This is a genomic window from Blastococcus sp. SYSU D00820 (assembly GCF_054050695.1).
Genome location: NZ_JBJGZW010000001.1, coordinates 1 through 57671, shown reverse-complemented (window position 1 = coordinate 57671; position 57671 = coordinate 1). Strand labels below are relative to the sequence as shown.

Below are 57671 nucleotides of genomic sequence, written 5' to 3'. Positions count from 1 at the left end.
TCGCCGGGGCCGGGGTCCGGGGCGTCCAGCGGCACCTCCTCCAGCCGGATCTCCTCCCGGCGGATCGGCACGGTGATCTGCACCTCCTCGGTGACCACGTACTTGACCACCCGGGTGCGGGTGACGGCGACCCGCTCGGTGCCGACGGCCAGCCGCTCCTCGCTGCGGGTCATCGCGCCGTCGCCAGCGGGCTGAGCGGGCTGCGCCGGCTGGCCGGACTGGGCCGCCGGAGGCGGCGGGGCCGGCGGCGCCACGACCGGGATCGGCCCGGTCGACGGACCCTGGGCGGCGGGCTCCGCAGGGGCTGCCGCCGGGGGAGCCGGCTGGGCGGGCGCCGGCGGCCGTGCGGAGGTCTCCGCGGTGGCCGGCGCGGCGGTGTCCAGGCCGTAGTGCCGGCGCAGCGCCGCCTCGTCCCCCGGGTCCAGGTGCTCGCCGGACAGCTGCGGCGCCGCGCGGACCGCGTCCTTGCCCACGCGCACCCGCAGGCCGCCGTCGGAGAAGGTCGCGTCCACCGCCGGGACGATCGAGTGGCGGGTGCCGAACAGGCCGGTGGTGACCGCGGCCCACGTCGGCGCGCCCGTGCGGTCGTCGACGTAGAAGTGCTCGACGGTGCCGATCTTCTCGCCGTCGGGCCCGTAGGCCGGGGCCCCGATCGCGGCGGACACCTCGCGCTGACTCAACATGGGTGGTCTCCCCTCCGCTGACCGCCCCGTCGTCGGGGTGGTTCGACCCGCAGGCGTGCCCAGCGACCCCGTTCCGCGAACATCGCGGTCAGGCGGCCGTGCCGGGAGGCTCCGCGGAGGCCCCCCGCGACCGGCGAGCGGCTGCGGGCTCCCCTACGGTCGGGGACGACGCGGCGGCGAGACCGCACCGCCCAGCGAGGAGGAGCCCGTGGTCCCCGGCCACCTGGAGGTCGAGCGCAAGTACGTACCCGGTCCCGAGTACTCGCTGCCGGACCTGCGCGGCGTCGGGGGCGTCGCGGGCGTCGACGAGCCGGTCGAGCACCGGCTCGAGGCGACCTACCTGGACACCACCGACCTGCGCCTGGCCCGGGCCCGCGTCACCCTCCGGCGGCGCACCGGCGGCACCGACGCCGGCTGGCACCTCAAGCTGCCGGCCGCCGCCGGGGCCCGGCAGGAGGTGCACGCCCCGCTGGTGGCCCGTCGCACCACCCCGCCGAAGGCCGTCACCGATCCGGTGCGCGGCCTGCTGCGCGGCGCGCCCCTCCTCCCGGTGGCCACGCTGCGCACCACCCGCGTGGTCACCCTGCTGCGCGACGACGCCGGGCGGGTGCTGGCCGAGGTCGCCGACGACCGGGTCACCGGCACGACGACGGGGGAGGACGGCGCCACCACCGTGCTCACCTGGCGCGAGCTGGAGGTCGAGCTCGTCGACGGGGACGAGGAGCTGCTCACCGCCGTGGGCGCGGCGCTCACCGAGGCGGGCGCGGTGCCGTCCGACTCGCCGTCCAAGCTGGCCCGGGTGCTGGCCGACCGGCTGCCCACACCGTCGGGGGCCGGCGGGGAGAGCGGGGGGAAGAAGAAGCGCAGGAAGAAGGGGAAGGGCGCCCCGGGGCCGTCCGCCGGCGAGGTGGTCGTCGCCGCGGTGGCCGCCCAGCTCGACGCGCTGCAGCAGGCCGACGTCGCGCTGCGCACCGGCGCCCCCGAGGGCGTGCACGACGTGCGGGTCGCCTGCCGCCGGCTGCGCAGCATCCTGGCCGCGTTCCGGCCGGTGCTCGACCGGGAGGCGACCGAGCCGGTCCGCGAGGAGCTGCGCTGGGTGGGCGCCCAGCTGTCGGCCGCCCGCGACGGCGAGGTCGCGCTGACCCACCTGCGGGCGCTGGTCGACGCCCAGCCGCCCGAGCTGGTGCGCGGTCCGGTGGTGGCCCGGCTGCAGACGGCCGTGGTCCGCGACGCCGAGACCGGGCGCCGGCGGGCGCTGCGCACCCTGGCCGACCGCCGGTACCTGGCCGTGCTCGACGCGCTGGCCGCACTGGTGGCCGACCCCCCGCTCACCGGCCGTGCGGAGGAGCCGGCCCGGCCGGTGCTGGCCGCCGCGGTCCGCCGGACCGGCCGGCGGCTCGCCGAGCGGATCGAGGCCGCCCGCGCCGCCGAGGGCGACGGCGGAGCGGCGCTGCACGACGTGCGCAAGGCGGCCAAGCGGGTGCGCTACACCGCCGAGGTCGCCACGCCGCACCTGGGCGAGCCCGCCGCGGCGCTGGTCGCCGCGATGCAGGAGGTGCAGGACGCCCTGGGCGCGGTGCAGGACACCGTGGCGACCCGGGAGGAGTGCCTGCGGCTGGCCCGGGCGGCGGTCGGCGCCGGGGAGGACACCTGGACGTGGGGGCGGCTGCACGCGCTGGAGGAGGCCCGGTGCGCGGAGGCCGCGGCGGCGTTCTGGAGGATGGAGCCGCGGCTGCGTCCGGCGGTGCGAGCCGTCGCGAAGTCCGCCTGACGTCCCCGCTTCCGGAACGAGGCTCCCCCTGTCCCTCATCGGCCTGCTCGGTTTCGGCACGGTCGTCGCCCTGGCGATGGTCCTGCTGCACGCCTACCTGTGGTGGCGGCTGGTGCGCAGCACCACCCGCCCCGGCCGCGCCCGCCGGCTCGGCACCCTGCTGGTCGTGCTCCTCGGGCTGCTGCCCGTGTCGGCGATCCTGCTGCGGCGCACGCTGGCCCCCGACGCCGCCGCCCCGCTGGACTGGGTGGCCTACACCTGGCTGGGCATCGCCTTCTACGCCTTCCTCGCGCTGCTGGTGCTGGAGCCGGTGCGGTGGGTGCTGGGCAGGGTCGTCGCGCCGAGGGCGGCCGAGAGGGCTCCGCGCAGGGACGGACCAGCGGCCGAACCCCAGCCGGACACGGCACCGGGCCCCGGGAGCGGTCCGGAGGACGGCGAGGTCGCGGCCCCGGTCCTCCCCCGGCGGCTCCTCCTCTCCCGCGGCCTCGCCCTGACCGCCGGCGCGGTCGCCCTCGGCACCGCCGGCACCGGGCTGTACCTGGCCAACTCGACCCCCGCGGTCCGCCGGGTGCCGATCACGATCGCCGGCCTGGACCCGGCGCTGCACGGCCTGCGGATCGTCACCTTCTCCGACGGCCACCTCTCGGCCACCTACGGCGGCCGCCGCTTCGAGCGGCTGGTGGAGCTGGTCAACGAGCAGCAGCCGGACGTCGTCGCGATCGTCGGCGACCTGGTGGACGGCGACGTCGCCGAGCTGCGCGAGGAGGTGGCCCCGCTGGCCGACCTGGTCAGCGACCAGGGGGTCTACTTCGTCACCGGCAACCACGAGTACTTCGTCGACACCGAGGCCTGGCTGCGGCACCTGCCCACCCTCGGCGTCGACGTGCTGCGCAACGAGCGGGTGCCGATCCGGCGAGGCGGGGCGTCGTTCGACCTCGCCGGCATCGACGACCGGACGGCGATCGGCTCGGGCGTCCCCGGGCACGGTGCGGACCTCGACGCCGCGCTCGACGGGCGCGACGACGCCGTGCCCGTGGTGCTGCTGGCCCACCAGCCGGTGATGGTCGAGCAGGCCCGGGCCGCGGGCGTGGACCTGCAGCTGTCCGGCCACACCCACGGCGGGCAGCTGTGGCCCTTCGACTACGCCATCCGGCTGGACCAGCCGGTGGTCGAGGGGCACGCGCGGTTCGGGGACACCCAGCTGTACGTGACCACCGGCGCCGGCTACTGGGGCCCGCCGATGCGGATCGGGGCGCGGCCGGAGGTCGCCGTGGTGGAGCTGCGGTCCCCGGGCGCCTGAGCGCGCCTCACAGCCGGCGCAGCGTCGCGAGCACGTCCTCGGTGACCTCCTCCAGCTCCCTGCGCCCGTCGGACTCCGCCCAGTGCACGAGGATCTGGGTGTAGGCCGACAGCAGCAGGGTCACCGCCAGCTGGGCGGCGAGCTCGGTGCCCTGCTCGGGCAGCGCGTCGACGACCAGCCCGGCGGTCGCCCGCTCGTACTCGGCGGCGCGGTTGCGCAGGCCCGGCGTGGACACCACGATCCGCCACCGGTCCAGCAGCTCCTCGCGCTCCGGCCCCTGGAACGCGGACAGCCACGCGCGCATGGCACCGCGGATGCGGTCGACGACCGGCTGCTCGGCGGGCTGCCCGGCCAGCACCGCGTCGATCTCCTCGCGCCGCGGCAGCGGCAGCACGATCTGCTCCTTGCTCGGGAAGTGCGCGTAGAACGTCGGCACCGAGATCCCCGCGGCGGTGGCGATGTCGCCGACGCTGACGTGCTCGTAGCCGCGCTGCCGGAACAGGTCCATGGCCTGGAGGTAGATCCGCCGGCGGGTGTCCGCGCGGCGGCGGTTCGATGGCTCCCGCGACACGGGGCTCAAGATGTCACGTCCGCAGGTCAGGTGGCAGGCGGACCTCCCCCGGGGTTGCACCCGCCAACCGACCGGTGAGACGACATGACGTCGAGACGTCTACCTGTCCAGTACCTTCGGGTGGTGAGCAGCGCCGTGTCGGGACCGAAGTACCTGTCGGTCCGGGAGCACCTGCGCCGCCGCGTCTCCGCCCTCCCGGAGCACACGCTCCTGCCGCCCGAGCCGGTGCTCTGCGCCGAGTACGGCGTCAGCCGGATCACCCTGCGGCGGGCGGTCGACGGGCTGGTCGCCGACGGGCACCTCGTGCGGGAGCAGGGCCGGGGCACCTACGTCACCCGGCCGGCGATCCGGCACGAGTACCGCGAGAGCTTCGTGCACCGGATTGCCGGCTGGAGCTCGGTGATGTCCGAGCAGGGGGCCCAGGTCGGGGTCACCGTGCTCAGCCAGCGGGTCGGGCCGGCGCCGGTGCCCGTGGCCACCGAGCTCGGCGTGGAGGTCGCCTCCGACGTCGTCGAGCTGGTCCGGCTGCGCAGCGTGGACGGCGTCCCCAACCACGTGGCGCACAGCTTCCTGCCGGCCGACCGGTACCCGCGGGCCGCGGAGGCGGACTTCAGCTCCGGCTCGCTGTACGACTTCCTCCGCCGCGAGTACGCCGCCGACCTGGCGCACGCCCGGATCGTCGTCGACGTCGGCACGGCCGGCGCCGACGAGGCCGAGCTGCTCGACGTGGTCGCCGGCTCCCCGCTGCTCGTCGTCCGCACGACGGTGCGCGACACCGGTGGCCGGCCGCTGGTGCACAGCTTCTCCCGGCTGCGCCCGGACGTCAGCCAGGTGGAGTTCGAGGTCTCCGTGGGCGGCGGCCAGTGACCGCCGGCGCGCTCCCGGAGGGCACCACGGCGACCGGCAGCCGGGTGGTCGCCGAGCCGCGCGCCCGGGTGTGGCAGGCCCTGGCCGTGCTCGCGCCGTACTGCGCGGTCTGCGACGTCTCCTACGTCGTCGAGGGCGGCCGGGCGCCGGGTCGCGGCACCCGCTTCGTCTGCGTCCCCGGCCGGCTGGACGGGACGCCGCCCGCGGGGGCGCCGCAGGGCGAGATCACGGAGTGGCAGCCACGCCGGAGCGTGACCACGCGCCTGGACCTCACCCCCGAGGTGTGGACGACGCGCGTCGACCTCGCCGACGACGACGGCGGCACACGGGTGACCGTCACCGTCACCCAGCAGCCGCGCACGTCGCCGCGGCTGATCGCCCGGTTGCAGCGCGGGAGCATGAAGCGGCTGGTCCAGCGCATGGTCGACGGCGAGCTCGACAAGCTCCCCGAGCACCTCGCCCAGCTCGACCAGGGCTGACCGGTTCCCCTGGTCGGGCGACCCGGTGCATCACCGAGGGCCGACACGGGTAGTGACCGTCCACCAGGCGCCCGAGCGGGGGTGAGGGCGCCGACGGTGCACCCGACGCGGTGCCCCCGGCTCCCGCCGGACCGGGCCCCCGTCGACCTGACGAAGGAGAACGCTGTGTTCCAGATCATCGGTCTGATCGTGGTCGGCCTCATCATCGGCGCTCTCGCCCGGCTCATCCTCCCGGGCAAGCAGAACATCAGCATCGTGATGACGCTGGTCCTCGGTGTCGTCGGCGCCATCATCGGCGGCCTGATCGCCCAATGGCTGGGCATCGGCGAGATCACCGAGCTCAACGTCGGTGGCTTCCTCCTCGCCCTGGTCGCGGCGATCCTGCTGGTCGGTCTGTACGCCGGTGTGGCCGGTCGCGGCCACCGCGCCGTCCGCCACTGACCCCCGGACGCCGGGGGACGCGGCCGGGCCTCAGAGCTCGACGGCGTCCCCCGGCGTCAGCCGGCTGTAGGGCGTGGGGGTCCCCGGGCCCTTCTCGCCGAGCAGCCCGGCCACGATGCCCAGCCCGGTGTCGTTGAGCAGCCCGTCGTGCACCGCGAACGCCTGGTCGGCGTCGACCGCGCGCACGTAGTCGATCACCTCGGACAGCTTCGACCACGGCGCGTGCACCGGCAGGAGCAGCGTCGACACCGGCTCGCCCGGCACGGTCAGCGCGTCGCCGGGGTGGAACACCGTTCCCCCGATCAGGAACCCGACGTTCGGGATCCGGGGGATGTCGGGGTGGATCTCCGCGTGCAGCTCCCCGTGGACCGTGACGTCGAAGCCGGCCACGCTCACCGCGTCCCCGTCGCCGACCACGTGCACCCGCCCGCCCAGCCCCTCGAGCTGGGCGGCCACCGAGCCGTTGGTCCACACCTCGAGCGCCGGGTCGGCGTCCATCGCCGCCCGCAGCGGCCCGGGCACGAAGTGGTCGACGTGCTCGTGCGTGATGAGCACCGCGCTCGCGCCCTGCAGCACCCCGGGGTCGGTGAAGGCCCCCGGGTCGAGCACGAGTCGGCGGTCCCCGTCGGCCACGACGACGCAGGCGTGGCCGTGCTTGGTCAGCTCCATGCCTCGCATCCTGCCCCGGGCCCCGGCTTCCTGCTCCGCCGCCCGCGGGGATGGCCGGGGTCCCCCGGAAGGGGGAGGAGGGGCCGCGCACCCGTAACCCCGGCGGCCTCGCGGGTCGACCTTGTCCCCATGAGCGCACCGACGGTCACCGCCCCCCAGGCCACCGCCCCGGGCACCACCTACACCGCGGCCCGCAGCCGCGCGCACGGCCCGACGGCCGCCCTGTGGCACGCCGTCGAGCTGCACCGCCCGCCGGCGGAGCTGGACGGTGCCTGCGAGCTCACCGTCTGCGGGTCGCTGGCCCGCGTCACCGCCGAGCAGCCCTGGCCGGTGCCGTCCGCCGGCGACGTCTGCCCCGCCTGCACCACCCTCGCCCGCTAGCCCGGGCCCTCGTTCCCCGCTGCGGTGCTCCCGCGGCCGTCGTCAGGCGCCCTGCGCCAGCTCCGCCCGCAGCCGGGCCAGCAGGTCCGACCGCGTGCCGGCACCCAGCCGCTGGCGCATCCGCGAGACGTGGTGCTCCACGGTCTTGGCGGAGATGAACAGCGTCGTGCCGATCTCCCGGTAGGTCTGCCCGGCCACCACGAGCCGGGCCACCTCCCGTTCCCGCTCGCTGAGCTGCCCGGCCGGTGCCGTCGCGCGCTCGGCGGGTGCCGCCGTGCCGCGCGCGGGCGCCGCCGTGCCCCGCGCCGGCGGCTCGGGCTCGGCCGTGCCCCCGGCGTCACCCGCGAGGGCGCGCGCGCAGGCCAGCAGGGTCGCGCGGGCCCGCGGGTCCGCGGTGCGCATCGCCGCCTGCCCGGCCAGCCGTGATCCGTCCCAGGCCAGGCCGACCTCGGTGAGCTGCTCGGCGGAGGCCACGACGTCGTCGGGGTCCACCGATCCGCTGAGCACGCGCAGCCAGACCCGCCCCGCGCCGGCCAGGACGGCGGCGTACGGGCTGGTGCGCGAGGCGGCCACCAGCGCCGCCGCGTGCGGCCGCAGCGCCGCCGGGTCGTCGGTCAGGATCGCCGCCTGCGCGGCGTTCCAGTGCAGCGGCGTCGCCCACAGCTGCGGCTCGCCCAGCCGGGCCAGCAGCGCCTGGGCCTCGGCCACGTGCGGTGCCAGCCGGTCGCCGTCCTCCAGCCGGGCGGCGGCCACGACCAGCTCCCCCAGGGGCAGCAGCGTGAACAGGTCGACCGGGTAGCGGACCACCGCCTCCCGCGCCGGCCCCCATACCCGCAGCAGCTCCGGGGTGTCGCTCTGCCGCCGGGCGATGCCCACCTCCAGCGCACGGAGGAACAGCTCGTCCCGCGGCTCCAGGCCGTGGTCGAGGGCCTGCTGCGCCTCGGCCATGTACTCCCGCGCCCGCCCCATGCGCCCGGCCAGCATCGCGATCCAGGCCAGCAGCAGCAGGTGCCGGGGCCGGCACGGCACCCCGCCCAGGTCGGCGGCCACCGCCCGCTGCAGCACCGACTCGGCCACGCCCAGCTCCCCGCAGTGCAGGGCGACCAGTGCGGCCACCGCCGAGGGGGTGTCGGGCAGCAGCGCCGTGCGGCCCACCGGCTCGAGCACCGCGGCGGCCCGCGTGAGCGTGGACAGCGCGGCGGTGACGTCGGCGGGGGCGTGCGGTCCGGTGTGCAGCGACTGCCGCACCCCCTGGGCCATCAGCTCCTCGCTCACCGCGAGCATGGTCGACGCGCCCCGCGCCGGAGCCTGCCGGGCCTCGTCGAGCACCGCCTCGGCCTCCTGCGGGGAGCCGGTGGCCAGCAGGGCCAGGGCCGCCGACCCCGCCCGCTCCCGCCCGGCCACCCGGTAGAGGTCGGCGGCCCGGCCGAGCAGCCCGCGCTGGGCGAGCACCGCGGCGGTGACCCCGGCGGCGCGGCCACGGTCGGGCGTGCGCTCGTCGGCCAGCGCGGCGTCGGCCCACTGCAGGGCACCGTCGAGGTCGCCGGCCAGCGCCGCGGCCTGCGCCCGGCGGGCGGACAGGCAGGCCACCGGGGCACCGGTGGACGCCGCGGCGCCCAGGAGCTCGGCGGCCAGCGCCGGGTCGGCGGCCAGCGCGGCGTCGCCGTGCCGCTCCAGCAGCGCCGCGGCGCGGGGATCCCGGACGTGCTCGGCGGCCAGCGTGCGTGCCAGGTCCACCGGCTCCTCGCCCCGCTCCAGCAGCAGACCGAGCAAGCGGCGTCGCACCCGGCGGGTCAGGTCGGCCGGGGTGGCGGCCAGCAGCACCCGCTGCACCAGCGGCACGACCGCTCCGCTGCCCAGCAGCAGGCCGGTGGAGCGGGCCTGGCCGACCAGGTCGGCGGCGTGGCCGGCCGGCACCTCCAGCAGCTCGTCGAGCACCTCGTCGTCCAGCGGTGCGCCGGCGGCGACGGCGTGCAGCAGCGCCCGGGTGTCGTCGGAGCAGGCGGCCAGCTCGGCGCTCAGCCGCTCGAGCACCTCGGTGGGGACGGTCAGCCGGCTCCCGGCCTCGCGGCGGCGGGCGGAGGCGAGCAGCGGGTGCACCAGCGCCGGGAGCCCACCGCTCTGCGTGTACACCTCGTCGACCAGCGCCGGGGTCGCGGCGTCACCGAGCCGCTGGGCGGCCCAGCTGCGCACCAGCGCGCGGTCGACGTGGCCGAGCACCACCGAGCGGCGCCGGTTGCCCATCCCCTCGACCAGCCGGGTCACCGCGGTCGGCCGCGGCCAGGGGCGGTACGCCAGGGCCACCCGCGCGCCCGGGTGGTCCAGCAGGGCGTGCACCCGGCCGGCGTCGTCGGCCGAGAGCCGGTGGGCGTCGTCCACCAGCACGGCGAACTCCGCCGTCGCCGGGGCCGCGGCCGCCTCGGCGAGCTCCAGGACGGGCAGCCCCGCCCGGCTGTAGGCGGTGGCCAGCTCGCCCAGGAGCAGCGTCTTCCCCGTGCCGCCGGGCCCCTGGACGGCCACCGGACCGGCGCCCCGCCGGGTGCCCGCGGCGATCTCCGAGCGCAGGTCACCGGCCGGCCCTGCGGCGAGCATCGTGCCCATCGCGCAGATGTCGCTGTTCACGCCGTCTCCGTGGCGGGGTCGGGGGTGGTGTCGGCCGCGGGGGTCGTCGTCTGCGGTGCCGGCTCCGGTTCCGGTTCCGGTTCCGGCTCCGGCTCGGGGGCCGGTGGCGGCTCGGTCGCCGGCGGTTCGGTGACCGGCGGCTGGGTGGCCGGGGGCTGGGTCACGGGGGGCTGGGTGGCCGGCGGCTGCGTGGTGGGGGGCTGCGTCACCGGCGGCTGGGTGACCGGGGGGTCGGTGGTGGGGGGCTGGGTGACCGGGGGCTGGCCGGCCGGGGTCTGCGGGAGCGGCGGGGCCGTGGTGCCCGGCTCCGTGGCGGCACCGAGCGCCGGCGCGGAGGTCGCCGCATCCGTCGTCGGGGCGGTCGTCGGGGCGGTCGTGCCGGCGGCCTGGGCAGCCGCGGTCGTGCCGGCGGGGCGCGCGGCCGGACCGCCCGCCGCGGCGGACGACGCGGTGCCCGGCCGGGTGCCGGTGCCCCGGTCCAGCGCGGCGACGGCGGGCACGGTGCCGCTGCCGGAGGACGCCGTGGCCAGGATGCCGACCGGGGCGGGCGCGGGCGCGGGCGCCGGCGCGCCGTCCGCAGGGGACTCGCCGGCCTCGGCGACCGGCTCGCCGGTGGGGGCGCTGGTGTCGCCGGCGCCGAGGACGGCGGCGAGCGCGGGCGGCCCGACGACGAGCGCACCGAAGAGCAGGGCGACCACGCCGATCCGAAGGACGCGCGAGCGCACCGTCGGCGGCGCGCTGTCCGGCACCGGGGTGCCCGGGCGGACCAGCGCCGGCGCGCGACGGCCGCGCCGGCGCGCCGGGCGCGGGGGAGCGGCACGGCGCCGCGCGGGCGCGGCCCCGGAGGGACGCGGGGCGGGGGGAGTGGTGGGGTCGAGGGCCACGGCAGCGGGGGCCGCGGCATCCACCTGCTCGGCGGCGAGGGCGTCCGCGGCGAGCCGGGCGGCGCCCAGGGCGACCGTCCGCGCGGGATCGGCGCCGACCAGCAGCGGGCGCCCGGTCTCGCCGGACAGCACCTCGGCGACCACCGGCGCCTGTACCGCGCCGCCGGCCAGCACGATCCCGGCCAGGTCGCCGAGCTCCACCCCGGCGGTGGCCACCGCCTCCGCCAGCACGGCGAGGGTCTCCTCGACCGGGCCGGCTACCAGCTCGTCGAGCTCCTCGCGGGTGAGACGGACCGGTCCGCATCCCGGGAGGTCGACCTCCGCGACGGTCTCGGTGGCCAGCGCCTCCTTGGCGGCGGTGCAGGCCTCCCGCAGCGCCCGGGCGGCTCCGGGGTCGACCGACAGCCCGGGCGTGCAGCGGCGCACCCAGCCGAGGACGGCGTCGTCGACGTCCCGTCCCGCCCAGGCCAGGGGCGCCGGAGGGGTGCCGACCGGCGTGGGCCCGCCCTCGGCCGGCCCCACGACGGCGGTGTCCAGCGTGGTGGCACCGAGGTCGTAGACGGCGACGGTGTCACCCTCGTCGAGGTCGCCGGTGGCCTGGTGGTGGGCGGTCGCGGCGAGCGCGGAGGAGACCAGGGAGAAGCGGGGCACCCCGGCGTCCTCGAGCGCCCGGGCCAGCACGGCCCGCCGGTGCGGGCCCCACGACGGGGGGACGGTGACGACGGTCCAGGAGTCCGGGCGCCCCTCCTGGTCCTCGGCGGCGGCGCGGACGCGGCGGACGGCGTCGGCGACCAGGGCGGCGGCGGAGACCGCGACGCCGTCCCGGTAGAGGGGGACCGGGTCCCCCACGCGCGCCGGCGCGCCGGCCGGTCCGCCGGCGTCGGCCGGTCCGAGCAGGAGCGGCTCGGCCGCTCCCCCGTCCTCGCCGTCGCGGCAGATCGCAGCGGTCACCGTCGCGTCGCCGACGTCGACGCCCAACCCGTACTCGTCGTCGTGCACAGGTCCCCCTCATCGCGGTCCCCCGGCCCCGGGGTCATAGGAGCCGTTGGGGACTCGGAAGTTAGTGGCCAGTGATGCACATGTGACGAGTCCACGGTCCCCAAGTCGCGTACAGCCGGTAAACGGGGGACGACACCCCGGATCCCCCAACGCACCGTGCTCGGCCACCCCCCAACCCGTGTCCGCGGAATGGGGGGTGGATCCCCGATGCCGGGACCGGTCCGTCCCCGGTGGACTCCTCCTCGCCAGCCGGCCGCGGTGGACGGCTCGAGACCCAGGAGTGCCTGCCATGACGACTCTCGCGAGCACGTTGCTCGACTTCATCCTCAGCCTCTTCCGCGACGAGGAGGCCGCGAAGGCCTTCGCGGAGGACCCGGAGGGCGCCCTCGCCGACGCGGGGCTGCCGGACGTGTCGCCGGCCGACGTGCACGCGATGATGCCGATGGTGGCGGACTACTCGCCGTCCCCGTACCACGGCGGTGGCCACGGCTACCACCACCCGAAGCCGGTGCAGAAGGACCACTGCGACGACGACGACTACAAGCCCGTCAAGCCGGTCGACGACTGCGACGACGACCACAAGCCCGTCGTGAAGCCGGTCGACGACTGCGACGACTACAAGCCGGCCAAGCCCGTCGACGACTGCGACGACGACAAGCCCGACCACCACCACGGGCACGGCGGCCACCACGCGCCGGCGCCGGGCGGGACGGAGACCACGGTCATCGCCCACGTGCAGAACATCCAGCACATCCACAACAACGTGACCTACGTGAACGTCGAGATCGACGCCCGCCAGGGCATCTTCTTCGAGAACGACGCGCCGGTGATCTTCGGCGACGTGGAGAAGGGCGGCATCGTCAACGACGACGGCGTCGTGGCCGGCGACGACATCAACGCCCCCGTGGCGGTGGACAACAGCACCACCACCAACTCGCACAACACCACGAACTCGAACAACACCACGGACTCGAACAACACGAACGTGGTCGTCAAGGACAACAACGTGGTGGTCGGGGACGGGCAGATCAACGAGGACTCGGTCGTCGACAACTCCTCCGACGACGACGTCATCGTCAAGGACAACAACGTGCTCGTCGGCGACAACCCGACCGTGATCGAGGACTCGATCGTCGACAACTCCACGACCGTCGTGGTCAAGGACAACAACCTGAACATCGGTGACGGCAACCAGACGGTGGTCAGCGACGAGGGCCAGATCGGTGACAGCCACGACGGCGACATCGACGTGACCGTCGACGACGTCGCGGTGGTCGGCGGCGACGGTGTGGCCAACAACGGCGACGACTCGTTCACCCAGGACAACGACTCGTTCAGCTACACCGACGAGTCGACCTACATCGACAACTCGGACCCCGGCGACGACGTCAACGTGATCGACAACGACAACAACGCCATCGACAACGACCACAGCGACGTCGAGACCGGCCCTGGCGACCAGGTCGAGATCGACGACCCGCTGGTCATCGTCGTCGAGGAGCCGGCGCTGGCCTGACCCACCCTGCTGACCCGGTCCCGCCCCTGCGCAAGGGGCGGGACCGGGTCCCTTCCTGTCTCCCGACCGATCCCGAGAGGAACCCGCCGTGACCGCACCGGGTGGACTGCTCCAGCGCGCTCTGACCCTCGCCACCGTCTGCGAACGCCCCGACCTGCAGCGGCGGCTCACCCGCGTGCAGGAGCGGATGGCCGCCCCCAGCGTCCGGGTGGTCGTCGTGGGCGAGGCCAAGCAGGGCAAGAGCTCGCTGGTCAACGCCCTGGTGGGGGCGCCGGTCTGCCCGGTGGCCGACGACGTCGCGACGACCGTCCCGACCGTCGTCCGGGCCGGTGAGGAGCCGCGGGCCACCCTGCTGGTCGGCTCCGGGACGCCGACCCGGGTACCGGTGCCCATCGAGCAGGTCGCCGCCCGCATGCTCGCGCCCGAGCAGGACGGCGTCGTGCAGGCCGAGGTGGAGCTGCCCCGCCAGCTGCTGGCCGGCGGCCTGGAGCTCGTCGACACCGCCGGGGTCGGCGGCGTGGGCATGAGCGCGGCGGCCACGACCATCGACCTGATCCCCAGCGCCGCCGCCGTCCTCATGGTGTCCGACGGCAGCCAGGAGTTCACGGGGCCGGAGATGGAGTTCCTGCAGCAGGCCGCGGCGCTCTGCCCGAACGTGGTGTGCGTGATCACCAAGACCGACGCCGTGCCGCACTGGCGCCGGATCGTCGAGCTGGACCGGGCCCACCTGGCCGCCGCGGGCCTGGACGCGCCGGTGTTCGCCGTGTCGTCGACCCTGGCCATGCACGGCCTGCAGCTGCGCGACCGCGAGGTCTACGAGGAGTCCGGCATCGGGGCGCTGTCGGTGCACCTGCGCGAGGAGGTGCTGGCCCGGGCCGACGCGCTGGCCCAGCGGTCGCTGGCGCACGACCTCGCGTCGGTGACCGAGCACCTCTCGCTCGCCGTGCGGGCGGAGCTGCGCAGCCTGGAGGACCCGGCCGGCCGCGAGGAGCTGCTGCGCGAGCTCGAGCAGGCCCGGGTGGCGCTGGACGAGCTGCGCCGGCGGTCCTCGCGCTGGCAGACCGTCCTCGCCGACGGCGTCACCGACCTCATGTCCGACATCGACCACGACCTCCGAGACCGGTCGCGGGTGGTCACCCGCGAGGCGGAGGAGGCCATCGACGCCCAGGACCCCGGTCCGGTGTGGGCCGAGCTCGCCGAGTGGCTGGACCAGCGGATCGGCAACGCCGTCGCCGACAGCTTCGTGTGGGCCGAGCAGCGCTCGCAGTACCTCGCCGACCAGGTGATCAGCCAGTTCCAGGCCGACAGCGGCACCGCGCTGCCCGAGCTCACCGTCGGCAGCGCGGCCGAGGCGCTGGACACGCTCGTCGACCTGCCCGCGCTCGACAGCGGCTGGCTGCCCCTGCGCGAGCGGCTGTTCATCGGCCTGCGCGGCTCCTACACCGGCGTCCTCATGACCGGTCTGGTCACGAGCCTCGCCGGCCTGGCGATCATCAACCCGTTCTCGCTGGCCGCCGGCGTGCTCATGGGCCGCAAGGCCTACCGGGACGACAAGACCGCCCGCCGCCAGCGCCGGCAGGCCGAGGCCAAGGCGGTCGTCCGGCGGCACCTCGACGAGGTGGTGTTCCAGGTGGGCAAGCAGCTCAAGGACCGGTTGCGCACGGTGCAGAGGACGCTGCGCGACCTGATCACCGACACCGTCGACGAGATGGCGGAGTCGCTGGCCGACGCGGTCAAGGCCGCGCAGCGCTCCAGCAAGGCGGCGACCACCGAGCGCGACACCCGGATCCGGGCGCTGCGCACCCAGCTCGACCAGCTCGACCGGCTGGCCCGCGACGTGCGCGCCCTGCCCGGCGCCCGGGTGGCCGCGTGAGCGCCCCGGCGCAGGTGACCCGGCCGGGCGTGACCGTCGAGGACGCCGCCGCGCTCCTGGACGACGCCGTCGAGGCCTACCGCGACGACCGGCCGGAGACCGCCGCGCGGCTGCAGGCCGCCCGCGACCGGCTGGCCGAGCCGCTGCGGATCGCCCTGGTCGGCCGGGTCAAGGCCGGCAAGTCCACCCTGCTCAACGCCCTGGTGGGCGCCCGGCTGGCGCCCACCGACGCCGGCGAGTGCACCCGGGTGGTCACCGTCTACCGGCACGGCCGGATCCCCCGGGTCGTCCTGCACGGCCGGGACGGCGGCACCCGCGTGCTGCCGGTGCGCCGGGCCGGCGGCGGCCTGCAGCTGGACCTCGGCGGCGCCGCCCCGGAGGAGGTCGACCACCTGGTGGTGGAGTGGCCCTCCCCGGCGCTCGCCGTGGCCACCGTCGTGGACACCCCGGGCCTGGCCTCGCTCACCGCGGACGCCGGCGACCGCACCCGCGCCTTCCTGGAGGCCGGCGACGGCCTCCCCGGCGCCGACGCCGTCGTGTTCCTCACCCGGCAGCTCCAGCCCTCCGACGTCACCGCCCTGTCGGCCTTCCAGGCCGAGACGGCGGCCGCGCCCACCACGCTGACCGTGCTCAGCCGGGCCGACGAGACCGGCTCGGGCCGGCTGGACGCGCTGCACGCCGCCGAGGCCGTGGCCCGGCGGCTGTCGGCCGACCCGACGGTGCGGGCCGTCACGTCGGCGGTGCTGCCGGTGGCCGGCCTGCTCGGCCTGGCCGGGCGCACCCTGCGGCACGCCGACCTGGTGGCGCTGCGCAGCCTGGCGACGGCCGATCCGGCCGCGGTCACGGCGATGCTGCTCACCGCCGACCGGTTCACCCGGCCCGAGGCGCCGGTGCCGCTGTCGGTCGAGGTGCGGACGGCGCTGCTCGACCGGCTGGGCCTGTTCGGCATCCGGCTGTCGGTGATGCTCGTGCGGGCCGGGATCGGGGACGCCGCCGAGCTCGCCGACGAGCTGCTGCGCCGCTCCGGCGTGCCCGAGCTCGAGCGGCTGCTCGCCGTCCACTTCACCGACCGCGGCGCCCAGCTGCGCGTCGCCGCGGCCCTGCACCTGGTGTCGTCGGTGCTGGCCGAGGTGCCCGTGGCGGGCGCCGGTGAGCTCGCGGAGCGGGCCGAGCGGCTGCGGCTGGCCGCGCTGGACCTCGACGAGCTGGACCTGCTGGCCCGCGAGCGGGCCGGTACCGGGCCGCTGCCGGCGGAGCTGCGGGAGGAGGGCCGCCGGCTGCTCGGCGCCGCGGGCACCACGCCCGCCGAGCGGCTCGGCCTGCCCGCCGGCACCCCGGAGGAGGCGCTGCGCACGGCCGCCCGGGCGGCCCTGGCGCGCTGGACCGCGGCGGCGGCGGACCCGCTGGCCGAGCGGTCCGCCGCCGACGCGGCCGCGGGGGTGGTGCGGTCCTGCGAGGCCCTGGTCGCCGAGCTGGAGGGGGACTGGGAGGGCTCAGCCGGCGGGGGCGCGGAACCAGGCGCGGGCGGAGCGGGCGAGGAGCGGGACGAGGGCGAGGACGAGCAGCCCGGCTGACCCGATCAGCGCGTAGCGGTCGGCCTCCGCGCCGCCGGACACCACGCTCTGCGCGATGTCGATCACCAGCAGGGTGGGCAGGGCCGTGGCCAGCAGCACCCACCGCGCCCAGCCGCGCCCGCTCCGCACGAGCGCCGTCCACAGCGCGACCAGCCCGAGCACCAGCACGGTGCCGCCGAGCACCAGCACCATCGTCGCCCGCACGCCGTCGGCGACCACGTCGGCCGCGGCGTCCGGATCGGTCGCGGTGGCCAGCGCGGTCAGCTCCGCGGTCACCGACTCCCGGTCGAGCACCGCGGCGACCACGCCGAGCGCGCCGAGCGCGGCGGCCGCCCAGCCCAGGGCGACGGCCAGCCGGATCGCGCGTGGCCGCTCGGGTTCCGGCGGGATCACCGCGCCCGGGGCGACCAGGACGCTCGCGGTGTCCGGGCGGGGCGGCGGCGCGGCCGGACCCGTGGCCCGCGGCGGGCGCGGCGGCAGGCTCCGCTCGCCGGTGGCCCGGGCGGCGGGCGTCGTCGGTCCGTTGGTCGTGCTGGTCACGAGGTCCCCCTGTCGACGGTGGGGGGAGCGTGGCACCGGCGGGCGGTCCGGCGGCGCGGGCGGCCGCGGGGGACCGCCGCCCGCCCCGTGTCGGCACCCGCGGCGGGCGGGCGACTGCGGTCAGTGACCGGTGAACACCGGCGGACGCTTGGCCAGGAACGCCTCGACGGCCTCCCGGTGGTCGGCCGTCTGCCCTAGCGGGGTCTGCAGCCGCGCCTCGAGGGCGAGGGTCTCGGCGAGCGGATCGGTGGCCGCGGTGGCCAGCACCCGCTTGACCGCGCGGTAGGCCGCGGTGGGGCCGGAGGCGAGCCGGATGGCCAGCGCGGTGGCCTCCTCCAGCACGCGGTCGGCCTCGACCACGCGGTGCACGAGCCCCCACTGCGCGGCCGTCTCGGCGGGGAACGGCTCGGCCAGCAGCAGCAGCTCGGTGGCGCGCGAGCCGCCCACGCAGTGCACCAGCCGGGAGGCCAGCGCGGAGTCCGACGACAGGCCGATGCCGGTGAACGCGGTCGTGAACTTCGCGCCGGCGGCGGCGATCCGCAGGTCGCCGCCCATCGCCAGGCCGAGCCCCGCGCCGGCGCACGCGCCGTTGATGCCCACGACGACCGGCACGGGCACCGCCGCGAGCGCCAGGACCATCGGGTTGTACTCGTCCTCGACGATCGACAGCGACCGCGGCGCGCCGCCGCGCAGCTGCCCGACGTGCTCGGCGAGGTCCTGGCCGACGCAGAACGCCCGGCCGGTGCCGGTCAGCAGCACCGCGCGCACCGAGGCGTCGGCGGCGACGTCGGTGAGGGCGGCGGTGAGGTCGCGGCGCAGCGCGGTGGACAGGGCCGGGCGCTGCAGGGTCAGGGTTGCGACGCCGCCGGCGTCGTCCCGGGTCACCGTGTCCGACACCGTCGTCGTGCCTCCCGTGGTCGCTCAGTCGTAGGTGTGGAAGCCCCGGCCGGTCTTGCGGCCCAGCTCCCCGGCGGCCACCTTGTCACGCAGCAGCTGCGGGGGAGCGAAGCGCTCCCCGAGCGTGCGGTGCAGGTACTCGGCGATGGCCAGCCGCACGTCCAGGCCGACGAGGTCGGTCGAGCGCAGCGGGCCCATCGGATGCCGGTAGCCCAGCTCCATCGCCGCGTCGATCGCCTCGGCGTCGGCCACCCCCTCCTCGAGCATGCGGATCGCCTCCAGCCCGAGCAGCACGCCCAGCCGCGAGCTGGCGAACCCCGGGGAGTCCCGGACGACGACGTCGGCCTTGCCGAGCGCGCGCACCCACCCGCGGGCGGCGCCGACCACCTCCGGCGCGGTCTCCGCGGCGACGACCACCTCCACCAGCCGCGAGGCCGGCACGGGGTTGAAGAAGTGCAGGCCCAGGAAGCGCGCGGGGCGGCGGAGGGTCGCGGCCAGTTCCGTCACGGACAGCGAGGAGGTGTTGGTCGCCAGGACGGCGTCGTCGGCCACCGCGGCCTCCGCGGCGGCGAGCACGGATGCCTTGACGGCGGGGTCCTCGGGCACCGCCTCGACGACCAGGCCGGTGCCGGCGGGCAGCGCGCCGGGCCGCTCCACCACGGTCAGCCGTGTGCGCACCGCGGCGGGGTCGCCGGCCAGGCTGCCGCGGCGGACGGCCTCGGCCAGCCCGCGCTCCACCCGGGCGACCGCCGCGCGGGCCGCCTCCTCGCCCGCCTCGGCCACCGCCACGTGGCAGCCTGCGGTGAGGAAGACGGTGGCGATGCCCGCGCCCATGCGCCCGCCGCCGAGGACGCCGATCCGTTCGGGGAGCTCCACCCGGCCACCCTGCCACGTCGGTCCGGCAGCCCGGAGCTGGAACAGTGCCGATCCGACGACGGTTGGACAGGGCACGACAGGCGCCCGGTCGTCGCCGACCACCCGGCTCACCGAAGGAAGGCATGCCCGAGCACAGCCCTGACGAGGCAACCACGCCCCGACCGCCGGCGGGGGTGTCCCGCCGGCGGCTGCTCGGCCTCTTCGGCGCCGGCACCGCCGGCGTGCTCGCGGCCGGCGCCGCCGGCGGGGTGATCGGCCGGGCGACCGCGGACGAGCCCGCCGCGCCCGCGGGCGCGGCCGCGGCCACCGACGCGGTGGCCTTCAGCGGCGAGCACCAGGCCGGCATCGTCACGCCCGCGCAGGACCGCCTGCACTTCGTCGCCTTCGACGTCGTCACCGACGACCGCGACGAACTGGTCGCCATGCTGCAGGCCTGGACGGCGGCGGCGCGGCGGATGACCGCCGGGCAGGACGCCGGACCGGTCGGCGCGGTCGGCGGCGGGCGGTACGACGTCCCCGACGACACCGGCGAGGCGATGGACCTCCCGCCGTCCGGGCTCACCCTGACCGTCGGCTTCGGCCCCACGCTGTTCACCACCGCCGAGGGCGTCGACCGCTTCGGGCTGGCCGCCCGGCGCCCGGCGCCGCTGGTGGAGCTGCCGCTGTTCCCGGGGGACGAGATCGACCCCGCGATCAGCGGTGGCGACCTGTGCGTGCAGGCCTGCGCCAACGACCCCCAGGTCGCCGTGCACGCCGTCCGCAACCTGGTGCGGCTCGGCGCAGGGGTGGTCAGGGTCCGCTGGTCGCAGCTCGGCTTCGGCCGCACCTCCTCCACCAGCACCGGGCAGGCCACGCCGCGCAACCTGTTCGGCTTCAAGGACGGCACCGACAACCTCAAGGCCGAGAACACCAGCACGCTGGACCGCTTCGTCTGGGTCGGCGACGACGACGTCACCGGGAGCGGGGCCGACTGGCTGGCCGGCGGCTCCTACCTGGTCACCCGCCGGATCCGGATGCTCGTCGAGCCCTGGGACGCCTCGTCGCTGGCCGAGCAGGAGCAGACGATCGGCCGCACCAAGGGCACCGGCGCCCCGCTCGGCCAGCGGGAGGAGTTCGACCCGGTCGACTTCACCGCGCAGGTCGACGGCGCGTCCGCCATCCCGGAGACCAGCCACCTCTTCCTCTCCCACCCGGCCCACGCCGGGACGGCGATCCTCCGGCGCGGCTACAGCTTCGTCGACGGCACCGACGGCCTCGGCCGGCTCGACGCCGGGCTGTTCTTCATCGCCTTCCAGCGGAACCCGGAGACCGGGTTCGTCCAGATCCAGCGCAACCTGCGCGCCGACGCCATGAACGCGTTCATCCGGCACACCTCGTCGGCGGTCTTCGCCTGCCCGCCCGGCGTGCGGGACGACGACGACTGGTGGGGCCGGGCGCTGTTCACCGGCTGATCCGGCCGTTCACCCCGTCGGGTGATCGTGACCGGCGGCCACGCCGGGTTCCGGCCGGACCGCACGGAGAGTGATCGTTTTCCGGGCTCCGGCGTGGCAGGCTGCCCGCACCGCCTGCGCGCAGCACGAGGGGCCCCGCCCCGCGTGCCGGTCCGGGCGGCCCGCGACAGGGGGGAGACCTGGAGGGCGACGGTGAGCACACCCCGGCGACGGCTGCTCGCCGACCGGTACGAGCTGGTGGGCCTCGTCGCCGCCGACGCCCGCGGGCAGGTGTGGTCGGCCCGCGACGTCCTCCTCGGCCGCTCCGTCGCCGTCGAGCTGCACCGCGGCGCGGCGCCGGACCCCGCCGCGGCCGCCGTCCCCACCCATCCGCACGTGACGCCGACCTCCGACGTCGGCGTCGAGCGCGACGGCGCCCGGCTGACCTGGCTGGTGCGCGAGGCCGGTGGCGAGCCGCTGTCCGCCGTGCTGGCCCGCGAGGGCGCGCTGCCCTCCGACCGGACGCTGGAGCTGCTGGCGCAGGCCGCCGACGGGCTGGCCGCCGTGCACGCCGCGGGGGCGGTGCACGGAGCGCTGCGTCCCGGCTCGCTGCTGCTGGCCGACGACGGCACGGTCCGGGTCTCGGGCTTCGGCCTGGCTCCCGACGAGCACCCGCCCACTCCTGCGGCGGACGTGCGGGCGCTGGCCGGGGTCGCCGTCCACTGCCTGGCCGGCTCCGACCTCGAGGACCTGGTCGCGCCCGGGGACTCTCCGGCCGCCGTCCCCGACCTGCCCGGCGGGCTGGCGGCGCCGGTGGCCGCGGTGCTCGCCGCGGCGCTGGACGAGGACCCGGCGGGCCGGCCGGCGGCCGCGGAGCTCCGGGACGCCGCCCGCGCCGTCCGGGCGGGCGAGGTCTGGCCCCCGCCGGCCGAGGAGCCCGTGCACGATCCCGTGCCGCTGGTGCGGGCCCGCCCGTCGCGCTGGCGCTTCGCGGTGCCGGCGGCCGCGCTGGTGGTCGGCGTCCTGGTCGGCGGGCTGGCGTCCCGCACGCCGGCCGAGCCGGTGACCGCCGCCGCGGCCGGGACGCCGGACGCGGCGGCGACGAGCGCCCCGGCCGGGACCCCCGCCGTGACCGACCCGGCGACGGACCCCGTGCCGCCGGTCGCGCCCGCGCCGGTGGGACTGGTCGCTGCCGAGTTCGTGGGCCGGCCGGCCGCCGACGTGGAGGCCGCCCTCACCGGGCTGGGGCTGGTCGTGCAGCGCACCGAGGTGACCGACGGCCAGGCGCCGGCCGGCCAGGTCGTCGCCCTCGCGCCGGAGGGGGAGCTCCCTCCGGGCACGGTCGTCACCCTCACCGTGGTCGCCGCGCCGCCCGCGCCTGCTCCCGCACCCGTCCCGGCGCCGGCGCCCGCTCCCGAGCCTCCCCCCGCTCCCGAGCCTCCGCCCGCCGCGCCCGCGCCGGTCCCCGCCCCGGCCCCGGCTCCCGCCCCGGCGCCGGCTCCCGCGCCGGTCCCCGCCCCCGTGCCGGCGCCGGAGGTGCCCACCCCGGAGACGTGGCAGCAGTGGGCCGAGGGCTGGGCCGAGCAGTGGCGGCAGGGCTGGGAGCAGTGGCGGGAGCAGGCCGGCCAGGGGCAGGGGAACGGCGGGGGGAACGGCGGGGGACAGGGCCGGGGACACGGCGGGGGACACAGCGGGGGACGCTGAGACGCGTGTGACACGTGGGACCCGGTACCGCTGCGTCCCGCGGACTGGGAGGATGTGTATCTGCGGACGGCAGTGGACACCCACCAACGGGGCACCGGCGCCTCCGGACGGTCAGGTACCGGCACCAGCCGGCGGTCGGGCGAGGGGTGAACCACGGTGGTGGAGCCGGGTCGGCGGAACCTGGGTGAGCGCTACGAGCTCGCCCAGCTGATCGCCTCCGGTGGGATGGGTCAGGTCTGGCGGGGCACCGACGTGCTGCTCGGCCGTCCGGTCGCGGTCAAGGTGCTGCGCAGCGAGTACACCGGTGACCCGACGTTCCTGGCCCGCTTCCGCGCCGAGGCCCAGCACGCGGCCGCGCTCAGCCACCCGAACATCGCCTGCGTCTTCGACTACGGCGAGGTGGTCACCGCCGAGGGCGAGACGCTGGCCTACCTGGTGATGGAGCTGGTCGACGGCGAGCCGCTGTCCGCGGTGCTGCGCCGCGAGGGCCGGCTGGACGCCACCTCGACGCTGTCGATCCTCGAGCAGACCGCCGCCGCGCTCGGCGAGGCGCACCGCTCCGGGCTGGTGCACCGCGACGTCAAGCCGGGCAACATCCTCGTCCGGCCCGACGGCAGCGTGAAGATCACCGACTTCGGCATCGCCTGGTCGGCGGGCAGCGTGCCCCTGACCCGGACCGGCCAGGTCATCGGGACGCCGCAGTACCTCTCGCCCGAGCAGGCCGAGGGCCACCTGGCGACGCCGGCCAGCGACGTCTACGCCCTCGGGCTGGTCGGCTACGAGTGCCTCACCGGCCACCCGGCGTTCGACGGCGACAACGCGGTCACCATCGCGCTCAAGCAGCTCCGGCAGGACCCCGAGCCGCTGCCGGCCGAGCTGCCCGGCGGCGTCCGCACGCTGATCCGCCGCGCGCTGGCCAAGGACCCCGCGGCCCGCATGGCCGACGGCGCCGCGTTCGTCGCCGCGATCGAGGACACCCGGGCCGGCCGGCCGCTGCCGGTCGAGGAGGCCCGGCCGACCGTCGCCGCCGCCCTCCCGGCCGCCGTCGACGCCGCCGTCCCGCCCGCGCAGCCGGCCGCCGCGCCGCGGCCGCGGCGCTCGCCACCGGTCCCCGCCCGCTCGCGGGCCAGCTCCCTGCTGGTGCCGCTGATCGCGCTGCTGCTGGGCGCGGCCGCCGCCGCGGCGGTGTTCTTCGCGCTGTCCGGGCCGTCACCGTCGCCGACCGCGCCGGCCGCGCAGACCCGCGGCTCGGAGCAGTTCGTCCTCGACGAGGCCGACTACCTCGGCCGCCCGGTCGGCGACGTCGCCACCCAGCTGTCGTCGCTGGGCCTGACGGTGCAGCGGCACGAGGACATCACCGACCGCGTCCCGGCCGGCACGGTGACCCGCGTCAGCCCCGCCGGGGAGGATCTCTCCCGCGGCGACGACGTGCACGTCTGGTTCGCGGTGGCACCGCCGGACGACGAGGACGACGACGCCCCGGTGCCCCTCCCGGCCCCCGGCACGGTCGTGGTGGAGGATCCGCGGCCCGCCGGCGAGGCGCCCGCCGCCCCGCCGACCAGCGCGCCGGTCACCACCGCGCCGGTGACCTCGGCGGCGCCGACCGGCTCGGCGTCGGACACGCCCAGCTCGGGCGGCACGACGGCGCCCTCGACGGTGACCGAGAGCCCGACCTCGTCCCCGGTGACCACCACGCCTGCGGCCCCGACCACGACGACCCCCACCGAGCCGACCACCCCCTGATCCAGCGACCCGGGTTTCCGCCCGGGGCTCACCGAGCACACCGTCCCGGTGCACCCCGTCCTCGCCGATCGCTACGAGCTGCAGGAACTGCTCGCCACCGGGGGCATGGGTCAGGTCTGGCGGGCCCGCGACCTCCGGCTGCACCGCCCGGTCGCGGTGAAGCTGCTGCGCAGCGAGTACACCGGCGACGCCACGTTCCTCGCCCGCTTCCGGGCCGAGGCGCAGCTGACCGCCCGGCTGCTGCACCGCAACATCGCGGCGCTGCACGACTACGGCGAGGTCCAGGGGCCGCAGGGGGAGACCTGCGCCTTCCTGGTCATGGAGCTCGTCGAGGGCGAGTCGCTGGCCACGCTGCTGGCCCGGGAGCGGCGGCTGCCGGCCGAGCGGGTGCTGGACCTGGTCGAGCAGACCGCGGCCGCGCTGGCCGCCGCGCACGCCGCGGGCGTCGTCCACCGGGACGTGAAGCCGGGCAACGTGCTGGTCGGGCGGGACGGCGTCGTCAAGATCACCGACTTCGGCATCGCCTGGTCGGCGTCGAGCGTGCCGCTGACCCAGACCGGCCAGGTCGTGGGGACGGCGCACTACCTCTCCCCCGAGCAGGCCGGCGGCGGCAAGGCGTCGCCGGCCAGCGACGTCTACGCGCTCGGCATGGTGGCCTACGAGTGCCTCGCCGGCCGGCGGGCCTTCGACGGCGAGAGCCCGGTGCAGGTGGCGCTGCAGCAACTGCGCGACACCCCCGATCCGCTGCCCGACGACGTCCCCGAGCCGGTGCGCCGGCTGATCGCCCACGCGCTGGCCAAGGACCCGGCCGAGCGCTACGCCGACGGTGTCGCGCTGCGGGCCGCCGCCGCCGACGTGCGGGCCGGCGGCTGCCCGGAGCCGGTGGTGGCGCCCCGGACGGCGCGGATGCTGCTGCCCGGCGGCCTCGACGCGGGCCGGCGGCCGGCCCGTCGCCGGGCGACCCGGCTGCTGGTGCCCGTCGCCACGCTGCTGACCGGTGTCGGCATCGGCGTGGGCGTGGGCGTGCTGCAGCTGACCGGCGCAGCGGAGAGCCCGCCGGCGGCCGCGGCGGCCGAGGAGACCGCGGGCGGCATCCGGGTGGTCCCCGCCGACCTGGTGGGCCGGCCGGTCGACGAGGTGGAGGCCGAGCTCGCGGGGCTGGGGCTGGCGGTCGAGCGGGCGCCGGTCGCCGACGGCGCCGTCGCCCCGGGCACGGTCACCGGGGTGACCCCGGTGGGCGAGCTGCGGGTCGGTGACCGGGTGACCGTCAGCTTCGCGGTGGCGCCCGACGAGCCGGCGCCCGTGACGCCGGAGGGCGGGACGTCGTCGGTGGACACGCTGACCGTCGAGCCGGTCAGCCCGTCGTCCGGCTCCCCGGTGCCGGCGCCGGTGCCCGTGCCGGCCCCGGAACCGGTCGTGACGCCGCAGGACACCGGCGGCGCCCCCTCCGGTGGCGACGGCAGCGGGAGCGGGTCGGCGGGCGGCGGTAGCAACGGCAACGGCGTGCCGGGCAGCGGTGCGGCCAACGGCAACGGCGGCGGGAACGGGAACGGTGCCGGCAACGGCAACGGCAACGGCAACGGTGCCGCGAACGGCAACGGGCGGCCCGGCCGGGGCTGAGCCCGGCCGGGCGCGGCTCAGCGGCGGCGGGGGCCCGCGGCGATCCAGACGACGGCGCCCAGCGCGGCGAGCGCGGCGGTGAGCAGGAAACCGCGGTCGCTGTCGGCGTGCGGCAGCACCACCAGGACCCAGAACATGGCCACGCCGGTCAGGCCACCGGCGGCGATCCGCCAGGTCGGCTCCGCCGGCACCCGGACGCCCGGGATCAGCCGCGCGAGCGCGGGCACGAGCCCGGCCAGCGTCGCGAGGGTGGCGAAGCCGGACCACAGCGGGATGTCCCGCCACGCGGAGCCGCCAACCACCAGGCCGACCTGCAGCAGCAGGAGCGAGAGCGCGCCGAGGCCCAGGGGCAGCAGGGCGGCGCGGTCCAGTGGCGTGCGCTTCCGGGGCTCGGCCGGGGCGTCGGCGACGGCCGTCGGGGGCGCGGAGGTCTCGGGCGCTGCGGCCGGCGGGGGCCCGCCCGGCAGGCCCTCGACGGGGCCGGTGGGCTGCACGCCGCCGAGCAGGTCGTCGGCGAGCGGCCGTGGCTCGGCGAACGGGTGCGGGTCGGCCGTCGGCTGGTCGACGACCGCGGTCGCCCCGGCCGGTGCGGTGGCGCCGGGCAGGGGCAGCTCTCGGGTGGTGGGCCCCGTCGGGGGCGGGGGGACGGGGACGGGCGGCTGGGTCACGGCTCCTCCTCGTGCGCGCCGGCGACCGGTCGGGGAAGGACCGGTCCGGTCCTGCGACCGTAGCCGCGACGGCGGCGGCCACCCGGCAGGCCCGGTGCGCTCCGCGGGTCGCGCCGGCGGCCGCGCGCTGCCCGCCGGCGGGAGCCCGCCTAGGGTCCCAGGAGTGGCTCTCCGCGCGGGCATCGTCGTCACCGGTACCGAGGTCCTGACCGGCCGGGTGGCCGACGCCAACGGCCCCTGGCTGGCCGAGCAGCTGCGCTCGCTCGGGGTCGACGTGGGGTCCGTGGTCGTCGTCGGGGACCGGCCGGACGACCTGCGCGCCGCGCTCGGCTTCCTCGCCGGTTCCGGCGTGGCGCTGGTGATCACCTCCGGTGGGCTGGGCCCCACGGCCGACGACCTCACCGCCGAGGTGGTGGCCGACTTCCAGGGCCGGCCGACGGCGGTCGACCCGGAGCTGCAGCAGCGGGTCGGAGCCGTCGTGGAGCGGCTGATGGCCCGGCGGGGATGGCGCGCCGATCCGGAGGCGACCGCGGCCGGCGTGGCCAAGCAGGCGCGGGTGCCGGCCGGGGCGACGGTGCTGGAGCCGGTCGGGACTGCCCCGGGCCTCGTCGTGCCGCCGGCCGACGGGCGCGCGGGGCCGCCGGTGCTGGTGCTGCCGGGGCCGCCGTCGGAGCTGCAGGGGATGTGGCCGGCGGCGCTGGCCGCCGAGCCGGTGCAGCGGGCGCTGGCCGGCCGGGCGGAGCTGCGGCAGGAGACCGTGCGGTTGTGGGGGACGCTGGAGGCCCAGCTCGCCGCGACGCTGCGGGAGCACGAGCACGAGTTCGACGGGCTGGAGATCACCACCTGCCTGCGTGACGGCGAGCTGGAGATCGTCACGCGCTTCGGCGCCGAGGCCCAGCCGGCCTACGACCGGCTGGCGGCGGTGCTGGCCCGCGCGTACGGGGACACGACGTTCTCGACCGGGCCCACGCTGGACGACGTCGTCGCCAGTGCGCTGGCCGAGCGGGGGCTCACCATCGCGACCGCCGAGTCGTGCACCGGCGGGCTGCTGGCCGGGCGGCTGACCGAGCGGCCGGGCTCCTCGCAGTGGGTGCTGGGCGGGTTCTGCGCGTACGCGAACTCGGCCAAGGAGCGGCTGGTCGGGGTACCGGGCGACATGCTCGCCGAGTACGGGGCGGTGAGCCCGCAGGTGGCGCTGGCGCTGGCCGACGGGGCGCGCGAGCGGTTCGGGGCGGACGTCGGCGTGGGCATCACCGGCGTGGCCGGGCCGGGCGGCGGTGGGCCGGGCAAGCCCGTGGGGACGGTGCACCTGTGCGCCGTGGGGCCGGACGGCCAGGTGCCGAAGTCGGTGGTGCTGCCGGGCTCGCGCTCGGCGGTGCGGAAGCGGTCGGTGGCCCTCGCGATGCACATGGTGCGCCAGCTGCTGCTCGGCGGACCGCCGGCCTGATGCCGCCTCGACCCGGGAGCCCGCGATGACCACCCTGACCGTGCACGCCTCCGGTCCGATCGGGCCGCGGGAGGCGTGGCAGCGCTACGCCCGGCCCGCGCGGTGGCCGGAGTGGGCGCCGCAGATCACCGGCGTGGAGTTCCCGCTGCCGCGGCTGGCCGCGGGGGAGCGGGGCCGGGTGCGCGGGCCGGCCGGGGTGACCCTGCCGTTCGTGGTCGACGCGGTGGACGAGGCGGCCCGGCAGTGGTCGTGGACGGTGTCGCTCGGCCCGGTGCGGCTGCGCCTGCTGCACTGGGTGACCGACGGTCCGGACGGCGGCAGCACGACCGGGCTGCGGATCACCGGGCCGGCACCGCTGGTGGTCGGCTACGTGCCGCTGGCGCGGCTGGCGATCGGCCGGCTGGTGCGGCCGCTGGGCTGAGGTCTGGCCGTCCCGCCGGGCCGCTGCCGGGTCCGGGGCCGCTGTTCTCCCTTGCGGATGCTCGTGCTCTGCCCACGGGTGGGGGCAGAGCACGAGCGTGCGCGGGGCATGCCGGTGCCGCCGTCCGCACAGGTGGGCGGCGGCGGGCAGCCGGGTCAGGCGGCGGTGGCGCGGAGGGGTGCGGGGGTGAGGATTTCGCTGCCGTCGGGCCGGAGGGTGCGCCATCGGCCGTCGGGTTGCCGTTCGACGCGGAAGCCGGAGTGGACCTTGGTGTGGTGCCGCTCGCACAGCAGCGCGGAGTTGTCGAGGCTGGTGGCGCCGCCGTCGATCCAGTGCACCAGGTGGTGGACGTCGCACCAGTGGGTCGGGGCGGTGCAGCCGGCGAACACGCAGGCCCCGTCCCGCGCCTCGACCGCCCTGCGCAGGTGCGGGGGCACGACGCGGGCGGTGCGCCCGACGTCGAGCGGCTGACCGTCGGGGCCCATGACCAGGCGGGTGATCTCCCCGTCGCAGGCCAGCCACCGGGCGCGCGCGGCGGAGATGTCGGCGCCGAAGCCCATCCGCCCGGTACCCCGGGCCACCGTGGTGGAGGCGAGGTCGGACAGCGGGATCGTGGCCAGCACCTGTGGCTTGCGGGTGCGCAGCACCGGCAGCGATCCGGATGCCAGGGTGTTGTCCAGGGCCTGGACGAGGGCGTCGGCCTGCCGCTGGGCGCGGGTGCGGGTGTCGTCGGCGGGCCGGTCGGCCTGGGTGTGGGCCTCGATCGCGGTCTGCAGCTTCTCCCCGGCCACGGGATCGAGCAGGCCGCGGATCGACAGGGTGCCGTCACCGTTCCTGGTCAGGTGCAGCTCGCGCAGCTCCGTGGGGTCCGGTTCCGGGCCGTCGGGATCGAGGTTGTCGACGTACTTCTTGACCACCTGCACCAGGTCCTCCACCGGCTGGTCGATGGCCACCTGGGTGAGCACCGCGTCGATCACCGCCAGATCCACGCCCTGGGCTGCCGCGGCCGCGAGCCGGGCCGGGGTTACGGCATCGGCCGCGATGTGCACCTGCTGCGCACTCACCAACCCGGCCGCGAACGCCTCCGCGAGCGCCGGCAGGTGCTCCAGCGCCCGGCCGTTGCGCACCAGCCGCACCGCCTCGGACCCCGCCATCCGGCAGTGCCCCTTCAACCACGACGCCATCGCCTTCAGCCCGTCGCGCTCGGCCGCCTGAGCCAGCTCTGCCGCCCGCACCTGACGGGTCAGCGCGGCGTCCCGCCGGTTGCGCTCCGCGACACCGGCAGCGATCGCGTCGAGGACATCGCCCCCCGGATCAACTGTCGAACACATGTACGGAGTCTAGCGGAGCGCGGGGTGCGCGGCAAGGCGAAAGCCCAGGTCAGACCCGAAACGCGGTGTTCTTCAGACTCGTGCTCTGCCCACCACGGTGGGCAGAGCACGAGCTCCTGCAGGCGTGGGTCCTCGCCCCCCGAGCCTCACCGCCGGTCACCCACCTCCGGCACCACTCCGGCGACCTCGTCCCTCGGCGTCCACCCGTTCACCATCCCGTCGTCCCCGGCCACGAGCACCCGGCTGGCGGCGTCCTCGTCGACGATCCGGTGCAGCCACCAGCGCCGCCCCACCCGGACGACGTCCCGATCGCGACGAACCAGTCGGTGGCCGCTGTGGAGCGGAGCCGGCTCGCGACGGCGGCCATGGTGCGCTGGGAAGCCAGCCGCGACAAGAGCACCCGCACGCGTCCGGCACGCCGTTCCACGTGGAACCCCTCGTCGTACGGTGCCGCCATGAGCGTCACCCACGAGGTCACCAACCAGGCGCCGCCGCTCGTCGGGCACGACCCCATCGCCGGGGACGCCGCACTCCGCGAGGCCTGCCTGCGGCACGCCGACCAGGCGGCGCTGGACTCCCTGGCCGACCTCGGGGCGCTGGCGGGCAGCGAGCAGGCGCGGGAGTGGGGCCGCCTGGCGAACGAGAACCCGCCGGTGCTGCGCACCCACGACCGCTACGGGCACCGGATCGACGAGGTCGAGTTCCACCCCGCCTGGCACGACCTCATGCGCACCGCCTTCGCCCACGGCCTCGCCGGGGCGCCGTGGGCCGACCCGGGCCCGCACGCGCACGTCCGGCGCGCGGTCGGCTACCTCGGCTGGACGCAGGTCGAGATGGGCCACGGCTGCCCGGTGACCATGACCTACGCCGCCGTCCCGGCCCTGCGCCGCGCTCCGGAGCTCGCTGCCCGCTACGAGCCCGGCCTGACCGGCCGCGGGTACGCCTTCGGCCTGACCGACCCGCTGGCCAAGCCCGGACTGGTCGCCGGCATGGGCATGACCGAGAAGCAGGGCGGGTCCGACGTCCGCGCCAACACCACCCGCGCGGTCGCGAACGCCGACGGCACCTACGCCCTCTCCGGGCACAAGTGGTTCACCAGCGCCCCGATGAGCGACCTGTTCCTGGTCCTCGCCCAGCTCGACGAGGGCGTCTCCTGCTTCCTCGTGCCGCGGGTGCTGCCCGACGGCGGCCGCAACGTCCTGCGGCTCCAGCGGCTCAAGGACAAGCTCGGCGACCGGTCCAACGCCTCCAGCGAGATCGAGTTCGCCGGGACGACGGGCTGGCTGGTCGGCGATCCCGGCCGCGGCGTCCCGACGATCATCGAGATGGTCAACACCACGCGGCTGGACTGCGTGCTCGGCTCCAGCGCGACGATCCGGGCGGCGCTCACCCAGGCGGTGCACCACGCCCGCCACCGCAGCGCCTTCGGCGCCCGCCTGGTCGACCAGCCGCTCATGCAGAACGTCCTGGCCGACCTCGCCGTGGAGAGCGAGGCGGCCACCGCGCTCGCCGTCCGCCTGGCCGCCGCCGTGGACGGCGGGGAGTCGGCCTTCCTGCGGCTGGCCGGCGCCGCCGCCAAGTTCTGGATCTGCAAGCGGACGCCGGGCGTCGTCGCCGAGGCCCTCGAGGTGCTCGGCGGCAACGGCTACGTCGAGGAGTCGGGGATGCCGCGGCTCTACCGGCAGGCGCCGCTGAACAGCATCTGGGAGGGCTCGGGCAACGTCATCGCCCTCGACGTCCTGCGGGCCATGGGGCGCTCGTCGGAGTCGCTGGCCGCCGTCCTCGACGAGGTCGACGCCGCCCGCGGCGCCGACGCCCGCTTCGACGACGCCGTCGAGCGGCTGCAGGCCGAGCTCGGCGATCCCGACCAGCTGCCGCTGCGGGCCCGCCGGGTCGCCGGCCTGCTGGCGCTGTGCCTGCAGGGCTCGCTGCTCCTCCGGCACGCCCCCGCGGAGGTCGCCGACGCGTTCTGCGCCTCTCGCCTGGGCGGGGACTGGGGCGCCGTCCCCGGCACGCTGCCCTCCGGCACCGCGACGCGCCGCATCGTCGAGAGGGCGGCCGTCTCGGCTGCCTGAGGAACCCGGCGAGCCACTACTCTCGGAGGTGCGTCGGACTCCGTGCCGTCGTCCGGGGGGAGCCGTCGGCCGCTTCCCGCTGGTCACGGGGAAGGCGCTCCGCAGGGGGAGAGAGAGCGGGCTGGTGCAGCACCACGAGCACGGGGCAGGCGCTGCCCTACCCGATCTTCTGGCGACCGTGCCGGACGCCGTCTTCCACCTCGACCGCGACTGGCGGATCACCTACCTGAACGCCGCGGTGGAGGAGCTGATCCGCCGCCGGGCGGAGGACCTCCTCGGCCAGGACCTCTTCCTGGCGTTCCCCGCGCTGCGCGACTCCGCCCTGGAGACGACGCTGCGCGACGTCCTCGCCGACGGCGAGGCCCGCATGGTCGAGTTCCGCTACGACCCGGTCGACCGCTGGTTCGAGGTCCGGGCCTTCGCCGACAGCCTCGGCCTGGCGGTGTTCCTCCGCGACGTCGACGCCGAGCGGCGGGCCCGCGTCGAGCAGGCCGAGGAGATCTCCCAGCTCACCGCGGTCCTCGACGCGCTGCCCTCGCCGACGGTGCTGCTGGACGCCGTCGGCCGCATCGTCACCGTCAACCGGATGTGGACCGACATCGGCGAGCACGCCCGCACCGTCGGCCTGCGGCCGATCGAGGTGGGCGACGACTACCTGGCCGGCCTGGCGCAGGCGATGCGCCCCGAGGACCTGCTGACCATCAGCAGCGGCCTGCGCGCGCTCACCCAGCACCCGGACGGCGGTCCCCGGGCCACCTTCGCCCACGACTACCCGTACCCGGTGGGCGACGACGTCCTCTGGTACCGGCTGCAGGCCGCCCGGGTCGACGACACCACCCAGCTGGTCGTCACGCACACCGACATCAGCGCCCGCGTCCGCGACCAGGAGGCGCTGGCCTGGCAGGCCGCCCACGACGACCTCACCGGGCTGCCCAACCGCGCCCGGCTGCTGGAGCTGATCGGCGAGGGCCTGGCGGACGACCCGGTCCGGACGTCGCTGCTCTTCCTCGACCTCGACGGCTTCAAGACCGTGAACGACTCCTTGGGGCACGCCGTCGGCGACGAGCTGCTCCGCCAGGTCGGGCAGCGCCTGGCCCGCCAGGTCCGCCCGAGCGACGCCGTGGGCCGGCTCGGCGGCGACCAGTTCCTCGTGCTGGCCCGCGGCTGCGACCTCTCCGAGGCCGCCGCGCTGGCCTTCCGCCTGCAGAGCTCGTTCACCGAGCCGTTCACCGCCGAGGGCATCTCGGTGCCCCTGTCGGCCAGCATCGGCGTGGCGGTCGGCACGCCCGGCCTGCGCCAGGCCCACCAGCTGCTCAGCGACGCCGACGCCGCGGCCTACGCGGCCAAGGGCTCCGGCCGCGACCGCGTGCACCTGTTCTCCCCGGGCCTGCGCGACGCCGCGCGGTGGCGGCTGGAGGTGGCCAGCGCGCTGCGCGACGGCGCGCTCGACCAGTTCGTCGTCCACTACCAGCCGGTGGTCCGCGTCGACACCGGCGAGGTGGACGGCGTCGAGGCCCTGCTCCGCTGGCAGCACCCCGAGCGCGGGCTGCTCACCCCCGACTCCTTCCTCGCCGTGGCCGAGGAGACCGGGCAGCTGATCCCGATCACCCGCTGGCTGCTGGGGGAGACCACCCGGCAGGCGGCCTCGTGGGCCGAGCAGGGCCTGCCGCTGCGGATGTCGGTCAACATCAGCGCCCGCCACTTCTCCGCCGAGACGCTGGTCCGCGACGTGCGGCTCGCGCTGCGGGAGTCCGGACTGGCCCCCGAGCAGCTGGTGCTGGAGCTGACCGAGACCAGCGTCGCCGAGGACCCGACCCGCGCCGAGGACCAGCTGACCGTGCTGCGGGGCTTCGGCGTCCGGGTGGCCATCGACGACTTCGGCACCGGCTGGTCCTCCCTGGCCCAGCTCATGGCGCTGCCGGTGGGCACGCTCAAGATCGACCGCTCGCTGCTGACCGCGGCCCAGCGGCTGGCCGCCGGCGGCACCGGCGCCGTCCTCGCCGCGATCGTGGCGCTCACCCGCACCCTGGGCATCCGCTCGGTCGCCGAGGGCGTGGAGACCGCCGAGCACCTGAGGATGGTCCGCGAGGCCGGCTGCGACCTGGCCCAGGGCTACCTGCTCGCCCGGCCGATGCCGGCCGCCGAGGTGACCGACTGGGCGCGGCGGGTGCGCGCGGCCGGCGGCGACTCGTGCGCCCTCGCCCTCGGCGGAACGCGCTGAGCCGTCCCCGATCCCGGCGGCGGGCCAGCGCCCCGGCCGGGCCGCCCCCGCAGCCGACCGGGCAGACTGCCCCCGTGACCGACACGTTCGAGCCGGTGTACGCACCCGTGGACGACGAGCTCCAGGAGGGCCGGGACCGGCCGGCGCTCGACCTGCTCATCTGGGACGCCCCGAACATCGACATGACTCTGTCGACGGTCATCGGGGCCCGGCCCACCGCCGCCTCCCGGCCGCGCTTCGACGCGATCGCCGCCTGGTTCGTGGAGGGTGCCGGCGATCCGAACGCGCCGGACGCCCCGGAGGTCGAGGCCTGCGTCTTCGCCAACATCCCGCCGGTGGTCGGCTCGCTGCAGCGCTGGGTGGAGGCGCTGCGCAGCTTCGGGTTCGCCGTCTTCGCCCGGCCCAAGGCTCAGCCCGACGACGACATCGACCAGGACATGCTCGACCACATCTCGGTGCGGTCGCACAGCCACCGGCTGCGCCGGCTGGTCGTCTTCTCCGGCGACGGGCGCAACTTCGCCGAGCCGCTGGAGGAGCTGGCCCGCGCCGGCACGCAGGTCGTCGTCGTCGCCTTCAGCGAGGTCGCCGGCTACGCCATCGGCTCCGACCTGCTGGAGTTCATCGACATCGAGGACGTCCCCGGGGCGTTCGCCGTGCCGCTGGACCGCGTCCGCCTGGACGCCCTGCCGCCGGACGGCGCCTGGCTGCGGCCGACCAAGAGCCTGCGCGAGTTCGTCAGCAGCTGGACCGCCCGCCGCGGGGGGTGACCGCCCTCACCCTCCGGGGTGGGGCGCGGAGTCCCTCCTCAGGCACCGGGGCGGGCATGCCGATCTGATGGCGTGCCCGCCGGAGAGCCCGCCGCCGCCGACGACCCCTCCGTCGTCGACGACCTGCTGCGCCGCCGGCGGACCTCCGGGCTGGTGGTCGGCGCCGTCGCGGTCGTGCTGCTGCCGGCCTGGTCGCTCCTCGACCTCTACCTGGAGCCGGACCTGGCCGCGGGCTTCATCGCCGTCCGCTTCGCCTCCCTGGCGCCCATGCTGGTCCTCCTCTGGCTGCTCTGGCGCCGCCCGCCCGGCCACGGTGCCCCCGAGGTGCTCACCCTCGGCATCCTGGCCGTCGTTCAGATCGACATCTGCTGGATGGTGGCGCAGGTCGACAACACCGAGTCCTACGCCTCCGGCCTGTCCCTGGCCGCCTACGGCTGCGGAGGCGTCCTCGCCGGACCGCCGCGCTGGACGGCCGGCCTGCTCGGCATCACCTGGACCGGCCTCGGCGCAGCCCTGCTGTTCGCGCCCCGCGAGATTCCGGACATCGACGTGGCCGCGGTGGTCTTCTACCTGGCCAGCGCGACCGTCGTGGCACTGGTCATCCACGCCCGCCGGCACCGGCTGGTGCTGGACGACATGCGCAGCCGCGTGGCGCTGGAGCGCGAGCAGGAGCGGACCCGCGCGCTGCTCGACCGGCTGGACCGGCTGAGCCACGAGGACCCGCTCACCGGCCTGGCCAACCGCCGCCGCTGGGACGCCGAGCTCGCCACCGCCTGCGCCGAGGTCCGCGCGTCCGGTGGCCCGGTGGCCGTCCTCCTGGTCGACCTCGACCGGTTCAAGCAGGTCAACGACCGGCACGGGCACGCCGGCGGGGACGCCGCCCTGTGCGCGGTCGCCACGCTGCTGCGCACCGCCGTCCGCGGGGGCGACCTGGTCGCCCGCCTCGGCGGCGACGAGCTGGCCGTGCTGATGCCCGGTGCCGACGGCGCCCGTGCCGTCGCCCTCGCCGAGCAGCTGCGGCGGCAGGCCACGACGCTGTGCCCGGAGAGCCTCGCCCCCGGCGAGGTGACGCTGTCGATCGGCGTCGCCGCGCTGCGCGGCGACGAGCTCGCCCCGTCCGCGCTGATGGCCCGGGCCGACGAGCGGCTGTACGAGGCCAAGCGCACCCGCAACGCCGTCGGCGGGCCCCTGCCGGCCGGGGTGCCCGCCCCGCGGGGGTGAGCACCCGGCGGGCTCCCCCCTCGGGGTGGGTCCTCCGGTGCGGCGGGGCTGCGCCCACCGCCCCCCGGGTACCGTCGACCGGTCCGGTTCCGGATACGGACGGAGCCGTCACGGAGGGGAGGACCCGATGACCGCGGCCGGTCTCGAGCACCCCGTGCGCGACGGCGAGGCGGAGGTGACCACCCTCCGCCGGGTGTCGGTCAGCGTCCGCGTGGAGGCCGGCGATCCCGCCGCGCTGGTCCTGCGGCCGTCGATCGGGGACTTCGTCAGCGGCGAGGTCGTCCGGGTCGGTGAGGTCGTCGAGGTCTTCTGGCACGGCCCGGAGGGCGGCCGCGCCCTCCCCGCCGAGGTGGTGCACGTCCAGGCCGGTGCCGCGCCCCGCTGGCACCTGGCCGTCACCGGTCCGGCCGAGGACAGCCAGCGCCGCACGGCGGTCCGCGCCCGGCTCGCCCTCGAGGTCGTGGTCACGATGCGCGGCATCGACCTGGCCGGGGAGTCGGTGGACCTGAGCGAGGCGGGCCTGCGGGCCGACGTCGAGGGCTACGGAGCCGATCCCGAGCCGGGCACGACGCTGGGCGTCTCCCTCCTGCTCGAGGACGGCGCGGTGTGGACCCGCGCCGAGGTGGTGCGGGTGCAGAGCCGACACTCCCGCTGGCTGCTCTCCCTGCGCTTCGTCGACATCGCCGAGCGCGACCAGGACCGGCTGCGCCGCCGGGTCTTCCAGGCGCTGCGCGAGCAACGCGCGCGCGTCTCGCCCGACGGCGGGTAGCCGGGCCCCCGGCGGGGCAGATCCCCCGGGTGACCGCACCCGCCCGTCTCGCCGACGCCCTGCAGGCCGTCCGCGACCGGGTCGCCGACGTGCCGCTCGGCCTGGCCACCGCCGGCCGCGACGCGGCGGCCCGCGCCGCCCGGTCGGTCGTCGACCAGGTCGACGACTACCTGCTCCCCCGGCTGCGCGATCTCGACGCCCCGCTGCTGGTGGTCGTCGGCGGCTCGACGGGGGCGGGCAAGTCCACGCTGGTCAACAGCATCGTGGGCACCGCGGTGACCACCGCCGGGGTGCTGCGGCCGACGACGCGGGCCCCGGTGCTGGTCTGCGCCCGCGCCGACGCCGCGGCCTTCACCTCCGACCGGGTGCTGCCGGGGCTGGCCCGGGTCACCGGGTCCACCGGCGGTCCGGGGACGCTGCAGGTCGTCGTCCGCGACGACGTCCCGCCCGGGCTGGCGCTGCTCGACGCCCCCGACGTCGACTCGGTGGTCGAGTCCAACCGGGAGCTGGCCGGCCAGCTCCTGGCCGCCGCCGACCTGTGGGTCTTCGTCACCACCGCGGCCCGCTACGCCGACGCCGTCCCGTGGGAGCTGCTGCGCACGGCGCAGGAGCGCGGAACGGCGCTGGCCGTCGTGCTCGACCGGGTGCCCCCGGACGCCGCGGCCGAGGTGGCCGCCGACCTCGGCGCGATGCTGCAGCGCGCGGGCCTGGCCACCGCGCGCCTGGTGGTCGTGGAGGAGCGGCCGCTGGTCGACGGGATGCTCCCGGAGGAGCAGGTGGCTCCCCTGCGCGGCTGGCTCTCGGCGCTGGCCGCCGACCGGGAGCAGCGGGCCGCGGTCGTCCGGCAGACGCTCACCGGCGCGCTGGCCAGCCTCGAGGGCCGGGTGGCGGGCGTCGCCGCCGAGGTCGCCGAGCAGGACCGCGCGGGCCTCGCGTTGCGGACCGCGGCGGCCGCGGCCTACACCGACGCCTACGAGCGGATCGACGAGGGCGTGCGCAGCGGCAGCCTGCTGCGCGGGGAGGTGCTCAGCCGCTGGCAGGAGTTCGTCGGCACCGGTGAGTGGATGCGCAGCCTGCAGAGCTCCATCGGCCGGCTGCGCGACCGGGTCACCTCGGCGCTGACCGGGCGGGCCGACCCCGCCGGCGAGCTGTCCGGCGCGCTGGAGTCCAGCGTGGAGACGCTGCTGCGCGGCGAGGCCGACCGGGCCGCCGAGCGCACCGTCGTCGCCTGGCGGGCGCTGCCCGGCGGCCCGCCCCTGCTCGACCGGGACCCCGACCTCGACCGCGTCTCGGCGGACTTCCCGGAGGCGGCCGCGGCCCAGGTGCGCGACTGGCAGGGGGCGGTGCTCGACCTGGTCCGCAGCGAGGGCGGGGACCGCCGCACGCGCGCCCGGCTGCTCTCCTGGGGCGTGAACGGCGCCGGCGCCGTGGTCATGGTGGCCGTCTTCGCCTCCACCGGCGGGCTCACCGGCGGCGAGGTCGTCGTGGCCGGCGGGACGACGGCCATCGGCCAGCGGCTGCTGGAGGCGGTCTTCGGCGACGCCGCCGTCCGGACACTCGCGGACCGCGCGCGGGCCGACCTCCAGGCCCGGGTGGACCGGCTGCTGCGTTCCGAGCAGGACCGCTTCGACGCGCTGGTCGCCGACGCGGTGCCGCCGCCCGGCACGGCCGAGGGCCTGCGGGCCGCCGCGGCCGAGCTCGGTGCCGCCGTCCGGGGCGGCCGGTGAGCCGGCGGAGCCGGTCCGGGCCCGGCCTCGCCGACCGGCTCGACGCGCTGCGCGAGGCCGTCGACGCCGGCGGCGGGCGGCTGGAGCTGCCCGAGGTGGCCCGGGCCCGCGCGCTGCTGGCCAAGGCCGGTGCCCGCACCGCGCTCGGCGACGCCACGGTCGTCGCCCTGGCCGGGGCCACCGGCAGCGGCAAGAGCACGCTGTTCAACGCCCTGTCCGGCGCGGAGGTGAGCAGCCCCGGCGTCCGCCGGCCGACCACCGGCGTCGCGCACGCCACCGTCTGGGGGCCCGACGGCCAGGATCGGCTGCTGGACTGGCTGGAGGTGCCGCGCCGGCACCGGCACGACCCCGACCCGGCCCTCGACGGGCTGGTGCTGCTGGACCTCCCCGACCACGACAGCGTCCGCCTGGAGCACCGGCTGGAGGTCGACCGGCTGGTCGGCCTGGTCGACGTGCTGGTGTGGGTGCTGGATCCGGAGAAGTACGCCGACGCCGCGGTGCACGACCGCTACCTGGTGCCCCTGGCCGGGCACGCCGGCGTGCTGCTCGTCGTGCTCAACCAGGTGGACCGGCTGGACCCCGCCGCGGCCGCCGCCTGCCTGGCGGACCTGCGCGGGCTCCTGGACCGCGAGGGGCTGGCCGCGACGCCGCTGATGGCCGTTTCCGCACGGACCGGCACGGGGCTCGGCGAGCTGCGCTCGGACCTGGCCCGCCGGGTGGCGGCGCGGCGGGCGGCCACCGACCGGCTGGACGCCGACGTCCGCGCCGTGGCCGGCGAGCTCGCCGCCGCGGCCTGCCCGCCGGAGGGCGCCGCGGACGGCGGGGTGGGCCGGGCCGAGCGCGAGCGGCTCGCCGCCGCGCTGGCCGACGCGGCGGGGGTGCCGGCGGTGGGCACGGCGGTCGAGCGGTCGGTGCGCCGCGCCGGGACGGCGACCACCGGCTGGCCGCTGCTGCGGTGGGCCCGCAAGCTGCGGCCGGATCCGCTGGCCCGGCTGCACCTGGGCGACGAGCGGGCGCGCACCTCGCTGCCGGCGGCCGGCGCGGTGCAGCGGGCCGGGGTGACCACCGCGGTCCGCGCGGCACGGGAGGCGGTGGGCGCCGGGCTGGCGCCGCCGTGGCGCGACGTGCTGCGGGAGACCGCGGAGGTCTCCGAGGAGCGGCTGGCCGACCGGCTGGACCGCGCGGTCGCCGGCACCGACCTCGGGCCGGAACGCACCCCCCTCTGGCAGCGCGCGGTGGGCGGCCTGCAGTGGGTGCTCGCCCTCGTCGCGCTGGCCGGGGCGCTGTGGCTGCTCGGCCTGGCGGTGCTCGGCCTGGTCCAGCTGGACGACGTCCTGCCGATGCCCCGGGTGCAGGGCATCCCGCTGCCGACCCTGCTGCTGGCCGGGGGGCTGCTGGCCGGTGCGCTGCTGGCGGTGCTGGCCCGCCCGTTCGTGCGCAGCCGGGCGCGGCGCCGCCGGCGCCGGGCGGAGCTGCGGCTGCGCGCGGCCGTGGCGGGGGTGGGGGAGGAGGAGCTGCTCGCCCCGATGGCGGAGGTGCGGGCCGACGCCGGGCGGTTCTGCGCCGCGGTGGCCCGGGCCGGGCGCTGACCCCGCCCCGCCGGCCTCAGTCGAGGCGGGGCAGCTCCGGCGAGCGGGGCTCCGGCACCGACTCGCCGACGTCGCCGACCGGGCGCAGGCCGGAGGGCAGCCGGGCCCAGACGTGCTTGCGGCCGGGCCGCCGCTCCCAGCCGTAGTCGACCGACAGCTGGGCCACCAGGTGCAGCCCCATGCCGCCCAGCGACGGGTCGCGGTCGACCGCCGGCACCGGCGGGCGCTCGGGTGCCTCGTCGCTCAGGTCGAGCAGCCAGCCGCCGTCGTTGGCGACCACCAGCGCGCGAACGTCGCCGCCGCCGTGCCGCAGCGCGTTGGACGCGAGCTCCTCGAAGACCAGCAGCAGGCCGTCGCGGGCGTCCTCGGTCGAGGAGGAGGAGACCGACGGGTGGGCGATGCGGGCGCGCAGGTCGGCGCGGACCCGGGAGACCACGTGCATGGCCTCCAGCTGCCAGTGCCAGACGTCGCCGGAGACCGAGGGGACCGGTGCCTGCGGCCAGGACTCCGAGGTCATCCCCCACCCTCCGCGCCGGGTCCGGTACCGGTCGGCCTCGATGCCGACCGGGGTCCATCCTGACCGAAACCGCACCCGCCCGCAGCGGCGGGTCCGCGGGATGCCGCGGCAGGCGGGGGGGGCGACCGGGCCGGGTCGGGCAGACTGGCCACGTGGACGACCTCCTGCGGGACCTCAGCCGGGTGGTCCTGGCCGAGCGCCCACTCACCGACGTGCTCACCGAGATCACCCGGATCGCCCGCCGCGGCATCCCGGGCGCCGAGGCGACGTCGATCACGCTGGTCACCGGGGACCGCGGCACCACCGCCGCCTACGACGGCGAGATGGCACTGGCCTCCGAGGAGCTGCAGTACGCCGAGGACTCCGGCCCGTGCCTGGACGCCGGCCGCGGCGGCGTGGTGCTGCGGATCGACGACGTGCGCACCGAGCAGCGCTGGCCGAGCTACATCGAGCGGGTGCAGCAGACCACGGAGGTGCGCAGCTCGCTGTCGGTGCCGCTGCCCTACCAGGGCGCGGTGATCGGTGCGCTCGACGTCTACTCGACCCGGCCGCGCGCCTTCACGTCGCCGGAGTCGCTGCGCGCCGGTACCGACGTCGCGGAGGCGATCGCGGTCGCCGTGGCCAACGCCTCGGCCCACCACCAGCTGGGCGAGCAGTCCCGCAACCTGCGGATCGCGATGCAGTCGCGCGCGGTGATCGAGCAGGCCAAGGGCGTGCTCATGGCCCAGCAGCACGTGACCGAGGAGCAGGCGTTCGAGTTCCTGCGCAGCGCCTCCCAGCGCGCCAACCGCAAGCTCCGCGAGGTCGCCGCCGGGGTGGTGGCCTCGACCCAGCCGGCCGGGAGCTGATCCCGGCTCAGTCGCGCCGGGCCAGCTCGGCCAGCCGGGTGACCAGGAACTCCACCGCGGCCGCGCTGTCGACGTCCTCGGCCACCTGGACGGCGGTCGGCGCTCCCGAGGGGTTCCGCCGGTCCACCAGCGTCTGACCACGGGCGGCGCCCAGCGTGGTGTCGACGACGACGTCCCGCGGCACCGTGGCCAGCGTGCCCGGCACGATCGCCTCGGTGAGGGCGAGCGCGTCGTGCACCACGACGCCGTCGGTGCCGTAGGTGGTGCGGGCGTGGTCCAGGTACTGCGCCAGGATCGCCGCGGCGGTCGCGCCCACCGGTCCGGCCGCGCGGAACCGGTCGATGCCCGCGGCGTCGAGGACCGTGGCGAGGGTGACGTCCAGGCCCACCATCACGGTGGGCAGGCCGGAGGTGAACACCGCCTGCGCCGCCTCGGGGTCGGCCCAGACGTTGAACTCCGCGGCGGCGGTGACGTTGCCGCCGCGGGCGGCCGAGCCGCCCATGACCACCAGCCGGCCGATCCGCGCGGCCGCGTCGGGGAAGACGCCCAGCAGCAGCGCGAGGTTGGTCAGCGGCCCGATCGCCGCCACGGTGACCGGTTCCTCCGACGTCTCCAGCAGCTCGGCGAGGGCGACCACCGCCGGCCGCGGATCGGCGGTCGCGGGCGAGCGCGGCAGCTCCACGCCGCCCAGGCCCGCGGCGCCGTGCACGTGCCCCGCGCGCTCGCTCTGCGGGTGCACCAGCGAGCTGCGGGCGCCGGCGGCGACCGGGACGTCGGAGCGGCCGGCCAGGTGCAGCACCCGCAGCGCGTTCTCGGTCGTCTGCGCGAGGTCGACGTTCCCGTGCACCGTGGTGACCAGCCGGAGGTCCACCTCGGGGCTGGCCAGCGCCAGCAGGATCGCCAGCGCGTCGTCGATGCCGGGGTCGGTGTCGATCACCAGGGGGATGCGTGCCACCGGCCCATCCTCGCCCAGCTGCGCGGTCACCCCTCGGCCGGTCCGGTGCCCGACCGGCGGGCGGCCAGCCGGCCGGCCAGGTGGAGCACGAGCCCGATGGCCAGCAGCACCGCGGCGCGCAGCCAGGTGGCGGCGGTCTGCTGCCAGAGCAGCAGCAGGCACGAGGCGATGGCGAGCACCGGCAGGACCACCGGCGCGCGGAAGTGGTCGGCGTCCACCCGGTCGCGGCGCAGCACGAGCACCGCGGTGTTGGTGCTGAGGAAGACCAGCAGGAGCAGGAGGACGACGGTGTTGGCCAGCGTGGCGAGGTCACCGGTGACCGTCAGCCCCATCGCCACCAGGGTGGTCACCGCGATGGCGACCCACGGCGTGCGGCGGTGCGGCAAAACCCGGCCGAGGACCGGGGGCAGCAGCCGCTGCTCGGCCAGCCCGAACGCCATCCGGCTGGCCATGATCATGGTGAGCAGGGCGCCGTTGGCGACGGCGACCAGCGCCACCGCGCTGAACAGCCGGTCGGGGATGCCGGCGTCGGCGGCCCGCACCACCTCCAGCAGCGGCCCGCTCGAGCCCGCCAGCTCCTCCGGAGGAAGGACGACGGCGGCAGCGACCCCGACCAGCACGTACAGCAGGCCGGCGGTGACCAGCGCCCCGAACAGCGCCCGCGGGTAGACCCGCCGGACGTCGCGGACCTCCTCGGCCATGTTCGCCGAGGTCTCGAAGCCGACGAAGGAGTAGTAGGCCAGCAGCGCCGCGGCCAGCACCGCCGAGCCGGCCGACACCCCCGGCGGGAACTCCACCGCCCGGCCCAGGTCGCCGTCGCCGCGGCCGAGCACCAGCGCGCCGAGCACCACCACCAGCACCAGGCCGGAGGACTCGACGAGCGTCATCACCATGTTCGCCCGCATCGACTCCCGGATGCCGCGGGCGTTGAGCAGCGCCACGAGCAGCAGGAAGACCAGTGCCGCGGGCACGGCCGGGACGTCGAGGAAGACGCCGAGGTAGTCGCCGGCGAACGCCAGCGCCAGCCCCGCGGCACTGGTGACGCCGGCGGCGAGCATGCAGAACCCGACGAGGAAGGCGATCTCCGGCCGCCGGAAGGCGCGCTCGGCGTAGACCGCCGAACCGCCGGCCCGCGGGTACTTCGTCACCAGCTCCGCGTAGGAGGCGGCGGTGAGCAGGGCCAGCAGCAGCGCCACGAGCAGCGGCACCCAGATGGCGCCACCGACCTCGCCGGCCACCTCGCCGACCAGCGCGTAGACACCGGCCCCGAGGACGTCGCCCAGGATGAAGAGGTAGAGCAGCGTGCCGGAGACGGCGCGGCGCAGCCGGGTGCTCGTGTCGGCTGCGCCGGGAGCCGTGTCGGGGGAGGCGTCGGCGGGGCTGCTCACCGGTCGAGTCTGGGGAGTGGCCAGAGCTCCGGCAACCGGGCGCCGGCCCGCAGCCGGGCACCGCGACACGCCGGGCGCGTCGCGCCGCCGTCCGGGATGACCGACCCGCTGACCAGGTCGTTCCACGCTCGGGACCGCACGGCTTGTCGACTAGTGACCGCCGGCTGCGAGGGGTCACCGGCCGCCGCGGAGGACCTGCGCAACGGTTCGGTCACGCGCCTGCCGGGGGGTGTCCCAGGACGCCGTCCGGAGCCGGTCGGCTGCCTACCTTTCTCCTTGTCCGCGACACCTTCCCCCCTGGTCGCGGTCACTACTTCAGGAGGACGTCATGGCGATCGACCGGGCCCCCGGGTCCGCGCCACGGGCGTCGGACGGCCTGACCCTCACCGGCCTGCTCGACGTCCTGGAGCGGGCGGAGCCGCTGCCGCTGCAGCGGCCGCGCCCGTCCCGGGCCGTCCTGCACCGGTCGGTCCCCGCGCGGTCGCCGCGGCCGCTGCCGCCGGCCCGCCCGGTGCTCCCGCCGCGGCCGCGCCCGGCCACCGGCGTCCTCCCTGCGCAGCAGCCGGCCCCGGCGCCGGCCGTCCTGCCGACGACGGCGGCACGCCCGACGCTGCGCTCCCGGCTCCGGGCGCTGACCCGGCGGCTGGCCCTCTGGGGCGCCGGCCCCGGCGGCGCGCACCTGGCCTGGGGCCCCACCGCCCCGCCGCGGGTCATCTCGCTGCGCCCGGTGGCGGTGCCCGCGCCGGTCGACCGCCCCGTCGTCCTCACCGAACTGCCCAGCACCCCCACGGTCCAGCCCGCGGCGTCTTCCCCCGCTGCGGCGCTCTCCCGGGTTCCGCGCCCCCGGTCGGCCGGCTCCCCCCGGACGGCGGCGACCCCGCCGCCCACGGGGTGGCCGGCACCGCGCCCGGCGCCGTGCCCGTCGCCCCCCTCGCCGTCGGGCTGGCCCGGCCGGTCCTCGCGGCCGGACCCCCGGGCCACCCCGGGCAGTGCCCGCGCCCCGGGCCGGGCCCGGACCCGCGGCGATCCGCCGGCCTGCCGCGTCCGGGGCTCTCCCGGGCCCTCCGGCTGACCCGCCCTCCGGGCACCGCGCGCTCCCGGCACCCCGCCGCGGACGCCGTCCACCCCCTGCGCACCGGCGCGACCGGTTCCCGCTCCGCGGGAGCCGCGACCGACGGCCCGCGTCTCCGAGTTCCTCCCCTCCGGCCGCACGCAGGCCGCCCCTGGCCCACCTCCCCGACGGCGCTCCAGCGCCGTCCCCCGACAGCACCGCACTCGGTTCTCGCCTCGACCCCCCCGCCGGCTGGCTCGCCTCGACGAGCAGCGCGCGGACCCTCCAGGGAGGCGCAGATCGATCGCGGGCCGCGGGGGACCGGCGCCGTCCCGCACCGCCCCGGACACCACCGCACCCGGTTTCGCCTCGACCCCCCGCCGGCTGGCTCGCCTCGACGAGCAGCGCGCGGACCCTCCAGGGAGGCGCAGATCGGCCGCGGGACCGTCCCCGGGCAGCCGCGGGACCGTCGAGCGAGGTGGAGAGCAGGACCAGCCGGTACCCGTACCCCGGGTCTCTGACCGGCCGGCTCCCTGGCCAGTACGGCGCCGCCCGTCCGCCGGACCGCCCCGGGAGAGGGAACTCGTCGCAGACCGGTCGCCGGCGCACCCGGCCGCCCGGCAGCAGAGGGGAACGACAGGCGCCCGCCGTGCCGGCGGACGGACCGCTCCGTCCGCGCAACCCCCCGCTCATCCGGCGGGCGCCTCCCGCTCCGGCATCCGGCCGGACCGGAAGGCGCCCGCCAGGTGGCGGGCGCAGGTCCCCCGCCCCGCGCCGGCTCCGGTGCGGGGCGTTCGGCGTTCCGGTGGCTGCGCGGCGGCCCGCGACGAGGTGAGACGCTGTACGGGGAGACGGGGCCGTGATCCGGCCGCGGGCGGCCGCGCCGGTCCAGACCCGGGCCAGGGGAGCGGCGCCGACCCACGTCCCGGACGGAGGACCGACAGCGTGAGCCCGGCCGAGCCGCGTCCCGCCGAGGACGGCACCGCGGAGGAGACCGCGCGCCGGCTGCGGCTGGACCTCGCCGTCGGGGCGGCGGGCATCGGCAGCTTCGACTGGGACCTGGTGACCGGCCGGCTGACCTGGGACGACCGGCTGCTGGCGATGTTCGGCTACGACGGCGGGCAGTTCGGCGGCACCATCGACGCCTTCGCCGCCCGCCTGCACCCGGACGACGCCCCGGCCACCCTCGAGGCCCTGCAGGGCGCGATCGAGACCGTCGGCGGGTACGAGGCGGAGTTCCGGGTCGTGCTGCCCACGGGCGAGACCCGCTGGGTACGGGGGGTCGGGCGGGCGCTCGCCGACGAGCGGGGCACCGCCGTGCGGCTGCTCGGCGTCGGGATCGACACGACCGCCAGCCGCGAGGCCGACCTGCACGTGGCCCGGGTGCTCGAGGCCATGAAGGAGGCCTTCTTCGCCCTGGACCGGCAGTGGCGGTTCTCCTACGTCAACCGCGAGGCCGAGCAGGTGCTGGCCCGGCCGCGCGAGGAGCTGCTCGGCGGGGTCATCTGGGAGCTGTTCCCGGCCGCGCCCGGCAGCGACTTCGAGCGCTACTACCGCGCGGCGGCCGAGACCGGCGAGGAGCAGGTCTTCGAGGCCTACTACCCCGAGCCGCTGGACGCCTGGTACGAGGTGCGGGCCTGGCCCAACCCCGACGGCCTGTCGGTCTACTTCCTCGACGTCACCGAGCGGCGCCTGGCCCAGACCCGCGCCCAGGAGACCACCGCCCGGCTGGCGGTCATCGCCGAGGTGAGCTCGCTGTCGGCGGAGCTCCTGGGCGCCGGCCGGGACGAGGTCGCGGCACTGCAGCGGGTCGCGGAGGCCGTCGTCCCGGTGCTGGCCGACTGGTCGATCGTCACCCTGCAGGACGAGGACGGCCGGATGCGCGACGTCGCCAGCTGGCACCGGGACCCGGCGGCCAGGGAAGCGGCGGCCCGGTACGCCGAGCTGCGGCTGGCCTCCATCCGGCCCGACGCCCCGGTGCTGCGGGCGCTGGCCTCCGGCCAGCTGCTCACCGTGGCCGACGTCCCGGGAACGGTCGGCGCCGGCCTGCCCCCGGGCGAGGTGCGCGAACGGTTCCGGCAGCTGGCGCCGCAGTCGGCGGTCACCCTCCCGCTGGGGGCCCGCGGCCGGACCCTCGGCGCGCTGAGCCTCTACCGCTCGGCCGACCGCGGGGTCGCCGGCGAGGAGGACATCGCCACGGCACGGGAGGTCGCGTCCCGGGTGGGGCTGGCGATGGACAACGCGCGGCTCTACGAGCACCAGCGCCGGCTGGCGGAGGAGCTGCAGCGGAGCATGCTCACCGAGCCACCGCGACCGGATCACGCCGAGGTCGTCGTCCGCTACCTGCCGGCCATGCAGGCCGCCCAGGTCGGCGGCGACTGGTACGACGCGTTCCTCCAGCCGGGCGGGGCCACCGTGCTGGTGATCGGCGACGTCGTCGGCCACGACATCGCCGCGGCCGCCGCGATGGGTCAGCTGCGAGGCCTGGTGCGCGGGATCGCCTACCGGGAGGGCGCCGACCCGGCCGCCGTCCTGACGGGGCTCGACGCCGCGATCGAGGGCCTGGAGATGGGCACCCTGGCGACGGCGGCGGTGGCCCGCATCGAGCAGACGCCGGAGCTCCGGGCCGCCGGCCGCACGAGGCTGCGCTGGTCGAACGCCGGGCACCCGCCGCCCCTGCTGCTGCACGCCGACGGCCGGGTCGAGCAGCTGGCCGGCGAGCGGGCCGAGCTGATGCTCGGCGTCGACGCACGGGCGCGGCGCAGCGACCGGGTGGTCACCTTCGACCGGCCGGCGACCGTCTTCCTCTACACCGACGGGCTGATCGAGGCGCCGGACATGTCCCTCGACGAGGGCATGGCGCGGCTCCGCACCGCGCTGACCGAGCTCGCCGACCGGCCGCTGGCCGAGCTGTGCGACGAGGTGGTGGCGCGGCTGCGGCCCGCCGGCGCGCAGGACGACGTCGCGCTGGTGGCCGTGCGGCTGCACCCGGAGGACCGGCCGCGGCCGCCCGAGGCCGGGCCGGGGCACGTCCCGCCCGTGCCGGGCGCCTAACCCGGGAGGACGGCCCAGACGTACTTGGCGCCGTCGTGCACGTACCAGCCGTGCTCGGAGGCCAGCTCCGCGATGAGGTAGAGCCCGAGACCGCCCTCGCTGGGATCGCGGCCCACGGCGGGCGCCGGGGGGCTGTCGGCGGCGGCGTCGGAGACCTCGATGAGGAACGAGCCGCCGACGTGCCGCACCGCGGCGGTGACCCGGCCGCCGCCGTGCCGCAGCGCGTTGGACGCCATCTCGTCGAGGGCCAGCACCAGCCGGTCGCGGAGGTCGGCGGTGGCCGTGTCGGGCTCCGTGCCGCGCGCCAGGTGGCGGCGCAGCTCGGCGCGCATCCGGGGCAGCTCGGCGACCTCGGTCAACAGCCAGGTCAGACCACCGGAGGCGGACGGCGGGGACGCCGAGGGCCACACCGGCCCGGCCGACTCCCGTGTCACGCCTGCAGTACCTCGCATCCTCGACCCCGGCCCGCAGCGCTGACCGAACACCTGCGTATGCGCCGCGACGCGAGACGTTAAACCCCGATGAGACAGGGGTCACGAACGGGTTCCGGGACGGGTCCCCGTGGCCCCGTGGCGGACCCCGTCAGCGAGCGTCCGGCGCGTTCTCCAGCGCCCGCAGGTAGTCCCGGACGATGCCCGGGTCGCGCATGACCGGGCCCATCACGGCGACGCCGTGGGCTCCGGCGGCCAGGCACCCGGCCACGTCCTCGGGGCGCACCCCGCCGAGCGCCAGCACCGGCGGCGCGCCGGGCACGAGGGCGGCTAGCCCCCCGATCCCGAGGGCGGGGCCGTACCCGGGCTTGGACGCCGTCGGGGCCAGCGGCGAGAGGAACACGTAGTCACACCCCTCCTGGCGCGCCCGGGCCAGCTCGCCGGCCGAGTGGCACGACCGGCCCACCAGGTCGGGCCGGACCGCGGGGAACGGGTCGCGCGCCGCCAGGTGGACCGGGGCGCCGGCCGGAGCCCCGTGCAGGCCACCGTGCAGCAGGAGGCCGCCGACCGGGTCCAGCAGGTCGCGCAGCGCGGCGGCCAGGCCGGCGCGCTCGTCGTCCGGGAGGTCCTTGTCCCGGAGCACCACGGCCCGGGCCCCCGCGGCCACGGCCTCGGCGACGGCCTCGGGCAGCGGCCGGTCGGCCTGGGTCCGGTCGGTGACCACGACCAGCCGGGGGACCGTCACAGCTCGGGCAGCCCCTCGAAGGAGGTGGAGGCCTCGGCGTGCCAGCGCCGCGGGATCCGGCCGGCCAGCCGGGCCAGCCGGCCGCCCTCCACGGCCTGGCGCATCGCCAGCGCCATCCGCTCCGGGTCCCGGGCCCGGGTCACGGCGGAGGCCAGCAGGACCGCGTCGCAGCCGAGCTCCATCGCCAGCGCGGCGTCCGAGGCGGTGCCGATGCCGGCGTCCAGGACGACGGGCACGGAGACCGCCTCCCGCAGCAGCGCGATGTTGTGCGGGTTGCGGATGCCCAGGCCGCTGCCGATCGGCGATCCGAGCGGCATCACCGCGGCGCAGCCGGCATCGGCGAGCCGCCGGCCGAGCACGGGGTCGTCGGTCGTGTAGGCGAGGACGGTGAACCCCTCGGCGACCAGTTGCTCGGCGGCGTCGAGCAGCTCGACGGCATCGGGCAGCAGGGTGTGCTCGTCGCCGATGACCTCCAGCTTGACCCAGTCCGTGCCGAACGCCTCGCGGGCCAGCCGGGCGGTGCGCACCGCCTCGCGAGCCGTCTGGCAGCCCGCGGTGTTGGGCAGCAGCCGGACGCCGCAGCGGTCCAGCACCGCCATCATCGAGCCGGTGGCCGAGGCCTCGACCCGGCGCAGCGCCACGGTGACCAGCTGGGTGCCCGAGGCGCGCACCGCGGCCTCCAGCGCCTCCAGGCTCGGCACGCCACCCGTGCCGAGCAGGAGGCGGGAGCGGAAGGTCTGGCCGGCGAGGAGAAAGGGGTCGGCCGCCTCCTCCCGCGCGAGGGCGGGTGCCAGCTCCTCGGGGAGATCCTGTGGGGTCATCTCATCCTCCGGCGGTCGGGGCCAGCACCTCGACGGTGTCGCCGGGGGCCAGCCGGGTCCCGGTCCAGCTGCTGCGCGGGACGACGTCCCCGTTGCGGGCGACGGCGACCCGGTCGTGGCCGCCGGCGCGGGCGGCCACCAGGTCGGCCACGGTGACGTCCTCGGCCAGGTCGGCCGGGACGCCGTTGACGGTCACCTGCACGGTCAGCTCCTCTCGAAGCGGTCGACGGTGAACGGGGCGGCCACCTCCGGCAGCCGGCCGGTGGCCAGCAGCTCGGCGATCGCCTCCGCGGTCACGGGGGTGAGCAGGACGCCGTTGCGGTGGTGGCCGGTGGCGAGCACCAGGCCGGGCACCGGAGACGGTCCCAGGATCGGCGCGTTGTCGGGAGTGCCGGGCCGCCAGCGGGTCAGCGTCTCGGTCAGCTCCAGCTCGGTCACCTCCGGGACGACGTCGATCGCGTCGTGCAGCAGGTCGTGGACCGCGCCGGCGGTGACGGTGGCGTCGAAGCCGCGGTCCTCCGTCGTCGCGCCGACCACCAGCCGGTCCCCGGCGTAGGGCACCAGGTACACCTGCCGGCCGCGGACCAGGGCCCGCACCGTGCCCTCGAGCAGCCCGGCCGCGCCGGCCAGCCGCAGGATCTGCCCCTTCACCGGCCGCACCGGCAGCCGGGGGATGCCGGGCAGCTGCCCGCTGCGGGCGCCGAGGGCGACCACGACGCTGCCGGCCTCCAGGGCGGCGCCGCCGGACAGCCGCAGGCCGGCGGCCCGGCCGCCGTCGACGACCACCTCCGCGACCCGGTCGTCCACCACGGTCACCCCCTGCGCCCGCGCGGCGGCCAGGAGGGCGGCGTGCACGGCCCGCCCGTCGACGGAGTGGTCGCCGGGGACCAGCAGCCCGCCGCGCACCCGCGGTGTCAGCGCGGGCTCGCGCCGCCGGGCGGCCCGCGGGGTCAGCCGCTCGGCGGCCAGGCCGAGCTCCTGCTGGAACGCGTGCAGCGCGGTGAGCTCCCGCATGTCGTCGTCGTCGAAGCCGACCACGAGGGTGCCGACGGTGCGCAGGCCGACCGGGTGGCCGCCGGCCTGCTCCAGCTCGGCGGCGAAGGCCGGCCAGCCGGCCAGGGACGCCAGCCCGAGCCGCAGCAGCGCCTCCTCCCGGTACCCGGCCTCGGTCACCGGTGCCAGCATGCCCGCGGCGGCGGCCGAGGCGCCCGTGCCGGGGGAGTCGTCGACCACGGTCACCGACAGGCCCCGCCGGGCGGCCCGCCACGCGACCGAGAGCCCGATCAGCCCGCCGCCGGCGACGGCGACGTCGACGCTCACCGCACCGCCGGCCGGCGGCGCAGCCGGCCGGGGAGGGCGAGCGGGAGGGTGAGGACCACCGCCACCGCCAGGCTGACCAGGGACGCCGACCAGCCGTTGGCGGGGTCGATGCCGAGCTGCTCCTGGCGCGCGGTCCACCACGCCGTCCAGCCGGCGCCGGGGCCGGAGAAGAACGTCGGGAGGGTGAGCTGGTAGGCCACGAAGCCGGCCGCCCACGGCAGCAGGTACCGCGGCCGGGCCCGCGCGGTGTCCGAGGTGTCCCACGACCCGCGCGGCGTCAGCGCGTAGACGACCGCGAAGACGCCCACCAGCGGCACGAACACCGCGCCGATGAGGAAGAGGAACGGCTCGTACGCGGCGATGTCGAAGGTCAGGGCCAGGGCCGTGGCCCCGCCACCGACCGCCACGGCCAGCAGCCGGCGGTCGGCCCGGGCGACGACGTTCTGCGCCGACACGGCGGTGGAGTAGACGTTGGCGAAGGCCTCGTCGAGCTCCACCGCGACGAGGACCAGCACGGCCACCGCACCGAGGGGGACGGCGAGCAGCGCGTCGACCACGTCGAGCCCGGCGCTGCCGTAGGCGGCCAGCGCCAGCACGCCCAGGGTGAACATGACCACGGTGGCCACGCCGTAGCCGACGGCGGCCCCGGCGAACGCCGTCCGGGCGCTGCGGACGTGCCGGGTGTAGTCGGCGGCCAGGGCGAACCAGGAGATGGGCAGCGCGATGACGACGTCGGTCGCCGTCCAGAACGACGTCGCGCTGCCCTGCGTCAGGGCCGGGAGGGGGTCGGCGAGCACCTCGACGAACAGGTAGACCAGGGCGGCCAGCGCCGCCCACACCGCGTACCGGGCCAGCACGCGGACGACGCCGAGCGGGCGCAGCGCCATGGCCGTGGCCAGCACCCCCGCGCCCAGCACGAACGGCCACCGCGGGGCGTCGAGCACCCGCGACGCGGCCTCGGCGATGATCACGATCTCGAACGTCGCCCAGCCCACGCACTGGACCAGGTTGAACGCGGTCGGCAGCCACGAGGTGCGCCGGCCGAGCAGGCCCCGCAGCAGCACCATGGCCGGCACGCCCTCGCGCGCGCCGGCCGCGGCGCCGATCCCGAGGAGCAGCGCCCCGATCACCGCCCCGACGGCGATCGCGCCGAGCGTGTCGCCCAGCGGCCGGCCCGGCAGGACGACGAACACCGCGGCGACCGGCAGGAGCAGGCTCACGCCCAGGTTGCCCCACAGGCCGAGGGTGTCGCGCAGGCCCAGGGACCGGGCCGGCGGCTCGGCCAGGGTGAGCGGTGCGTCCCCGGAAGGCAGGGCGGTGCGGACAGCGTCGGACGTGCTCATGGTCGCTCCCTACGCCGGCATTACCCGGTCAGGTTCCAGCGGTCGGCGGCGCGTCAGCCGCCCTCTCAGCCCGGTTCGCCCGAGCTCCCGCACATGGCCGGGCCAGCGTAACCCCAGCTCGTAGAGTGCCCGCCGTGCCGGTCGCCGATCTCCCCTCCCGACTGCCCGACGCCTGGTCGCGGGCCACCCGACACCCGTTCCTGGACGCCGTCCGCGACGGGACGGTGGACCCGGCCGCGTTCGACACCTGGCTGGTGCAGGACGCCCGGTTCATCGCCGATCTGCTGCGCTTCCAGGCCCGGCTCCTGGCCCGGGCGCCGCGGCCGGCGCAGGCGGTGCTCGCCGCCGGCCTGGTCGCGCTGGTCGAGGAGCTGGACTGGTTCGAGCGGCTGGCCGCCGATCGGGGTCTCGACCTCGGCGCACCGCCCCTGCCGGCCACGGTGGCCTACGGCGCCCTGCTCGAGCGGCTGGACGGCCTCCCGGTCCCCGAGGCCCTGGCCGCGCTGTGGGCGGTGGAGCGGGTGTACCTCGACGCGTGGACGTCGGCCGCCCCCGGCGGCCCCGCCCACGCGGAGTTCGTGGCGCACTGGACGACCCCCGGCTTCGCCGGCTACGTGACGGCCCTGGAGCGGGCCGCGGACGCGGTCGCCGGGAACGCGGACCCGGCAGGGGCGGTGGGCGAGGTGCTCGTGGCCGAGGCGGCGTTCTGGGACATGGCGGTCCTCGCTGCCGAGCGCGGGCCGGCCCGGTGAGCGCCGGAGCTGCCGGCGGGCTGGCCGCCCGCCTCTGGGCCGACAGCGCCGACCTGGCGGCGGCGGCGGTCGCGCACCCGTTCGTCCGCGGGCTGGCCGACGGGTCGCTGCCGCGGGAGGTCTTCGCCGGCTACGTCGCGCAGGACGCGTACTTCCTCGAGGCCTTCGCCCGCGGCTACGCGCTCGCGGTGGCGCACAGCCCCGACCGGCCGGCGCTGGAGGCCTTCGCCGACCTGCTGGCCGGGGTCCGCGAGGAGCTGCGCCTGCACGACTCCTACGCCGCGCGCTGGGGCGTCGACCTGTCCGCCGTCCGGCCCGCGCCGGCCACCTCGGCCTACACCGAGTTCCTGCTGGCCACCGCGGCCGTGCGCGGCCTCGGCGAGACCTGCGCGGCGATGACGCCGTGCATGCGCCTCTACGCCCATCTGGGCGCAGCCCTGTCCGGGCGGGCGGCGCAGACCTACGGCGAGTGGGTCACCGCGTACGCCGACCCGGGATTCGAGCAGCTCGCGGCGACGCTGGAGGGGCTGCTGGACCGCCACGCCGCCGACACCGCGGCGGTCCGGCGCGCGTACCGGCGGGCGATGGAGCTCGAGCTGGCGTTCTTCGACGCCGCTCTCGCGGGCTGACCCGCGGCACCGGCCGGGGCCGGTGCTACCTTCGCCGTCAGTGGCACGGGGTGTCCGCAGCGCGGACTGAGAGCAGACCCGTCGAACCTGTCCAGGTCATGCTGGCGAAGGGATGTCACGCGTGGATGCCAGCGCGCTCGCTGCCGCACGGTCGGTGCTGACCGACCGCGCCCCCCTGGTGCACTGCCTGACCAACACGGTCGTGCAGGCCCTCACCGCCAACGCGCTGCTCGCCGTCGGGGCGGCGCCGGCGATGGTCGAGGAGCCGCGGGAGGCCGAGGGCTTCGCCGGGGTGGCCTCGGCGCTGCTGGTCAACCTCGGCACCGTGCACGAGCGCACCGCCGTGGCCATGCGGGCCGCGGTCCGCGGCGCCACGGGCGCGGGCACGCCGTGGGTGCTGGACCCCGTGGCGGTGGGTGGCCTGGCGTTCCGCACGGAGCTCGCCGGCGAGCTGCTGGAGTCGCGTCCGGCGGTGGTCCGCGGCAACGCCTCGGAGGTGATGGCGCTGGCCGGGGTCGGTGCCGGCGGCCGCGGGGTGGACTCGACGGCGGCGGCGGAGGACGCCGCGGCGGCCGCGGTCACCCTGGCCGGCCGCACCGGTGGGGTGGTGGCGGTCAGCGGGGCGGTCGACCTCGTCACCGACGGGGCGCGGACGGTGCGGATCGGCGGCGGCTCCCCGCTGCTCACCCGGACGACCGGGGCGGGGTGCGCGCTGGGTGCGTTGGTCGCCGCCTACGTCGCCGCGACCGGCGACGTCCTGCTCGGCACGGTGGCCGCGCACGCGCACGTCGCCGTGGCCGCGGACGCCGCGGCGGCCGTCGCGGCGGGCCCGGGCACCTTCGCGCCCGCCTGGCTCGACGCCCTGGACGCGGTGACGCCCGGGACCCTCGCCGGGGCCGACGTCCGGAGCGGGTCGTGAGGCCGGCCTTCGACCCGACGCTGTACCTGGTCACCGACACGGCGATCGCCCGCCCGCGCAGCGTCCCCGACGTCGTCCGGGCCGCGGTGGCCGGCGGCGTCACCGCCGTCCAGGTGCGCGACAAGACGGCGTCCCGGCGCGAGCTGTACGGGCTGACCCTCGCCGTCCGCGACGCGCTCGCCGGCACGACCGGCGTCGCCCTCTGGGTGGACGACGCGGTCGACGTCGCGCTGCTCGCCGGCGCCGACGGCGTGCACGTCGGTCAGGACGACCTCCCGCCGGCCGAGGTCCGCGCACTGATCGGACCGGACCGGCTGCTCGGCCTCTCCGCCGGCAGCGACGCGGAGATGGCGGTCGCGCTCGCCCTCCCCGCGGGCACGCTGGACGTCGTGGGCATCGGGCCGGTGTGGTCGACCCCCACCAAGCCCGACGCCGGTGCCGCGCTCGGGCTGGAGCGGGTCGCGGACCTGGCCGCGGCCGCGCGGGCCGGTGGCCTGCGGTCGGTGGCGATCGGCGGGATCGACGCCGCCCGGGCGCCGGTGGCCGCGGCCACGGGCGTCGACGGGATCTGCGTGGTCTCCGCCGTCTGCGGGGCGCCCGATCCCGAGGCGGCCGCCCGCGCGCTGCGGGCGGGGCTGCGGGCCGGGGCGGCGCGGTGACCGCCGTCGCGCTCGCCGTGGCCGGCAGCGACCCCAGCGGTGGCGCCGGCATCCAGGCGGACCTGAAGACCTTCAGCGCCCTCGGGGTCTACGGCACCGCCGTGCTCACCGGGCTGACCGCGCAGAACACCCGGGGCGTCACGGGGGTGCACCCGGTGCCGGCGGCGTTCGTCGCCGAGCAGCTGGCGACCCTCCTCGACGACGTGCCGGTGGGGGCGACCAAGCTCGGCATGCTCGGTACCGCCGACGTCGTGCGGACGGTGGCCGCGGTGCTGGCCGAGCGGCGGCCGGGGCCGGTCGTCTGCGATCCGGTCATGGTGGCCACCAGCGGCGACCGGCTGGTCGCGCAGGACGCCGTGGACGCCATCCGCACCGAGGTGCTGCCGCTGACCGCCCTGGTCACCCCGAACGTGCCCGAGGCCGCCGCACTGCTCGACGTCGCACCGGCCACGACGGTCGACGAGCTGGTGGAGCAGGCCCGGGCCCTCCTGGAGCTGGGGCCCGGGGCGGTGCTGGCCAAGGGCGGCCACCTCAGCGGCGCGGAGAGCCTCGACGTCCTCGCCACCGCCGACGGGGTCACCCTGAGCCGGCGGCCGCGGGTGGCGACCCGGTCGACGCACGGCACCGGCTGCACCCTGTCGTCCGCGATCGCGGCGCTGGTGGCCCGCGGTGCCGGCGGCCCGGGGGCGTGGGAGCCGGTGGTGGAGCGGGCCCGCGACTACCTGCAGGCCGCGCTCGTGGCGGGGGAGTCGCTCGGGATCGGCTCCGGGCACGGCCCGGTGCACCACTTCGCCGGCATCTGGGAGGCCACCCCCTGAGCTCTCGCCATTCGCGCGCGAATGGCGGGGTCGCCCCCGGCCCTTCGCGCGCGAATGGCGGTCAGCCGGTCGCGCGGAAGAGCCGGTCGAGCCGGTAGGTGAGGACCGCGACGGCGTCCTCGGCGCTGCGCTGGGACCCGAGCACGCTGGAGGTCAGCCCGTTGGCCAGGGCGAGGAGGCTGACGACCTCGGTGCGCGGATCGCGGTCCGCGGCGATCTCGCCGGCCTCGGCGGCGCGCGCCAGCACGCCGGTCAGCCAGTTCTCGAGGCCGTCGGGGCCGCGCAGCCCCTCGTCGCGCAGCCCGGCGGTGCCCTCGGCGTCGGTCAGGCCCGCGGCGTAGTAGGCGGTCCAGGCCAGCTGGTCGGCCCGGCTGGGCTCGTCGGTGGGCAGGATCGAGGTGAGCGTGACCTCGAGGACGGTCCGTGCCGGCAGGCCGGTGCCGATGGCGGCGGCGCGCTCGCGGATCCGGCGGTCCAGCCGGGCGACCAGCTCGGCCAGGCCGGAGGCCATCAGGGCGCGCTTGTCGGGGAAGTAGTACTGGACGCCGCGCAGCGAGACGCCGGCCTCCGCGGCGACCTCCCGGATCGACACCGCCTGCAGGCCGCGGGTGCTGGCGATCCGCAGCAGCGCCGCGGTCAGCTCGCGGCGCCGCTCCTCGTGGTCGACCCGCCGTGGCATCGCCGCTGCACCTCCCTTTGTGATACGACTGTATCCCCAAGAGCCGAGGAGGCAGCCGTGACCATCCTGACCGCCCGATCCGGCGAGCTGGACATCGCCTACGAGGTGCTCGGCGACCCCGCCGGCGACCCCCTGCTGCTGGTCATGGGGCTCGGCGCGCAGATGGTCGGCTGGCCCGACGGGTTCTGCGCCGAGCTGACCGCCCGCGGTTTCTGCGTCGTCCGCTTCGACAACCGCGACGTCGGCCTGTCCACCCACCTCGACGGCCCGGCTCCGAAGCGCGCGTGGTCGTCGGTGCCGGCCGCCTACACGCTGGCCGACATGGCCGGCGACGCGCTGGCCGTCATGGACGCCGTCGGCTGGCCGGCGGCGCACGTGGCGGGGGCCTCGCTGGGCGGCATGATCGCCCAGCAGCTGGCGGTGTCGGCGCCGGAGCGGGTGCTGTCGCTGACCTCGATCATGAGCAAGCCCGCGCCGCGGATCGGCCGGATGCGCCCGCGCACCGTGCTGGCGCTCGTCCGCCGGGCCCGCAGGCTCGCGAAGGAGCGCGGCCCGGCCACGACGCCGGAGGCGATGGCCGACTTCATGCTCGCGATGCAGGAGGTCACCGGCTCGCCGGCCTACCCTGCCGACCGGGAGGACCACCTGGCGATGCTGCGGGTCGCCATGGCCCGGGACGCCTCGGGGCTGTCTGGCCCCGGGGCCAAGCGGCAGCAGGCCGCGGAGAAGCTCGCCCCGGACCTGCGGGAGGCGCTGGCCGCCGTCCGGGTGCCCACCCTGGTCGTGCACGGCGACAGCGACGTCATGATCCGCCCGGAAGGCGGCCGGGCCACCGCGGACGCCGTCCCCGGGGCCCGGCTGGTGGTCCACCCGGGGATGGGCCACGAGCTGCCCCGCGCGCTCTGGCCGGCGATCGCCGCGGACATCCGCGCGACCGCCGACCAGGCCCGCACGCCCACCCCCTGAGTTCCGGGGGGGGGGGGGGGGGGGGGGGGGGGGGGGGGGGGGGGGGGGGCGGGGGCGCGTCGGGGGGGCGGGGGGGGGGGGGGGGGGGGGGTTGGGGCGC

General features: G+C 77.3%; 52 protein-coding genes and 2 riboswitches (1 of these 54 running past the window's edge). Of the genes, 31 read left to right on the top strand and 21 right to left on the bottom strand.

Translation table 11 applies throughout. From position 1 onward, the window contains the following. Positions 1–683, bottom strand: the 5' portion of a protein-coding gene (locus tag ACI79R_RS00260) for a PRC and DUF2382 domain-containing protein (protein WP_456571564.1). The gene continues 211 nt to the left of window position 1, outside the view; only the first 683 of its 894 coding nucleotides appear in the window; the start codon lies at positions 681–683; the stop codon falls past the left edge of the window. Positions 684–891: 208 nt separating this feature from the next. Here ACI79R_RS00260 and ACI79R_RS00255 point away from each other — a divergent pair, with 208 nt between their 5' ends. Next, on the top strand, positions 892–2454 hold the full coding sequence (locus tag ACI79R_RS00255) for a CYTH and CHAD domain-containing protein (RefSeq protein ID WP_456571563.1): 1563 nt from the start codon (positions 892–894) through the stop codon (positions 2452–2454). Between the two features lie 76 nt (positions 2455–2530). Continuing rightward, positions 2531–3754: a metallophosphoesterase gene (locus ACI79R_RS00250; RefSeq protein WP_456571562.1), complete on the top strand. Its 1224-nt coding sequence runs from the start codon at positions 2531–2533 to the stop codon at positions 3752–3754. 7 nt (positions 3755–3761) lie between these two features. On the opposite strand, the gene ACI79R_RS00245 is transcribed toward ACI79R_RS00250, so the two are convergent. After that, entirely contained in the window at positions 3762–4325 is a 564-nt protein-coding gene (locus ACI79R_RS00245; RefSeq protein ID WP_456571561.1) for a TetR/AcrR family transcriptional regulator, read from the bottom strand. Positions 4326–4448: 123 nt separating this feature from the next. On the opposite strand from ACI79R_RS00245, the gene ACI79R_RS00240 reads away from it, so the two are divergent. From ACI79R_RS00240 to ACI79R_RS00230, 3 genes are all read left to right on the top strand, one after another. Next, entirely contained in the window at positions 4449–5192 is a 744-nt protein-coding gene (locus tag ACI79R_RS00240) for a GntR family transcriptional regulator (protein WP_456571560.1), read from the top strand. After that, positions 5189–5671, top strand: a complete 483-nt coding sequence (locus ACI79R_RS00235; RefSeq protein WP_456571559.1) for an SRPBCC family protein — start codon at positions 5189–5191, stop codon at positions 5669–5671. The genes ACI79R_RS00240 and ACI79R_RS00235 overlap by 4 nt, the downstream gene beginning before the upstream one ends. 165 nt (positions 5672–5836) lie before the next feature. Next, entirely contained in the window at positions 5837–6112 is a 276-nt protein-coding gene (locus ACI79R_RS00230) for a GlsB/YeaQ/YmgE family stress response membrane protein (protein WP_456571558.1), read from the top strand. 30 nt (positions 6113–6142) lie between these two features. Here ACI79R_RS00230 and ACI79R_RS00225 read toward each other — a convergent pair whose 3' ends face one another. After that, complete coding sequence (locus ACI79R_RS00225; RefSeq protein WP_456571557.1) at positions 6143–6781, bottom strand: MBL fold metallo-hydrolase; 639 nt, start codon at positions 6779–6781, stop codon at positions 6143–6145. A gap of 129 nt (positions 6782–6910) precedes the next feature. Here ACI79R_RS00225 and ACI79R_RS00220 point away from each other — a divergent pair, with 129 nt between their 5' ends. Further along, on the top strand, positions 6911–7162 hold the full coding sequence (locus ACI79R_RS00220) for a hypothetical protein (RefSeq protein ID WP_456571556.1): 252 nt from the start codon (positions 6911–6913) through the stop codon (positions 7160–7162). 42 nt (positions 7163–7204) lie between these two features. Here the strand turns inward: ACI79R_RS00220 and ACI79R_RS00215 are convergent, their stop codons facing one another. Continuing rightward, positions 7205–9784 carry a LuxR C-terminal-related transcriptional regulator gene (locus ACI79R_RS00215; protein ID WP_456571555.1) on the bottom strand — a complete coding sequence of 860 codons (2580 nt, stop codon included), beginning with the start codon at positions 9782–9784 and terminating at the stop codon, positions 7205–7207. Then, a complete protein-coding gene (locus ACI79R_RS00210) occupies positions 9781–11667 on the bottom strand; it encodes an Hsp70 family protein (protein ID WP_456571554.1) in 1887 nt (628 codons plus the stop codon). Before ACI79R_RS00210 ends, ACI79R_RS00215 begins: the two co-directional genes overlap by 4 nt. A 289-nt stretch (positions 11668–11956) precedes the next feature. On the opposite strand from ACI79R_RS00210, the gene ACI79R_RS00205 reads away from it, so the two are divergent. The 3 genes from ACI79R_RS00205 (at position 11957) to ACI79R_RS00195 (ending at position 16630) form a co-directional block, all read left to right on the top strand. Then, the gene (locus tag ACI79R_RS00205) at positions 11957–13183 is read left to right on the top strand and encodes an IniB N-terminal domain-containing protein (RefSeq protein WP_456571553.1); all 1227 of its coding nucleotides are present in this window, start codon (positions 11957–11959) and stop codon (positions 13181–13183) included. An 88-nt stretch (positions 13184–13271) separates the two neighbouring features. Then, positions 13272–15056: a dynamin family protein gene (locus tag ACI79R_RS00200; RefSeq protein ID WP_456571552.1), complete on the top strand. Its 1785-nt coding sequence runs from the start codon at positions 13272–13274 to the stop codon at positions 15054–15056. Beyond that, positions 15053–16630: a dynamin family protein gene (locus tag ACI79R_RS00195; RefSeq protein WP_456571551.1), complete on the top strand. Its 1578-nt coding sequence runs from the start codon at positions 15053–15055 to the stop codon at positions 16628–16630. Before ACI79R_RS00200 ends, ACI79R_RS00195 begins: the two co-directional genes overlap by 4 nt. On the opposite strand, the gene ACI79R_RS00190 is transcribed toward ACI79R_RS00195, so the two are convergent. From ACI79R_RS00190 to ACI79R_RS00180, 3 genes are all read right to left on the bottom strand, one after another. Further along, the gene (locus ACI79R_RS00190) at positions 16550–17170 is read right to left on the bottom strand and encodes a hypothetical protein (RefSeq protein ID WP_456571550.1); all 621 of its coding nucleotides are present in this window, start codon (positions 17168–17170) and stop codon (positions 16550–16552) included. The genes ACI79R_RS00195 and ACI79R_RS00190 overlap by 81 nt on opposite strands. 120 nt (positions 17171–17290) lie before the next feature. Next, the gene (locus ACI79R_RS00185; protein ID WP_456571549.1) at positions 17291–18055 is read right to left on the bottom strand and encodes an enoyl-CoA hydratase-related protein; all 765 of its coding nucleotides are present in this window, start codon (positions 18053–18055) and stop codon (positions 17291–17293) included. Positions 18056–18091: 36 nt separating this feature from the next. Further along, positions 18092–18943: a 3-hydroxyacyl-CoA dehydrogenase family protein gene (locus tag ACI79R_RS00180; protein ID WP_456571548.1), complete on the bottom strand. Its 852-nt coding sequence runs from the start codon at positions 18941–18943 to the stop codon at positions 18092–18094. Between the two features lie 122 nt (positions 18944–19065). Here ACI79R_RS00180 and efeB point away from each other — a divergent pair, with 122 nt between their 5' ends. The 4 genes from efeB (at position 19066) to ACI79R_RS00160 (ending at position 25440) form a co-directional block, all read left to right on the top strand. After that, positions 19066–20394, top strand: a complete 1329-nt coding sequence (gene efeB / locus ACI79R_RS00175; RefSeq protein ID WP_456571547.1) for an iron uptake transporter deferrochelatase/peroxidase subunit — start codon at positions 19066–19068, stop codon at positions 20392–20394. 192 nt (positions 20395–20586) lie between these two features. Further along, entirely contained in the window at positions 20587–22077 is a 1491-nt protein-coding gene (locus tag ACI79R_RS00170) for a PASTA domain-containing protein (protein WP_456571546.1), read from the top strand. Positions 22078–22233: 156 nt separating this feature from the next. Next, a complete protein-coding gene (locus ACI79R_RS00165; RefSeq protein WP_456571545.1) occupies positions 22234–23820 on the top strand; it encodes a serine/threonine-protein kinase in 1587 nt (528 codons plus the stop codon). Positions 23821–23868: 48 nt separating this feature from the next. After that, entirely contained in the window at positions 23869–25440 is a 1572-nt protein-coding gene (locus ACI79R_RS00160) for a serine/threonine protein kinase (protein ID WP_456571544.1), read from the top strand. A gap of 17 nt (positions 25441–25457) precedes the next feature. Here ACI79R_RS00160 and ACI79R_RS00155 read toward each other — a convergent pair whose 3' ends face one another. Continuing rightward, positions 25458–26108: a hypothetical protein gene (locus tag ACI79R_RS00155; protein ID WP_456571543.1), complete on the bottom strand. Its 651-nt coding sequence runs from the start codon at positions 26106–26108 to the stop codon at positions 25458–25460. A gap of 163 nt (positions 26109–26271) precedes the next feature. Between ACI79R_RS00155 and ACI79R_RS00150 the strand changes: the two genes are divergently transcribed. Continuing rightward, positions 26272–27555 carry a competence/damage-inducible protein A gene (locus ACI79R_RS00150; RefSeq protein ID WP_456571542.1) on the top strand — a complete coding sequence of 428 codons (1284 nt, stop codon included), beginning with the start codon at positions 26272–26274 and terminating at the stop codon, positions 27553–27555. 25 nt (positions 27556–27580) lie between these two features. After that, positions 27581–27976 (top strand): SRPBCC family protein, encoded by a 396-nt coding sequence (locus ACI79R_RS00145; protein WP_456571541.1) that lies wholly within the window; start codon positions 27581–27583, stop codon positions 27974–27976. Between the two features lie 155 nt (positions 27977–28131). Here ACI79R_RS00145 and ACI79R_RS00140 read toward each other — a convergent pair whose 3' ends face one another. Together ACI79R_RS00140 and ACI79R_RS00135 are read right to left on the bottom strand one after the other, a co-directional pair. After that, on the bottom strand, positions 28132–29307 hold the full coding sequence (locus tag ACI79R_RS00140) for a DUF222 domain-containing protein (protein ID WP_456571540.1): 1176 nt from the start codon (positions 29305–29307) through the stop codon (positions 28132–28134). Positions 29308–29453: 146 nt separating this feature from the next. Beyond that, positions 29454–29600, bottom strand: coding sequence for a hypothetical protein (locus tag ACI79R_RS00135; protein ID WP_456571539.1), 147 nt, complete (start codon positions 29598–29600; stop codon positions 29454–29456). Positions 29601–29762: 162 nt separating this feature from the next. Here ACI79R_RS00135 and ACI79R_RS00130 point away from each other — a divergent pair, with 162 nt between their 5' ends. From ACI79R_RS00130 to ACI79R_RS00100, 7 genes are all read left to right on the top strand, one after another. Then, the gene (locus ACI79R_RS00130) at positions 29763–31382 is read left to right on the top strand and encodes an acyl-CoA dehydrogenase family protein (protein WP_456571538.1); all 1620 of its coding nucleotides are present in this window, start codon (positions 29763–29765) and stop codon (positions 31380–31382) included. A 178-nt stretch (positions 31383–31560) separates the two neighbouring features. Further along, on the top strand, positions 31561–33603 hold the full coding sequence (locus tag ACI79R_RS00125; protein WP_456571537.1) for a putative bifunctional diguanylate cyclase/phosphodiesterase: 2043 nt from the start codon (positions 31561–31563) through the stop codon (positions 33601–33603). Positions 33604–33677: 74 nt separating this feature from the next. Further along, positions 33678–34370: an NYN domain-containing protein gene (locus ACI79R_RS00120; protein WP_456571536.1), complete on the top strand. Its 693-nt coding sequence runs from the start codon at positions 33678–33680 to the stop codon at positions 34368–34370. A 72-nt stretch (positions 34371–34442) separates the two neighbouring features. Then, on the top strand, positions 34443–35591 hold the full coding sequence (locus ACI79R_RS00115; RefSeq protein ID WP_456571535.1) for a GGDEF domain-containing protein: 1149 nt from the start codon (positions 34443–34445) through the stop codon (positions 35589–35591). A gap of 127 nt (positions 35592–35718) precedes the next feature. Further along, on the top strand, positions 35719–36360 hold the full coding sequence (locus ACI79R_RS00110; protein WP_456571534.1) for a flagellar brake protein: 642 nt from the start codon (positions 35719–35721) through the stop codon (positions 36358–36360). Between the two features lie 29 nt (positions 36361–36389). Continuing rightward, positions 36390–38087: an ABC transporter gene (locus tag ACI79R_RS00105; RefSeq protein ID WP_456571533.1), complete on the top strand. Its 1698-nt coding sequence runs from the start codon at positions 36390–36392 to the stop codon at positions 38085–38087. Further along, positions 38084–39676: a GTPase gene (locus tag ACI79R_RS00100; RefSeq protein ID WP_456571532.1), complete on the top strand. Its 1593-nt coding sequence runs from the start codon at positions 38084–38086 to the stop codon at positions 39674–39676. Before ACI79R_RS00105 ends, ACI79R_RS00100 begins: the two co-directional genes overlap by 4 nt. Positions 39677–39692: 16 nt before the next feature. Here the strand turns inward: ACI79R_RS00100 and ACI79R_RS00095 are convergent, their stop codons facing one another. Further along, positions 39693–40193: an ATP-binding protein gene (locus tag ACI79R_RS00095; RefSeq protein WP_456571531.1), complete on the bottom strand. Its 501-nt coding sequence runs from the start codon at positions 40191–40193 to the stop codon at positions 39693–39695. Positions 40194–40345: 152 nt separating this feature from the next. Here ACI79R_RS00095 and ACI79R_RS00090 point away from each other — a divergent pair, with 152 nt between their 5' ends. Continuing rightward, a complete protein-coding gene (locus ACI79R_RS00090; RefSeq protein ID WP_456571530.1) occupies positions 40346–41041 on the top strand; it encodes an ANTAR domain-containing protein in 696 nt (231 codons plus the stop codon). Positions 41042–41048: 7 nt separating this feature from the next. On the opposite strand, the gene ACI79R_RS00085 is transcribed toward ACI79R_RS00090, so the two are convergent. Then, a complete protein-coding gene (locus ACI79R_RS00085) occupies positions 41049–41996 on the bottom strand; it encodes a nucleoside hydrolase (RefSeq protein WP_456571529.1) in 948 nt (315 codons plus the stop codon). A gap of 26 nt (positions 41997–42022) precedes the next feature. After that, on the bottom strand, positions 42023–43384 hold the full coding sequence (locus ACI79R_RS00080; protein WP_456571528.1) for an APC family permease: 1362 nt from the start codon (positions 43382–43384) through the stop codon (positions 42023–42025). Positions 43385–43712: 328 nt separating this feature from the next. On the opposite strand from ACI79R_RS00080, the gene ACI79R_RS00075 reads away from it, so the two are divergent. Then, positions 43713–44456 carry a hypothetical protein gene (locus ACI79R_RS00075; protein WP_456571527.1) on the top strand — a complete coding sequence of 248 codons (744 nt, stop codon included), beginning with the start codon at positions 43713–43715 and terminating at the stop codon, positions 44454–44456. Between the two features lie 924 nt (positions 44457–45380). Continuing rightward, entirely contained in the window at positions 45381–47489 is a 2109-nt protein-coding gene (locus ACI79R_RS00070; protein ID WP_456571526.1) for a SpoIIE family protein phosphatase, read from the top strand. Here ACI79R_RS00070 and ACI79R_RS00065 read toward each other — a convergent pair. From ACI79R_RS00065 to ACI79R_RS00040, 6 genes are all read right to left on the bottom strand, one after another. After that, a complete protein-coding gene (locus tag ACI79R_RS00065) occupies positions 47486–47923 on the bottom strand; it encodes an ATP-binding protein (RefSeq protein ID WP_456571525.1) in 438 nt (145 codons plus the stop codon). The two genes, ACI79R_RS00070 and ACI79R_RS00065, sit on opposite strands and share 4 nt — an antisense overlap. Positions 47924–48071: 148 nt before the next feature. Continuing rightward, on the bottom strand, positions 48072–48665 hold the full coding sequence (locus ACI79R_RS00060; RefSeq protein WP_456571524.1) for a thiamine phosphate synthase: 594 nt from the start codon (positions 48663–48665) through the stop codon (positions 48072–48074). Then, positions 48662–49486 carry a thiazole synthase gene (locus tag ACI79R_RS00055; protein ID WP_456571523.1) on the bottom strand — a complete coding sequence of 275 codons (825 nt, stop codon included), beginning with the start codon at positions 49484–49486 and terminating at the stop codon, positions 48662–48664. The genes ACI79R_RS00060 and ACI79R_RS00055 overlap by 4 nt, the downstream gene beginning before the upstream one ends. 1 nt (position 49487) lies before the next feature. Next, positions 49488–49688, bottom strand: coding sequence for a sulfur carrier protein ThiS (gene thiS / locus ACI79R_RS00050; RefSeq protein ID WP_456571522.1), 201 nt, complete (start codon positions 49686–49688; stop codon positions 49488–49490). Positions 49689–49690: 2 nt separating this feature from the next. Continuing rightward, positions 49691–50806, bottom strand: coding sequence for a glycine oxidase ThiO (gene thiO, locus ACI79R_RS00045; RefSeq protein WP_456571521.1), 1116 nt, complete (start codon positions 50804–50806; stop codon positions 49691–49693). Next, complete coding sequence (locus ACI79R_RS00040) at positions 50803–52149, bottom strand: purine-cytosine permease family protein (protein ID WP_456571520.1); 1347 nt, start codon at positions 52147–52149, stop codon at positions 50803–50805. The genes thiO and ACI79R_RS00040 overlap by 4 nt, the downstream gene beginning before the upstream one ends. Next, a riboswitch (TPP riboswitch) is annotated at positions 52139–52250 on the bottom strand. (Overlaps the previous gene by 11 nt.) Positions 52251–52283: 33 nt before the next feature. Between ACI79R_RS00040 and ACI79R_RS00035 the strand changes: the two genes are divergently transcribed. The 5 genes from ACI79R_RS00035 to thiD all read left to right on the top strand — a co-directional run bounded on the left by ACI79R_RS00035 (position 52284) and on the right by thiD (position 55926). Continuing rightward, the gene (locus ACI79R_RS00035) at positions 52284–52901 is read left to right on the top strand and encodes a thiaminase II/PqqC family protein (RefSeq protein ID WP_456571519.1); all 618 of its coding nucleotides are present in this window, start codon (positions 52284–52286) and stop codon (positions 52899–52901) included. Then, positions 52898–53530, top strand: a complete 633-nt coding sequence (locus tag ACI79R_RS00030; RefSeq protein ID WP_456571518.1) for a TenA family protein — start codon at positions 52898–52900, stop codon at positions 53528–53530. The genes ACI79R_RS00035 and ACI79R_RS00030 overlap by 4 nt, the downstream gene beginning before the upstream one ends. 36 nt (positions 53531–53566) lie before the next feature. After that, positions 53567–53660, top strand: a riboswitch (TPP riboswitch). Beyond that, complete coding sequence (gene thiM, locus ACI79R_RS00025; RefSeq protein WP_456571517.1) at positions 53652–54449, top strand: hydroxyethylthiazole kinase; 798 nt, start codon at positions 53652–53654, stop codon at positions 54447–54449. Its footprint overlaps the riboswitch before it by 9 nt. Continuing rightward, positions 54446–55108, top strand: coding sequence for a thiamine phosphate synthase (gene thiE / locus ACI79R_RS00020; RefSeq protein ID WP_456571516.1), 663 nt, complete (start codon positions 54446–54448; stop codon positions 55106–55108). The genes thiM and thiE overlap by 4 nt, the downstream gene beginning before the upstream one ends. Next, positions 55105–55926, top strand: a complete 822-nt coding sequence (gene thiD, locus ACI79R_RS00015; protein WP_456571515.1) for a bifunctional hydroxymethylpyrimidine kinase/phosphomethylpyrimidine kinase — start codon at positions 55105–55107, stop codon at positions 55924–55926. Before thiE ends, thiD begins: the two co-directional genes overlap by 4 nt. Positions 55927–55987: 61 nt before the next feature. On the opposite strand, the gene ACI79R_RS00010 is transcribed toward thiD, so the two are convergent. Further along, complete coding sequence (locus ACI79R_RS00010; RefSeq protein WP_456571514.1) at positions 55988–56605, bottom strand: TetR/AcrR family transcriptional regulator; 618 nt, start codon at positions 56603–56605, stop codon at positions 55988–55990. Between the two features lie 57 nt (positions 56606–56662). On the opposite strand from ACI79R_RS00010, the gene ACI79R_RS00005 reads away from it, so the two are divergent. After that, positions 56663–57571, top strand: a complete 909-nt coding sequence (locus ACI79R_RS00005; RefSeq protein ID WP_456571513.1) for an alpha/beta fold hydrolase — start codon at positions 56663–56665, stop codon at positions 57569–57571. Positions 57572–57671: the final 100 nt, after the last annotated feature.

Coding starts and splice junctions, on each gene's coding strand:
- ACI79R_RS00095 (WP_456571531.1), bottom strand. CDS start 40,193: ATGACCTCGGAGTCCTGGCCGCAGGCACCGGTCCCCTCGGTCTCCGGC.
- ACI79R_RS00205 (WP_456571553.1), top strand. CDS start 11,957: ATGACGACTCTCGCGAGCACGTTGCTCGACTTCATCCTCAGCCTCTTC.
- ACI79R_RS00250 (WP_456571562.1), top strand. CDS start 2,531: ATGGTCCTGCTGCACGCCTACCTGTGGTGGCGGCTGGTGCGCAGCACC.
- efeB (WP_456571547.1), top strand. CDS start 19,066: ATGCCCGAGCACAGCCCTGACGAGGCAACCACGCCCCGACCGCCGGCG.
- ACI79R_RS00145 (WP_456571541.1), top strand. CDS start 27,581: ATGACCACCCTGACCGTGCACGCCTCCGGTCCGATCGGGCCGCGGGAG.
- ACI79R_RS00140 (WP_456571540.1), bottom strand. CDS start 29,307: ATGTGTTCGACAGTTGATCCGGGGGGCGATGTCCTCGACGCGATCGCT.
- ACI79R_RS00075 (WP_456571527.1), top strand. CDS start 43,713: ATGGCGATCGACCGGGCCCCCGGGTCCGCGCCACGGGCGTCGGACGGC.
- ACI79R_RS00225 (WP_456571557.1), bottom strand. CDS start 6,781: ATGGAGCTGACCAAGCACGGCCACGCCTGCGTCGTCGTGGCCGACGGG.
- ACI79R_RS00055 (WP_456571523.1), bottom strand. CDS start 49,486: ATGACCCCACAGGATCTCCCCGAGGAGCTGGCACCCGCCCTCGCGCGG.
- ACI79R_RS00220 (WP_456571556.1), top strand. CDS start 6,911: ATGAGCGCACCGACGGTCACCGCCCCCCAGGCCACCGCCCCGGGCACC.
- ACI79R_RS00040 (WP_456571520.1), bottom strand. CDS start 52,149: ATGAGCACGTCCGACGCTGTCCGCACCGCCCTGCCTTCCGGGGACGCA.
- ACI79R_RS00010 (WP_456571514.1), bottom strand. CDS start 56,605: ATGCCACGGCGGGTCGACCACGAGGAGCGGCGCCGCGAGCTGACCGCG.
- ACI79R_RS00130 (WP_456571538.1), top strand. CDS start 29,763: ATGAGCGTCACCCACGAGGTCACCAACCAGGCGCCGCCGCTCGTCGGG.
- ACI79R_RS00110 (WP_456571534.1), top strand. CDS start 35,719: ATGACCGCGGCCGGTCTCGAGCACCCCGTGCGCGACGGCGAGGCGGAG.